51 protein-coding genes (2 of these 51 running past the window's edge) are annotated in these 56973 nt (G+C 66.7%); 33 read left to right on the plus strand and 18 right to left on the minus strand.

All coding sequences use genetic code 11. The annotated features are described in order from the left end of the window. Positions 1 to 55 carry the beginning of a helix-turn-helix domain-containing protein gene (locus tag ACO07J_RS21230; protein WP_422032691.1) on the minus strand. 758 nt of this gene lie to the left of the window's left edge, so only the first 55 of its 813 coding nucleotides appear in the window; its start codon is at positions 53 to 55; the stop codon falls past the left edge of the window. Positions 56 to 198: 143 nt separating this feature from the next. Here ACO07J_RS21230 and ACO07J_RS21235 point away from each other — a divergent pair, with 143 nt between their 5' ends. From ACO07J_RS21235 to ACO07J_RS21260, 6 genes are all read left to right on the plus strand, one after another. Then, positions 199 to 2214, plus strand: a complete 2016-nt coding sequence (locus ACO07J_RS21235; RefSeq protein WP_422032693.1) for a CocE/NonD family hydrolase — start codon at positions 199 to 201, stop codon at positions 2212 to 2214. A 115-nt stretch (positions 2215 to 2329) separates the two neighbouring features. After that, positions 2330 to 3880 carry an ABC transporter substrate-binding protein gene (locus ACO07J_RS21240; RefSeq protein ID WP_422032695.1) on the plus strand — a complete coding sequence of 517 codons (1551 nt, stop codon included), beginning with the start codon at positions 2330 to 2332 and terminating at the stop codon, positions 3878 to 3880. A gap of 62 nt (positions 3881 to 3942) precedes the next feature. Continuing rightward, complete coding sequence (locus ACO07J_RS21245) at positions 3943 to 4887, plus strand: ABC transporter permease (protein ID WP_422032697.1); 945 nt, start codon at positions 3943 to 3945, stop codon at positions 4885 to 4887. After that, positions 4874 to 5824, plus strand: coding sequence for an ABC transporter permease (locus tag ACO07J_RS21250; RefSeq protein WP_422032699.1), 951 nt, complete (start codon positions 4874 to 4876; stop codon positions 5822 to 5824). Before ACO07J_RS21245 ends, ACO07J_RS21250 begins: the two co-directional genes overlap by 14 nt. 2 nt (positions 5825 to 5826) lie before the next feature. Beyond that, positions 5827 to 7884: a dipeptide ABC transporter ATP-binding protein gene (locus ACO07J_RS21255; RefSeq protein WP_422032701.1), complete on the plus strand. Its 2058-nt coding sequence runs from the start codon at positions 5827 to 5829 to the stop codon at positions 7882 to 7884. 25 nt (positions 7885 to 7909) lie between these two features. Next, complete coding sequence (locus ACO07J_RS21260; protein WP_422032703.1) at positions 7910 to 9337, plus strand: C69 family dipeptidase; 1428 nt, start codon at positions 7910 to 7912, stop codon at positions 9335 to 9337. Between the two features lie 411 nt (positions 9338 to 9748). Here the strand turns inward: ACO07J_RS21260 and ACO07J_RS21265 are convergent, their stop codons facing one another. Next, positions 9749 to 10423 (minus strand): TetR family transcriptional regulator C-terminal domain-containing protein, encoded by a 675-nt coding sequence (locus ACO07J_RS21265; RefSeq protein WP_422032705.1) that lies wholly within the window; start codon positions 10421 to 10423, stop codon positions 9749 to 9751. A 164-nt stretch (positions 10424 to 10587) separates the two neighbouring features. On the opposite strand from ACO07J_RS21265, the gene ACO07J_RS21270 reads away from it, so the two are divergent. Both ACO07J_RS21270 and ACO07J_RS21275 read left to right on the plus strand, forming a co-directional pair. Next, entirely contained in the window at positions 10588 to 11994 is a 1407-nt protein-coding gene (locus tag ACO07J_RS21270) for an aminotransferase (RefSeq protein WP_422032707.1), read from the plus strand. A gap of 58 nt (positions 11995 to 12052) precedes the next feature. Further along, positions 12053 to 13270, plus strand: coding sequence for an aromatic ring-hydroxylating oxygenase subunit alpha (locus tag ACO07J_RS21275; RefSeq protein ID WP_422032709.1), 1218 nt, complete (start codon positions 12053 to 12055; stop codon positions 13268 to 13270). A 429-nt stretch (positions 13271 to 13699) separates the two neighbouring features. Here the strand turns inward: ACO07J_RS21275 and ACO07J_RS21280 are convergent, their stop codons facing one another. Together ACO07J_RS21280 and ACO07J_RS21285 are read right to left on the minus strand one after the other, a co-directional pair. Then, positions 13700 to 14905 (minus strand): aromatic ring-hydroxylating oxygenase subunit alpha, encoded by a 1206-nt coding sequence (locus ACO07J_RS21280; protein ID WP_422032711.1) that lies wholly within the window; start codon positions 14903 to 14905, stop codon positions 13700 to 13702. A 76-nt stretch (positions 14906 to 14981) separates the two neighbouring features. Continuing rightward, on the minus strand, positions 14982 to 15878 hold the full coding sequence (locus ACO07J_RS21285) for a LysR substrate-binding domain-containing protein (protein WP_422032713.1): 897 nt from the start codon (positions 15876 to 15878) through the stop codon (positions 14982 to 14984). A gap of 95 nt (positions 15879 to 15973) precedes the next feature. On the opposite strand from ACO07J_RS21285, the gene ACO07J_RS21290 reads away from it, so the two are divergent. The 4 genes from ACO07J_RS21290 to ACO07J_RS21305 are packed head-to-tail and all read left to right on the plus strand — an operon-like array spanning position 15974 to position 20152. After that, positions 15974 to 17122, plus strand: a complete 1149-nt coding sequence (locus tag ACO07J_RS21290) for an aromatic ring-hydroxylating oxygenase subunit alpha (RefSeq protein WP_422032715.1) — start codon at positions 15974 to 15976, stop codon at positions 17120 to 17122. Positions 17123 to 17125: 3 nt separating this feature from the next. Continuing rightward, entirely contained in the window at positions 17126 to 18313 is a 1188-nt protein-coding gene (locus ACO07J_RS21295) for an aminomethyltransferase family protein (protein ID WP_422032717.1), read from the plus strand. A gap of 13 nt (positions 18314 to 18326) precedes the next feature. Further along, positions 18327 to 19244 carry a DMT family transporter gene (locus tag ACO07J_RS21300; protein ID WP_422032719.1) on the plus strand — a complete coding sequence of 306 codons (918 nt, stop codon included), beginning with the start codon at positions 18327 to 18329 and terminating at the stop codon, positions 19242 to 19244. Continuing rightward, complete coding sequence (locus ACO07J_RS21305; protein WP_422032721.1) at positions 19241 to 20152, plus strand: alpha/beta hydrolase; 912 nt, start codon at positions 19241 to 19243, stop codon at positions 20150 to 20152. The genes ACO07J_RS21300 and ACO07J_RS21305 overlap by 4 nt, the downstream gene beginning before the upstream one ends. 17 nt (positions 20153 to 20169) lie before the next feature. On the opposite strand, the gene ACO07J_RS21310 is transcribed toward ACO07J_RS21305, so the two are convergent. Further along, entirely contained in the window at positions 20170 to 20946 is a 777-nt protein-coding gene (locus ACO07J_RS21310) for an SDR family NAD(P)-dependent oxidoreductase (protein WP_422032723.1), read from the minus strand. Then, positions 20939 to 21733 (minus strand): MBL fold metallo-hydrolase, encoded by a 795-nt coding sequence (locus tag ACO07J_RS21315; RefSeq protein ID WP_422032725.1) that lies wholly within the window; start codon positions 21731 to 21733, stop codon positions 20939 to 20941. Before ACO07J_RS21315 ends, ACO07J_RS21310 begins: the two co-directional genes overlap by 8 nt. Before the next feature lie 408 nt (positions 21734 to 22141). Here ACO07J_RS21315 and ACO07J_RS21320 point away from each other — a divergent pair, with 408 nt between their 5' ends. The 6 genes from ACO07J_RS21320 to ACO07J_RS21345 all read left to right on the plus strand — a co-directional run bounded on the left by ACO07J_RS21320 (position 22142) and on the right by ACO07J_RS21345 (position 29931). Next, positions 22142 to 22966, plus strand: a complete 825-nt coding sequence (locus ACO07J_RS21320; RefSeq protein WP_422032727.1) for an IS5 family transposase — start codon at positions 22142 to 22144, stop codon at positions 22964 to 22966. Between the two features lie 92 nt (positions 22967 to 23058). Next, the gene (locus ACO07J_RS21325) at positions 23059 to 24003 is read left to right on the plus strand and encodes an ABC transporter substrate-binding protein (RefSeq protein WP_422032729.1); all 945 of its coding nucleotides are present in this window, start codon (positions 23059 to 23061) and stop codon (positions 24001 to 24003) included. A gap of 135 nt (positions 24004 to 24138) precedes the next feature. After that, a complete protein-coding gene (locus ACO07J_RS21330; RefSeq protein WP_422032731.1) occupies positions 24139 to 25206 on the plus strand; it encodes a quaternary amine ABC transporter ATP-binding protein in 1068 nt (355 codons plus the stop codon). Continuing rightward, entirely contained in the window at positions 25203 to 27275 is a 2073-nt protein-coding gene (locus ACO07J_RS21335; RefSeq protein ID WP_422032733.1) for an ABC transporter permease, read from the plus strand. The genes ACO07J_RS21330 and ACO07J_RS21335 overlap by 4 nt, the downstream gene beginning before the upstream one ends. A gap of 12 nt (positions 27276 to 27287) precedes the next feature. Next, on the plus strand, positions 27288 to 28721 hold the full coding sequence (locus ACO07J_RS21340; RefSeq protein ID WP_422032735.1) for an amidase: 1434 nt from the start codon (positions 27288 to 27290) through the stop codon (positions 28719 to 28721). 22 nt (positions 28722 to 28743) lie between these two features. Next, positions 28744 to 29931 (plus strand): iron-containing alcohol dehydrogenase, encoded by a 1188-nt coding sequence (locus ACO07J_RS21345; protein ID WP_422032737.1) that lies wholly within the window; start codon positions 28744 to 28746, stop codon positions 29929 to 29931. On the opposite strand, the gene betA is transcribed toward ACO07J_RS21345, so the two are convergent. Both betA and ACO07J_RS21355 read right to left on the minus strand, forming a co-directional pair. Further along, positions 29928 to 31631 carry a choline dehydrogenase gene (gene betA, locus ACO07J_RS21350; protein WP_422032739.1) on the minus strand — a complete coding sequence of 568 codons (1704 nt, stop codon included), beginning with the start codon at positions 31629 to 31631 and terminating at the stop codon, positions 29928 to 29930. The two genes, ACO07J_RS21345 and betA, sit on opposite strands and share 4 nt — an antisense overlap. Beyond that, a complete protein-coding gene (locus ACO07J_RS21355; protein ID WP_422032741.1) occupies positions 31628 to 31999 on the minus strand; it encodes a cupin domain-containing protein in 372 nt (123 codons plus the stop codon). Before ACO07J_RS21355 ends, betA begins: the two co-directional genes overlap by 4 nt. A gap of 174 nt (positions 32000 to 32173) precedes the next feature. Between ACO07J_RS21355 and ACO07J_RS21360 the strand changes: the two genes are divergently transcribed. From ACO07J_RS21360 to ACO07J_RS21395, 8 genes are all read left to right on the plus strand, one after another. After that, the gene (locus ACO07J_RS21360) at positions 32174 to 32548 is read left to right on the plus strand and encodes a cupin domain-containing protein (RefSeq protein ID WP_300891374.1); all 375 of its coding nucleotides are present in this window, start codon (positions 32174 to 32176) and stop codon (positions 32546 to 32548) included. A gap of 313 nt (positions 32549 to 32861) precedes the next feature. Continuing rightward, positions 32862 to 34154 carry an ABC transporter substrate-binding protein gene (locus ACO07J_RS21365; protein ID WP_422032743.1) on the plus strand — a complete coding sequence of 431 codons (1293 nt, stop codon included), beginning with the start codon at positions 32862 to 32864 and terminating at the stop codon, positions 34152 to 34154. Positions 34155 to 34232: 78 nt separating this feature from the next. Next, positions 34233 to 35102: a branched-chain amino acid ABC transporter permease gene (locus ACO07J_RS21370; RefSeq protein ID WP_422032745.1), complete on the plus strand. Its 870-nt coding sequence runs from the start codon at positions 34233 to 34235 to the stop codon at positions 35100 to 35102. Further along, entirely contained in the window at positions 35095 to 36048 is a 954-nt protein-coding gene (locus ACO07J_RS21375; RefSeq protein WP_422032747.1) for a branched-chain amino acid ABC transporter permease, read from the plus strand. The genes ACO07J_RS21370 and ACO07J_RS21375 overlap by 8 nt, the downstream gene beginning before the upstream one ends. Next, entirely contained in the window at positions 36045 to 36812 is a 768-nt protein-coding gene (locus tag ACO07J_RS21380; RefSeq protein WP_422032749.1) for an ABC transporter ATP-binding protein, read from the plus strand. Before ACO07J_RS21375 ends, ACO07J_RS21380 begins: the two co-directional genes overlap by 4 nt. Next, positions 36802 to 37512: an ABC transporter ATP-binding protein gene (locus tag ACO07J_RS21385; RefSeq protein WP_422032751.1), complete on the plus strand. Its 711-nt coding sequence runs from the start codon at positions 36802 to 36804 to the stop codon at positions 37510 to 37512. Before ACO07J_RS21380 ends, ACO07J_RS21385 begins: the two co-directional genes overlap by 11 nt. After that, entirely contained in the window at positions 37484 to 38086 is a 603-nt protein-coding gene (locus tag ACO07J_RS21390) for a tetratricopeptide repeat-containing protein (RefSeq protein WP_422032753.1), read from the plus strand. Before ACO07J_RS21385 ends, ACO07J_RS21390 begins: the two co-directional genes overlap by 29 nt. Positions 38087 to 38205: 119 nt before the next feature. Then, complete coding sequence (locus tag ACO07J_RS21395; protein WP_422032755.1) at positions 38206 to 38928, plus strand: ZIP family metal transporter; 723 nt, start codon at positions 38206 to 38208, stop codon at positions 38926 to 38928. 10 nt (positions 38929 to 38938) lie between these two features. Here the strand turns inward: ACO07J_RS21395 and ACO07J_RS21400 are convergent, their stop codons facing one another. Genes ACO07J_RS21400 through ACO07J_RS21430 form a run of 7 tightly spaced genes read right to left on the minus strand, consistent with a single transcriptional unit; the run spans position 38939 to position 44729 of the window. Continuing rightward, on the minus strand, positions 38939 to 39232 hold the full coding sequence (locus tag ACO07J_RS21400; protein WP_422032757.1) for a hypothetical protein: 294 nt from the start codon (positions 39230 to 39232) through the stop codon (positions 38939 to 38941). 58 nt (positions 39233 to 39290) lie between these two features. Next, positions 39291 to 40067, minus strand: a complete 777-nt coding sequence (locus ACO07J_RS21405) for a LamB/YcsF family protein (RefSeq protein ID WP_422032759.1) — start codon at positions 40065 to 40067, stop codon at positions 39291 to 39293. Positions 40068 to 40069: 2 nt separating this feature from the next. Further along, positions 40070 to 41095, minus strand: a complete 1026-nt coding sequence (locus ACO07J_RS21410) for a biotin-dependent carboxyltransferase family protein (protein WP_422032761.1) — start codon at positions 41093 to 41095, stop codon at positions 40070 to 40072. After that, positions 41092 to 41847, minus strand: a complete 756-nt coding sequence (locus ACO07J_RS21415; protein ID WP_422032763.1) for a 5-oxoprolinase subunit B family protein — start codon at positions 41845 to 41847, stop codon at positions 41092 to 41094. The genes ACO07J_RS21410 and ACO07J_RS21415 overlap by 4 nt, the downstream gene beginning before the upstream one ends. Next, positions 41844 to 43139: a TRAP transporter large permease gene (locus ACO07J_RS21420; protein WP_422032765.1), complete on the minus strand. Its 1296-nt coding sequence runs from the start codon at positions 43137 to 43139 to the stop codon at positions 41844 to 41846. The genes ACO07J_RS21415 and ACO07J_RS21420 overlap by 4 nt, the downstream gene beginning before the upstream one ends. Positions 43140 to 43151: 12 nt before the next feature. Beyond that, positions 43152 to 43700 (minus strand): TRAP transporter small permease, encoded by a 549-nt coding sequence (locus ACO07J_RS21425; RefSeq protein WP_422032767.1) that lies wholly within the window; start codon positions 43698 to 43700, stop codon positions 43152 to 43154. 60 nt (positions 43701 to 43760) lie between these two features. Next, positions 43761 to 44729: a TRAP transporter substrate-binding protein gene (locus ACO07J_RS21430; protein ID WP_422032769.1), complete on the minus strand. Its 969-nt coding sequence runs from the start codon at positions 44727 to 44729 to the stop codon at positions 43761 to 43763. Between the two features lie 227 nt (positions 44730 to 44956). Between ACO07J_RS21430 and ACO07J_RS21435 the strand changes: the two genes are divergently transcribed. Then, positions 44957 to 45475 (plus strand): winged helix DNA-binding protein, encoded by a 519-nt coding sequence (locus ACO07J_RS21435; RefSeq protein ID WP_422032771.1) that lies wholly within the window; start codon positions 44957 to 44959, stop codon positions 45473 to 45475. 18 nt (positions 45476 to 45493) lie between these two features. Here ACO07J_RS21435 and bhcR read toward each other — a convergent pair whose 3' ends face one another. Beyond that, positions 45494 to 46321, minus strand: coding sequence for an HTH-type transcriptional regulator BhcR (bhcR, locus tag ACO07J_RS21440; RefSeq protein ID WP_422032773.1), 828 nt, complete (start codon positions 46319 to 46321; stop codon positions 45494 to 45496). A 151-nt stretch (positions 46322 to 46472) separates the two neighbouring features. Here bhcR and bhcA point away from each other — a divergent pair, with 151 nt between their 5' ends. From bhcA to ACO07J_RS21465, 5 genes are all read left to right on the plus strand, one after another. Then, the gene (gene bhcA, locus ACO07J_RS21445; protein ID WP_422032775.1) at positions 46473 to 47663 is read left to right on the plus strand and encodes an L-aspartate--glyoxylate aminotransferase BhcA; all 1191 of its coding nucleotides are present in this window, start codon (positions 46473 to 46475) and stop codon (positions 47661 to 47663) included. Further along, positions 47663 to 48652, plus strand: coding sequence for a beta-hydroxyaspartate dehydratase BhcB (gene bhcB / locus ACO07J_RS21450; RefSeq protein ID WP_422032777.1), 990 nt, complete (start codon positions 47663 to 47665; stop codon positions 48650 to 48652). Before bhcA ends, bhcB begins: the two co-directional genes overlap by 1 nt. A 15-nt stretch (positions 48653 to 48667) precedes the next feature. After that, positions 48668 to 49831 (plus strand): 3-hydroxy-D-aspartate aldolase BhcC, encoded by a 1164-nt coding sequence (gene bhcC / locus ACO07J_RS21455; RefSeq protein WP_422032779.1) that lies wholly within the window; start codon positions 48668 to 48670, stop codon positions 49829 to 49831. A 13-nt stretch (positions 49832 to 49844) separates the two neighbouring features. Continuing rightward, complete coding sequence (gene bhcD / locus ACO07J_RS21460) at positions 49845 to 50810, plus strand: iminosuccinate reductase BhcD (protein WP_422032781.1); 966 nt, start codon at positions 49845 to 49847, stop codon at positions 50808 to 50810. Positions 50811 to 50891: 81 nt separating this feature from the next. Continuing rightward, the gene (locus ACO07J_RS21465; RefSeq protein ID WP_422032783.1) at positions 50892 to 51077 is read left to right on the plus strand and encodes a hypothetical protein; all 186 of its coding nucleotides are present in this window, start codon (positions 50892 to 50894) and stop codon (positions 51075 to 51077) included. A gap of 228 nt (positions 51078 to 51305) precedes the next feature. Here the strand turns inward: ACO07J_RS21465 and ACO07J_RS21470 are convergent, their stop codons facing one another. Continuing rightward, on the minus strand, positions 51306 to 52487 hold the full coding sequence (locus tag ACO07J_RS21470) for an ABC transporter substrate-binding protein (RefSeq protein ID WP_422032785.1): 1182 nt from the start codon (positions 52485 to 52487) through the stop codon (positions 51306 to 51308). Between the two features lie 96 nt (positions 52488 to 52583). Then, positions 52584 to 56195 carry a hydantoinase B/oxoprolinase family protein gene (locus tag ACO07J_RS21475; protein WP_422032787.1) on the minus strand — a complete coding sequence of 1204 codons (3612 nt, stop codon included), beginning with the start codon at positions 56193 to 56195 and terminating at the stop codon, positions 52584 to 52586. 192 nt (positions 56196 to 56387) lie between these two features. On the opposite strand from ACO07J_RS21475, the gene ACO07J_RS21480 reads away from it, so the two are divergent. Further along, positions 56388 to 56973 carry the 5' portion of an NADPH:quinone oxidoreductase family protein gene (locus ACO07J_RS21480; protein ID WP_422032789.1) on the plus strand. 419 nt of this gene lie beyond the right edge of the window, so the window shows 586 of its 1005 coding nt (coding positions 1-586); the start codon lies at positions 56388 to 56390; its stop codon lies beyond the right edge, outside the window.

The following is a 56973-nucleotide window of genomic DNA, read 5'->3' on the forward strand; positions in this document are numbered from 1 at the left end:
TGGAGCGCTGGTAGCTGCAGAGCAGGTTCAGGTTGGCGCTGAAATCGGTAGCCATGCGGCTATCGCATACTGAAGTGGCAACAGTGTCAAGTCACGAAACCCCGCGAACTTGGAATATATCCCGATCTCGGCGAGGCTCGGGCCGGAACGCGGGCCGGCACGTGCCCCGGCATCGCGCGCGACAGGGAGTGCCCAGAGATGAAGAACGAGTATCCGCAGGAGATCGACGTGATCCCCCATACCACCGTGCCGATGCCGGACGGGACAAGGCTGGCGGCGCGGATCTGGCGGCCGGTGACGGCGGTGGATCAGCCGGTTCCGGTGATCCTCGAATACCTGCCCTATCGCAAGAACGACCTGACGGCGCAGCGCGATGCCACGATGCAGCCGCATCTTGCGGCGCATGGCTATGCGGTGGTGCGGCTCGATCTGCGGGGCGCGGGCGATTCCGAGGGGCTGATGGTGGACGAGTACACCCAGCAGGAGTTGCAGGACGGGTACGACGCCATCGCCTGGCTGGCCGAGCAGCCGTGGTGCGACGGGAATGTCGGCATGATCGGCATTTCCTGGGGCGGGTTCAACGGGTTGCAGATCGCCGCGATGCAGCCGCCGGCGCTTAAGACGATCATCACGCTGTGTTCGACCGATGACCGCTATGCCGACGATATCCACTACATGGGCGGCTGCATGTTGACGGAGCAGCTGGGCTGGGCCTCGGTCATGTTCGCGCGCAACACGTTGCCGCCGGACCCGGAGAACGTGGGCGAGGCGTGGCGCGATATGTGGCGCGAGCGGCTGCGGGGCAGCGGGCTGTGGCTGAAGAACTGGCTGGCGCATCAGCGGCGGGACGATTTCTGGAAACACGGCTCGATCTGCGAGGATTATTCCAGGGTGAATATCCCGGTCTATGCCGTGTCGGGCTGGGCCGATGGCTATTGCCGCACGGTGTTCCGGCTGGTTGAGAACCTGCCCGGCCCGGTCAAGGGGCTGGTGGGGCCGTGGGCGCACCGGTACCCGCATATCGGCGAGCCGGGGCCGAACATGGATTTCCTGAGCGAGGAGCTGCGCTGGTGGGATCACTGGCTGAAGGGCGAGGCGACGGGGATCATGGAGGAGCCGCAGCTGCGGCTTTACATGCAGGACAGCGTGCCGCCCGCCGGGTGGTACGAGAGCCGCCCCGGCCGCTGGGTGGCGGAGCCGTCATGGCCCTCGCCCAACGTGACGCGGACGCCGTTCCACCTTGGGGCGGACGGGGCGCTGTCGCCCGGGAAGCCGGGGGCAAAGGGGAGGCTGGAGCATCACTCGCCGCTCTGGGTCGGCATGGGGTCGGGGAAATGGTGCGCCTATGCCTCGCCCGGCGACGCGCCGATCGACCAGCGGCGCGAGGATGCCGGCAGCCTGTGTTTCGAGACCGCGCCGCTGACCGAACCGCTGGAGATGGCGGGCGATGCCAGCGTGGTGCTGCGGGTGTCGGTCGACCGGCCGGTGGCGATGCTGGCCGCACGGATCTGTGACGTGGCGCCCGATGGGGCCTCGACAAGGGCCAGCTTCGGGGTGTTCAACCTGACCCACCGCGACAGCCACGAGACGCCCGAGGCGCTGGAGCCCGGCAAGGTCTACGAGATCACCATCCCGATGAAGCACGTGGCGCAGAGCTTCCCCGTCGGCCACCGCCTGCGGCTGGGCCTGTCGACCAGCTATTTCCCGATGATCTGGACGGCGCCGGAGGCCGTGACGATGACGGTGCATACCGAGGGCAGCTATCTCGAAATGCCGTTGCGCACGCCCTCGGCGGAGGATGACCGGCTCGCGGAATTCGCCCCCGCCCGACTTCCCCCGCCGCTGGCGGTCGAGGTGCTGGAGCCGGTGGAGGAATTCCAGCGCATCCTCGAGGATGCCGGGACCGGCAAGGTCGAGATGCAGATCGGCGACGGCAGCGGACGGCTGCGGTACCTCGACAACGACCTGACGCTCTACGAGCAGGGCTACGAGCGGTATTCGGTCACCGGCGACGACCCCGACACCACCACGGGCGAGACCGAATGGTATTTCGAGGTGGCGCGCGACGACTGGTCGGTGCGGACCGAGACCAGGACCAAGCTGACCGTGGATGCCCATGTTTTTCACATCTCGGCCCGGATGCGGGCGTGGGAGGGGGAGCAGTTGATCGAAGACCTGACATGGGAAGAGTCGATGGCGCGGGATTTCCAGTAGCTTCGCCATATGGCGCATGAATAGCGTCATTTCGCGAAGTCACGCGAAATGGATCGCGAAACCGGGCTATGACTAGACTTGTGGAAACAAAAAAGAACTGACCAGGGAGTATGACATGACCAAACCGACACTTTCGCGCCGGGGCTTCCTTGCCTCGACGGCCGCCGTAGGCGCGGCGACGATGACGAGCGGCTGGCCCACCATGGGCCGGGCGGAAATGGGCAAGGTGCTGCGCCTGCGCATCGACGGCGACAACAACGTGCTCGACCCCGGCTACATGGTCGGCGGCAGCGAGGTGGAGGCGCAGAAACAGTGCCTGCCGTTCCTTGCCGACTATGTGCAGGAGGGCGACACGTTCACCTGGCAGCCGACGATGTATGTCACCAAGCTGGAACAGCGCGACCCCACGCATATCGACTTCGAGCTGGTCGAAGGGCTGAAATGGTCGAACGGCTATGGCACGCTGAAGGCGTCGGACGTCAAGTTTTCCTACGAGCGGATGAAGGACAGCGACTGGGCCGGGTATTTCGACGCCATGGACCATGTCGAGGTGACGGGCGAGCTGACCGGGACGATCGTGCTGAACAAGCCGTTCGCGCCGTTCTTCATGGTGACGCTCTGCCACGGGCCGGGGGCCATCGTGTGCGAGCAGGCGGTCAAGGATGCCGGCGGACAGTTCACCGTCGACTTCCCCGCGGTCTGCGGGCCCTACACCTACAGCGCAACGCCCGGCCAGCGGGTGGTGTTCGAGCTGAACCCGGAATGGACCGGCCCGGCGCCGGGCTTCGAGCGGGTCGAGGCGCATGTGATCACCGAGGTCAAGGCGTCGGAGCTGGCCTTCGAGGCGGGCGAGCTGGAATGCACCGAGCTGGGCGCCGACACGCTGGCGCGCTACCAGAAGGACATGCCCGCCGACACCGCCATCACCACGGTGGGCGAGCTGCAATACATGTGGATGGGGATGAACACCGAGCATCCCAAGCTGCAGGACAAGAAGGTGCGGCAGGCGATCCAGCATGCGGTCGACGTGGAGTCGATCCTGCAGGGGGCCTATTCCAACACCACCACCCGGATGCACGGCATCGTCTGCCCCGGCCTGCTGGGCCAGCGGATGGAGACCGGCTACAGCTACGACCCGGCCAAGGCCAAGGCGCTGCTGGAGGAGGCCGGCGTGTCGGGGCTGGAGCTGACCCTGCGGACGCTCAACAACCAGGAGCGGATGCTGACCTCGCAGATCATCCAGGCCAACCTTGCCGCCGTGGGCATCACCGTGAAGGTGCTTCCGGTCGACAGCGGCCCGTTCTGGGAAATGGGCATGGAGAGCAAGGGCGACATGTGGCAGGATCTCGAGCTGTGGATCATGCGCTACGGTACCACGCCCGACCCCTACGAGGCGACGCAGTGGTTCGTCTCGGACCAGGTGGGCGTGTGGAACTGGGAGCGCTGGACCGACGAGGAGTTCGACCGGCTTTACGACGAGGGGCTGGCCGAGACCGACGAGGCGAAGCGGGCCGAGATCTACATCCGGATGCAGGAGATCATGGAAGAGACCGGCGCCTATGTCTGGATCAACCACGAGCCTGAATCCTTTGCCCACCGATCGGACATCACGATCAACTCCGCCCCCTCGGGCGAGCTGAACTACCGCAAGTTCAAGCAGGGCTGACGGTGTGACGGCCCCGCGCCGCCGGGCGCGGTGCGGGGCCCATCCGGCTGGGGGAGAGACCGGTGCTTTTCTATCTCATCAAACGGCTCGGCCTGTCCGCGCTGGTGATCGTGCTGGTGGTGCTGGTGCTGTTCTCGCTCCTGTACCTGATCCCCGGCGATCCGGCGACCATCGCGCTGGGCCCGCGGGCCACGCCCGAGGCCATCGCGCGCTATGCCGCCAAGATGCACCTCGACGAGCCGGTGTGGAAACAGTGCCTGATATACATCGGCAACGCCGCGACCGGCGACCTTGGGGTCGACGTTTTTTCCAACCGGAACGTGACGGCGGTGGTGGCCGACCGGATCGGCTTCACGCTGGCGCTGATCTGTGCCTCGATGGGCTGGGCGGTGCTGCTGGGGCTGCCGCTGGGCTGCCTGGCGGCTGTGCGGCCCAACAGCTGGCTGGACCGGATCACCGGGGTGCTGTCGGTGGGCACGATTGCCGTGCCGTCCTTCCTGGTGTCGATCTGGGCGCTGCTGATCTTCGCGGTGGAGTTGCGCTGGCTGCCGGCCATCGGCGCGGGTGAGCCGGGGGATGTGTCGGACCAGTTGAGCCACCTGATCCTGCCGGCCTTTGCCGTGGGGCTGAGCTGGGTGGGGTACCTGGCCCGGATGGTGCGCGCCTCGATGCTGGAGGTGATGGCGGAGCCGTATATCCGCTCGGCCCGGGCGTTCGGCCTGCGGCCGCGCAAGATCGTCTATGGCTACGCGCTGCGGGTGGCGATCCTGCCGACGATCACGCTCATTGGCATGGGTTTCGGCGGGCTGATCTCGGCCGCGGTCTTTGCCGAGATCATCTTTGCCCGACCCGGTATCGGCAAGCTGATCTACGACGCCGTCATGGCGCGCAACTTTCCCGTCGTGCAGGGCGCGGTGCTGGTGGCCACGGCCATGTATATCGCCATCGTCCTGATGTCCGACCTCCTGATAGCCTGGTTTGATCCCCGTGTCCGTGAATCCCTCTGAGTCCCCCTCCGACAAGGATGTCGGCGAGCCGACGCTCGACAGCTCCGGCCTGCCCGAGCATGCCTCGGCCGCGGAAATGCGGGAATCCGCGGCGCGCGAGCGGCGCGAGAAGCTGAAGATGTTCCTGACCAACTGGCAGGGGGTGATCGGCCTCGTGCTGGTGATCCTGTTCTTCGTGACCGCCATCTTCGCGCCGTTCTTCGCCACGCATGACCCCAACGCGCTGGATATCCCGGCGCGGCTGTCCTACCCGACGCTGGACCATATCGCCGGGACCGACCAGCTGGGCCGCGACACCTATTCGCGCATCCTGTATGGCGGGCGCGTGGCGCTGAAAGTGGCGGCCATCGGCGTGTCGGTGTCGCTGGTGATCGGGCTGATCCTCGGCATGATCGCGGGGTACGGGCCGCGCTGGCTGGACAATTTCCTGCTGCTGGTCTTCGACACGGTGCGGGCGTTTCCGACGATCGTTCTGGCGCTGGCCACGGTGGCGCTGACGGGGCCGAGCCTGGCCATCGTGCTGACCATCGTGATCGTGACGTCGATCCCGCAATATGCCCGGGTGGCGCGGACGGCGACGATGACCCTGCGCAACACCGATTTCATCATGGCGGAGCGGTCGCTGGGCGCCTCGACGGGGCGGATCCTGATGCATCACATCATGCCGAACGTGGTCGGGCCGCTGCTGATCCTTGCCGCGATGGACGTGCCGGTGGTGGTGACGGTCGAGGCGGGCCTCAGCTTCATCGGTCTGGGCGTGCTGCCGCCCACGGCAAGCTGGGGCACCATCCTGAACGAGGGTTACCTGGTGATCCGCGACACGCCGTGGATGGTGGTGGCCGGGGGCATTCCGCTGATCCTGACGACGCTGGGCTTCACCTTCCTGGGCGAGGCGCTGCGCGACGTCTTCGACCCCCGCATGGGCAAAGGACGCTGAGCATGGCCAAGGACATGGGCACCGCCCCCGAAACGCTTCTGGACATCCGCAACCTGTCGGTCGACTTCCGCACCGCGCGCGGCCGGGTCAAGGCGCTGCGCGACATCACCTTCCCGGTCAGCAAGGGCCGGATCATGGGGATCGTCGGCGAAAGCGGCTCGGGCAAGAGCACGGTTTTGTGGTCCATTCTCGGCCTGCTGGCGGGCAATGCCGAGGTGATGGGCGGCGAGATCCTGTTCCAGGACGACGACATGCTGCGCAAGGGGCAATCGGCCATGCGGGCGACGCGGGGCGAGGATATCTCGGTCGTGTTCCAGGACCCGATGACCAGCCAGATCCCGGTGCTGAACTATGCCCGGCAGATGTTCGACATCCTCTATCGCCGGCGGAACATGTCGAAGGCCGAGAAGCGCAAGGCGGCGGTCGAGATGATGCGCAAGGTGGGCATCCCCGATCCGGACAGCCGGATCGACCAGTACCCGCACCATTTCTCGGGCGGGATGCGGCAGAGGGCGGGGATTGCCATGGCGCTCCTGACCGGGCCGAAGCTTCTGCTGGCGGACGAGCCGACCACGGCGCTCGACGTGACGATGGAGGCGCAGATCATCAACCTGCTGCGCGAGTTGCAGAGCGACCTGGAGGCGACCATCGTGCTGGTCTCGCACAATCTCGGCCTGATTGCCGAGCTGTGCGATGACGTGGTGGTGATGTATGCCGGCGAAGTGGTCGAGGTCGGCACGGTGCACGAGATCTTCCACGACGCGCAGCACCCCTATACCCGCGCCTTGCTGGAATGCGACCCGGCGCGGATTTCCGACGTGTCGCGCCGGCTGCCGGTCATTCCGGGCGACATTCCCGACCTGACCAAGCCGCAGGAGGGCTGCATCTTTGCCAGCCGCTGCCAGCGGCGGATGCCAGAATGCCGGACCATCGAGCCGCCCACGGCGATGCGCCCCTCGGGCGGCTATGCCAATTGCCACCTGCTGACCGGTCCGCTGGAAGACCCCGACTGGCCCCCGCCGCTGGACGTGCTGACGGTGCGGAGCGGGGAAAGCGCGGTGGCCGTGAAGAAGGCGCCGGAGGGCAAGCCGCTTCTGGAGGTGGAGAACCTCAACGTCCGCTTCCGCACGCTTGGCCCGGTCAAGGCGCGGCTGCGGGGGGTCGAGGACCCGTTCGTCGATGCCGTGCTCGACGTGAGCATAAGGGTGCGGCCGGGCGAGACGGTGGGGCTGGTGGGCGAAAGCGGCTCGGGCAAGACGACGCTGGGCCGGACGATCCTCAACCTGCAGCATGCCGACAGCGGCAGCGTGCAGTTCGAGGGGCAGGAGATCAGGAACATGCCCGAGGCGCGGTTCAAGCCGCTGCGCCGCGACATGGCGATGATGTTCCAGGACCCGATCGGCTCTCTCTCGCCGCGCAAGTCGGTGCGGGCGCTGATCACCGAGCCGTTGCAGGTGCATGGAGTGAGCGGCGTGAACCTCGACGAGGAGGCCGAGCGGCTGGCCGACATGGTGCGCCTGCCCAAGCCGTTCCTGACGCGCTATCCGCACGAGCTGTCGGGTGGACAGGCGCGGCGGGTGGGCGTGGCCCGCGCGCTGGCGCTGAACCCCAAGCTGATCATTGCGGACGAGCCGACCGCCGGGCTTGACGTGTCGGTGCAGGGCGAGGTGCTCAACCTGATGGCCGACCTTCAGGCCGAGCATGGGCTGGGCTACCTGATCATCACCCACAACCTGCCCGTGGTGCGGCATATCAGTGACCGGATCGCCATCATGTATCTCGGCCGGATTGTCGAGGAGGGGCGGGCGGCCGATATCTTCTCGAAGCCGCTACACCCCTACACCCAGGCGCTGGTCGAGGGCGTGCCACGGCCCGACCCCGACAAGCGGCTGACCCATGTCGCCGTCAGGGGCGAGGTGCCGAGCCTTCTCAACCGGCCCAAGGGTTGCGATTTCGCGACGCGCTGTCCTTACGCGCAGGACAAATGCCGGGCCGAGAAACCGGGGCACGAAATTCGGGCAGACGGGCGCAGCCACGCCTGTTTCTTCCCCCTTCACTAGACCAAAATACCGCAGGAATACTTTCATGAGCTACGGCATCTATATCGGGCGCAATCTGACCGCTGACGGGGTGGCCTACCTGGCCGGATATGGCGACGAGCCGTCGAGCCACTGGCTCGAGATCAACCCGCGGCAGACGCATGAGGCGGGCAGCACGATCACCGTGGGCGTGACGCCGCAGGCCGACATGCCGGGGGTGCTGACGGACATTCCGCAGGCCGCCGAGACGCTGCGCAACATGCGGGTGAGCTACAGCTATTACCTTGGCGTGCCGGCGCCGCTGACCAATGGCGGGCTGAACGAATGCGGGGTGGCGGTGCGCGATATCTGGTCGCCCACGCGCAAGGACCTGATCGCGATGACGCCGAAGGATCAGAAAGGGCCGAACTATTCCGACCTGGCCCGGATCGTGGTGGACCGGGCGCGCACGGCGCGGGAGGGGGTTGAGCTGATCGGGGAGCTGATCGGCAAGCATGGCTATTCGACCTATGGCGGCAATTCCCACATGATCGCCGACCCCGACGAGGCCTGGGTGGTGATCGAGTTTGCCGGGGGCAAGGGGCTGTGGTGTGCCGAGCGGCTGGGGCCGGATTGCATCCGGGCGTCAAGGCCGGGCTATATCGGCGAGATCCCGGACGCGCCGAACGAGGATTTCCTGTTCCCGGAGCATTTCATCGAGACGGCGGTCGAGCTGGGCTGGTACAGGCGCGGCGAGGGGCCGTTCAACGTGAACGACATCTACGGCGACGGGCGGATGCGCTGGAAGGGCGTGGCCTGGGTCGAGGACGAGATGAAGGCGCGGGCGGCACGGCCGGAGAAGGTGACGCTGGAGGATGTGTTCTGGTCGATCCAGACCGAGCGGCTGACGGGCGATACGGCCGGGTACGGTCAGGTTGTTCCGCTGGTGCACCCGTCCGATGCCGCGCTGCGGATGATGTGGCACGCGCCCATCGGGCCGGTGACGGCGCCGCTTTTGCCGGTGTTCCTCGGGCAGGGGTCGGTGCCCGAGGCGTACCGGCAGCACCGCTACCTGACGACCGGGGAAAGCGCCCGCTTCCTCGACCGCCGGAAGGAGGAGAAAAATGCCGACACCGTCTCGCCTATCCCGCAGGGGATCGAGACGGCGGGCTCGGCGGTCTACCAGTACAAGCGGCTGATGCATCTGGCGTTCCAGGCGGAGGACACCCTGCTGCCCGAGGTCTGGGCGCATTGGCGGGCGATGGAGGCCAGCGTGAACGCCGAAGTGCCCGAGGTGCTGCGGGCGGCGGAGCTGCTGATCGCGGCGGGCGAGGCCGGGCTGGCCGAGCGGGTGATGACAGAGTTCAGCCATCGCTGCCTGCGCGCGGGGCTCGAGGATTGCACGGCGCTGGCCGAGGCGGCGCAGGCCCGGCTGCGGGTGGCGGGGCGGCTGAACCTGACGCCCAAGCCGCTGGGGCCGAAGCAGCTCTGGTAGGGTAGAGGCCCCGGGTCAGGCCCGGGTCGGGTGCCACAAGCGCTCCGCTATCCGCCAATCCCGCCGGGCGAGCGCCGGCACGTGGGGAGGCGCAGCAACGGCGGTGGATGGCATTTTATGGTGCCGGGTACATCCTAGACAGAGACGTCACGCGACCTCTCGAAAGCGCCTGCCCGCCGGGACGGGCCGGCGCTCGCCCGGCGCCGCGCTTAGGCGCGGCTTTGTTCCGGGCGGGTAGCAAATCGTGGGGTGGGTGAACCGAACCTCTCCACGCGCCACGCATACCGCCCGTCCCTGGCCTCCGAGCCGGGACCTCAGCCAGTTAGTGGCCCCGGGGTCAGGCCCGGGGCGGGTGTCCATGAACCCTGTGCCATCCGCCCTTCCTGTCGATCATCGCGTGCGCCGCGCCCCTCACCCCTTCGGCGTTACACCAAACCCCTTGCGGAACTGCTCGGCATGCGCCGGGAAGGCGGCGGAGAGGTACATGGCCGCCAGCCGCATAGGCTGTTTCAAATCCACCGGGTCGCCCGACAGGTACATGCCCAGCCACAGCCCGTCGGTCATCGCGTCGATTCCGGCGGCGATGTCGCTGGCGCCGGTGACCGGGCGCCCCTCGGCCTGCAGGAGCGCGGCGCAGGCGTTGCACATGGCCTGGGCGCGTTCCTGTTCGAAGGTCTTGGAAATCTCGCCATAGAGCGGCCGGGCCTTCGATTCGCCCCAGAAGGCGTGCCAGATGATCAGCGTCTCCTCGGTGCACGATTCGGGCGTGAAATCGGATTTCACCAGCGCGGTGATCTGGTCGGCCGGGTCGGGGCCCGCGGCGGAGACCGCCTTTTGCCAGTTCTCCTGGTAGATCTCGTACTGGTGCCGCAGCGCCGCGCCGAGCAGGGATTGCTTGTTCTGGAAGTAGAACACCGCCACCCCCTGCGACAGCCCGGCCTCGTTCGAGACGCTGGCCAGGGTGGTGCCGGACAACCCGTTCCTGACGATCGAGCGGTAGGTGGCCTCGATGATCTGCCCGCGCCGCTTGTCGGCGTTTTCCTTGCGTTCCTTGCGCGGGCGCGTCGCACCCTCCTGAGCGGCCATGGCATCTCTCCGTTGCGGGTGGGGCCAGTATCGCGCGGACGGGGCGCGACAGCAACCCGGCGCAAGGCGGATCGGGTAAAAAATTTGATTGAGCGCTCAAAATAACTCGGGTAGGATGCGGGAAAGCAGAAGACGCGGCGCAACGCCGCCAGAAATGGACCCCTATGACCGACCAGAGCATCACCGCAGATCCCGGCCACAACGCCGCCATCCCCGCAGAAGCCGTACAGGAATGGGATAACGACCATTTCGTCCACCCGTGGGAAACCATCGGCACCAGCGATGCCAACCGCGCCATCGCCGCGCGGGCCGAAGGGATCTACATGTACGACCCCGACGGCAAGAAGTTCATCGACGGGCCGGGCGGCATGTGGTGCGTCCAGATCGGCTATGGCCGGCAGGAGATGGCCGATGCCATCGCCGAGCAGACCATGCGCCTGCCCTATACCTCGCCCTGGGCCTTCGCGGCGGAACCCTCGGCCCTGCTGGCCAAGCGAATCGCCGAGATGACGCCGGGCGACCTGAACAGCGTGTTCTTCACCACCGGCGGCTCCTCTGCCGTCGATAGCGCGATCCGCTTCGTGCAGTTCTACAACAACATCAAGGGCCGCCCGCAGAAGAAGCTGATCATCGGGCGGGAGAAGGGCTATCACGGCTCGACCTACCTCGCGGCCTCGGTCACGGGGAAAGAGCGCACCAAGTCCCGCCTCGATTTCGAGGAACGGCTGGTGCGCCTCATCGGCAACGTGAACCCCTATGTCCGCCCCGAGGGGATGAGTGTCGAGCAATGGTGCGATGCCAAGGTCGACGAGCTGGAACAGGCCATCCTCGATGCCGGCCCCGAGAACGTGGCCGCCTTCATCGCCGAGCCGGTGCTGGCCTCGGGCGGGGTGATCGTGCCGCCGCCGGGCTATCACAAGCGCACACTGGAGGTCTGCCGCAAGCATGACGTGCTCTACATCTCCGACGAGGTCGTCACCGGCTTCGGTCGGCTGGGCCACTGGTTCGCCAGCGAGGAGGTGTTCGGCATCACCCCCGACATCATCACCTGCGCCAAGGGCCTGACCTCGGGCTATCTGCCGCTGGGCGCGATGATGCTGTCGGACCGGTTGTGGAACGACATCGCCTCGGACGAGCGCGAGCATATCATGTTCTCGAACGGCTATACCTATTCGGGCCACCCGGTCTGTTGTGCCGCCGCGCTGAAGAATATCGAGATCTTCGAGCGCGAGGGCATCCTCGAACACGTGCGCGAGATCACCCCGCATTTCCAGGAGCGGCTGAACGCGCTGGGCCGGCACGAGATCATCGGCGACACGCGCGGCGTGGGGCTGATCGGCTGTGTCGAGGGTGTCGCGGCGCCGGACATGTCCGAGGCGAAGCGGCTGGCCATTGACCTCGAATTCGGTGAACGGGTCGACGCCAAATGCGAGGAGATGGGCCTGATCGTGCGCCCGCTGATCAACCAGTGCGTCTTCTCGCCGCCGCTGATCATCACCACGGACGAGGTCGACCGGATGTTCGACATCCTCGAGACCGCGGTGCAGCAGGTGCAGTCGGAAATGCTATAGACCGTGCCGCGGACGCGGCGCAATCTCACCCCACATACCCTGTAAAGGAGGTCGCCCGATGGAGGACAATGCCGTTCTGGAAGAGGGCTTCAACGGTCTCACCCGGATGCAGGAGGCGCTTCCGGCGTCGTGGTATTTCGACCCGGCGCATTACGCCCGCGAGCTGCGCGAGATCTGGGGGCGCAACTGGGTCTACCTGTGCCGGGCCGACACGCTGGACGGCCCGCGCAGCTTCCGCAGCTTCCAGGTGGCGGGGCAGCCGGTGCTGCTGGTCCGCGATCAGGAGGGGGTGCTGCAGGGCTTTTTCAACACCTGCCGGCATCGCGGCTCGCTGCTCTGCCCTCAGGCCGAGGGCACGCTCAAGAAGGCGATGATCACCTGCCCCTATCACCAGTGGGTCTATGACCTGACCGGGCGGCTGCGGGCGACCGGGCCGATGCGGCGGGTCGAGGGGTTCGACCGTGACGACTATCCCCTGCACCGGGTTCGGGTGGCCGAATGGGGCGGGTTCGTCTTCGTCAACCTCGACCCCGATGCGTCGTCGTTCGAGGAGCTTTACGGGGCCGAGACCGCCTATGTCGCCAACTGGCCGCTCGAGGAGCTGAAGGTGGGGCATGTCTTTTCCAAGACGCTGAACTGCAACTGGAAGGCGTTCTGGGAGAATTACAACGAGTGCCTGCACTGCCCCAACATCCACCCCGAGCTGTGCGAGCTGGTGCCGATCTACGGCCGGGCGATCATGGCGCGGCGGGACGATCCGGACTGGGCCGAACATGCCGAGGACCAGGCGCCGCACCGCTCGGGCGGGCTGCGCACGGGGGCCGAGACATGGTCGATGGACGGTGCGGCGCAGGGGCGCCTGCCGGGGCTGAGTGACGAGGATGTGGCGGCCGGGCAGCGTTATGTCACGGTGACGCCGTCGGTCTTCATCGCCCATCACGCCGATTACGTGCGGATCGTGAAGATCACGCCGACGGGGCCGGAAACGATGGAGCTGACGGCGGAATGGCTGTTCCTCCCCGACACGCTGGCGCGGCCGGATTTCGACGCCGACAAGATCACCCGGTTCGGCATCCTGGTGATGGAGCAGGATGGCGGCGCGTGCGAGCTGAACCATGCGGGGATGCGGGCGAGCGCGTTCCGGAACGGCGTGCTGATGCAGGAGGAATACGAGGTATTCCTGTTCCAGCAATGGGTGCGCGAACAGCTTGGCGAGGCGCCGAAGAGCGAGGGTGCGGCGAGCCGGGCCAGCCGGCGGATGCCGGTGTCGGAGTGACGTTCGAGCCGTCCAGGTAGAAACCCGTCCCGGCCTTGAGCCGGGACCTCGTGCTGCGGGAGGCCCCGGGTCAGGCCCGGGGTGGGGAGATCCTATATGCTGGTATCGGTTAGCCCCGCCGGGCGAGCGCCGGCCCGTGGGGAGGCGCTGCTACGGGGGTGACTGGCAATTTATGGCGCCGAGTACGTCTTCCCTAAAAACGTCACGCTACACCCGCCAAAGCGCCTGCCCGTGGGGACGGGCCGGCGCTCGCCCGGCGCCGCGCCAAGGCGCGGCTTGACTCCGGGCGTGTGGCAGCCAGTAGGGTTGGTGCGAACCCACCATGCCGTCGTAACCTGAAGCAATCCCGTCCCGGCCTCCGAGCCGGGACCTCGCGCCACAAGAGGCCCCGGGTCAAGCCCGGGGCGGGGTTGCTCCGCCAGCGCGGTATCACTCCCGCTCGGCCAGCATCTCGGCATTGACCTCGGCCAGCGTGCCCGGCGCGGGCGGTTCTTCCAATGTCAGCACCGGAAACAGGTCGCGGAGCTGGTCGTGGTAGCTCTTCACGCCATACTCCAGGTCCGACAGGATGATCCCGTCAAACGCCGATGACAGCGCCGCCTCGCAGGACCAGATGGTCAGCATCTGGTCTTCCTCGGCGGTGATCCGGTCGATCCGCCCCGACAGGTAGCGCGCCAGCCGCAGCTCGCGGCTTTCGTTGCGGTACTTGTAGGACGCCCCGCGCAGGCGGCTCTTGCCGGTGCCGTCGGGGAATTCCTGGTAGAAGATCATCGAGTCCGGGTAGACGCCGATCACCGTGTTGGGGAACATCCCGTAGTAAAGCCACGCGTTGCGGTGGCTTTCCGGCAGCCACTCGGCCTCGGGCAGGGTGGACTTGTAGGCCCTCACCGACCAGAGCGAGCCCGGCCCGTTGTTGAACGGTGCGAAGGAGCGCGCGGCGCCGCCCTCGAACGGCTCGTCGACGTAGCCCTTGCCGTAAAGGTCCTGCAGGGCAGGGTGGGCCATGGCCACGTGGTAGCCCTCGTTGTCGACATCGCGGATGGCCTTCCAGTTGACCGCGGTTTCATCCGCCCAGACCAGCGTGTCTGCGGGCACCATGTCGGCCAGCTCGTAAGGCGCGAGCTCGGCATCGAACCGGCCCATGATCTCGGCCACGGAGGGCTGATCGCTGTCCTTGAAGCGGACGAAGATGAAGCCCTGCCAGATTTCCATGTCGAGCGGTTTCAGGCCGTATTCCACCGGGTCGAGCGGCGGGAAGCTTTTCGGCTGTGCCGCGCCGCGCAGCGTACCGTCGAGGTTGTAGGCCCAGCCGTGATACGGACAGATCAGGGCGGATTTGCACATGCCCTGCTCGTCGGCCACCACCCGGCTGCCGCGGTGGCGGCAGAGGTTGTGGAAGGCGCGCACCACGTTGTCGCGGCCGCGCACGATGAGGGCGCGTTCCTCGCCCACATCGAATGTCATGTAGTTGCCGGGCTCGGGCACGTCCGAGACGTGACAGGCCAGCTGCCAGTGCTTGCGGAAAAGCTCTTCCTTTTCCAGTTCAAGCAGCTCGTCCGAGAAATAGGCCCAGCCGGGAAGGCCCGAACGGTCCCAGTTCTTCGGGGGGGATTGATCTTGTACGGTGTTCTGCATGGATAAATTATAATGAGCGCTCAAACTAATTTGCAAGCCGATTCTCGCCGGTGATCCCCTCAAACGGGCGAGTGTGTCATTCCGGCCGCGCCCTGCGCGTGCTGCGGTAGAGGTGCTGGGCCAGCCGGTGCGCATCCTCTCCCGCCCCCTGCCGCAGCAGCACGTAATACCCGTTCGTGGTATCCACCGTCTCGGCCACCGGCCGCACCAGCTCGCCCCGCTCGAGCGCCCCGTCGCACAGGTTGCCCCAGCCCAGCGCCACGCCCATCCCCGCCTTGGCCGCATCCAGCAGCGCGGTATAGGAATTCGTCCGCATCAGGATCCGCGCCGGCGCCGGATCAACCCCGGTCTCGGTCAGCCAGATGCCCCAGTTCATCCAGTTCCAGTGGATATAATCCAGGTCGATCAGCTCGGCCGACAGCAAATCCTGCGGCGCGGTGATCGGGTGCTGTTGCAGGTAGCCGGGCGCGCAGACCGGGAACACCACGTCGCCGAACAGCCGCCGCGCCACGAAACCCGGCCATTGCCCGTCGCCATGCAGCACCGCCACGTCGGCGCCCAGCACCTCCGCCTCGTTGTCGCTGACCGTCAGGTCGATGGCGACCGGCGAATCGGGCGCCAGGAACGCCCCGATCCGCGGCAGCAGCCAGTGCTGCCCGATCGACGTGTCGCAAGCCAGCTTCAGGAACCGCCGCGCCTCGCGTTGGCGCAGGCTGTGGGTGGCCGAGGCCAGATGCTGCAGCGCCACCTTGACCCCGTTAAGAAGTTCGCGCCCCTCCGGTGTCAGCTCGATCGCCCGGTGCCGCCGCTCGAACAGGCTGATTTCCAACAGCTCTTCCAGCTTCCGCACCCGCTGGCTGACCGCCGACTGGGTGACCGACAATTCCTCGGCCGCGCGGGTGAAACTGCCCAGCCGCGCCGACGCCTCGAACGGCAGCAGCAGGTCGAGCGGGGGAAGGTTTCGGCGCAGCATTAGCAGGACTTGCCCAAAAGCGGTAGAAATCAGCGTTTGTCAGCATCCATGCTTATTCTGTCTAATGCAAGCAGACAAGGAAGCAGGAGCCACCGATGAACCTACCCCTTCTGAACCTGATGCCGGGCGATGCCCCCTTCCGCGCCGACCCGGCGGAATCCTACACGCTGCCCGCGCGCTTCTACCACGACCCCGAAATCTGGGCGCATGAGAAACAGGCGATCTTCTACCGCACGTGGAACTATGCCGGCCATGTCAGCCAGGTCGCCGAGCCGGGCCAGTTCCTGACCGTGCGCATCCACGAGCAGAACATCTTCGTCGCCCGCACCCGTACGGGCGAGCTGCGCGCCTTCTACAATGTCTGCCCGCACCGGGGGCATGAACTGCTGTCGGGGACGGGCAAGAAGAACATCATCACCTGTCCGTATCACGCCTGGGCGTTCGACTTCGACGGCACGCTCAAGTCGGCGCGCAATACCGAGGAGGTGAAGGGCTTCAAGCGCGAGGAGTTCTCGCTCCGCCCGGTGCAGGTCGAGGTGTTCTGCGGCCTCGTACTGGTCAACCTCGACCCCGAGGCCACGCCGTTTGCCGAGCAGATGGGCGACCTCGAAGAGGAGATCCGCCATTTCGTGCCCTCGGTCGACGAGCTGCAATTCGCCCAGCGCGACAGCTACGATGTGCAGGCCAACTGGAAGGTGATGATCGACAATTTCCTCGAATGCTATCACTGTCACCCGGCGCACAAGGATTTCGTCGACCTCGTCGACATGGACAGCTACCGCACCGTCACCTGCGGCCTTTATTCCAGCCAGTGCGCGGGCAAGCCCCGCTCGGTCAATTCCCGCGCCTTCAGCTTCACGCCGGGGGATGTCGATTTCGGCTATGCCGGCTGGTATGTCTGGCCCAACTTCACCATCTGGGCCTATCCGGGCGAGGCGAACCTGTCGGTCCTCCAGATGAACCCCACCGGCCCCGACCAATGCGTCGAGTACCAGGACTGGTTCGTGAAGGATGGCGAGGTGACCCAGCAGTTGCGCGATGCGATCAACTACCAGATCGACGTGCTGCAGCCCGAAGATATCGGCCTGTGCGAGAGCGTGCAGAAGGGGCTGAAATCTTCCGGCTACAACCAGGGCCGCTTCGTCGTGGATGCGGGCAAGACGGAACTCAGCGAACATGCTGTCCACCATTTCCAGAAACTGGTGGCCGACGCGCTGGGCGCCCGGCTCGACCCGGACGCCTGAGCCATGGGGTCGAGCGACGGGGCGACCCGCGATCTCGTGACGACGCAACCCGGGGCAGGGTGGGATTTCGGTCTCACCCGGCACCCCTATCACGAGATCGAGCGCCCGCTGGGGCCGCACTACTGTGTCTACAACCGCCGCCTAATGGCGGTGCGGCTGGATGCGCTCGACACCGACGAGGGTTATTGGAAGTTGCGGCGCGAGGCGGCGCTGCTCAATACCGGGGAGTGGCCCATCGCCTTCGAGGGGCCGGAGGCCGAGGCGCTGCTGAACCGGCTTTTCACCAAGGATATCAGCAAGGTGAAGCCGGGGCGCTGTGGCTACGGGCTGGCCTGTTTCGACGATGGCGGGATGATCACCGATGGCGTGCTGCTGCGGCTGAGCGAGACGCTTTTCTGGTACGCGCAGGCGGATGGCGATTTCGTCAACTGGGCGCGGGCGCATGCCAGGGGGATGGATGTCCGGATTTACGATCCCAAGGTCTTCGTCAGCCAGGTGCAGGGGCCGGCGGCGATGGATATCCTGGCCGCCGCCGCCGATGATGGCATGCCCGAGCCGTTCGGCTATTTCGGCATCGCAAGGGTGCGGTTCGGCGGGCAGGAGGTGGTGATCACCCGCACGGGCTATACCAACGAGCTGGGCTGGGAATTCTACACCGAGCCGCATCACGACGCCGAGGCGCTGTGGCGGCACCTGGAAAAGGCCGGACAGGGGCATGGCCTGTGCATCTTCGGGCTCGACTCGATGAATATCCGCCGGATCGAGGCGGGCATTCTCAACGCCGGGTCGGATTTCGACGGCACGACCACGCCCTTTGACGTGGGGCTGGGGCGGTTCGTCGACCTCGACGGGCCGGATTTCATCGGCAGGGCGGCACTGCAGGACGCCCCGCGCGAGGCGCGGCTGCACGGGCTGCGCTGCGACGGGGGCGAGCCGAAGGTCGGCGGCACGGTGAAGATCGGCGACGCCCCGGCGGGCCGTGTCACCTGCGGCGCCCTTTCGCCCTTCCTCGGCCATGGGATCGGGATGGTCCTGCTGGACAAGGCCGGGCCGGGGCCGGGCAGCCGCGTGCTGGTGGAAACCCGCGACGGCAGCTATCATCCCGGCGAACTGGTCGAGATGCCGTTCTACGACAAGCAGGCCGAGATCCCGCGCGGCAAGCGGGTGGATATTCCCGAGCGCCCCGGATGACGGAAGGAACTACATGCGGATGATGCACCCCGACCGTCTGGCCGTTTTCGCGGGGCTCTTTGCGGGGCTCTGCTTCGGCATCTTCTGGCTGCCGCTGCGGATGCTGGAACAGTCGGGGCTCGAGGCGCCGTGGGCGCTGGCGCTGTTCATGACGATCCCGGCGGTGATGTGCCTGCCCGTCGCGTGGCATTTGCGGCGCGATTACCTGCGGGGCGGCCGCGCGCTGATCGGCGGGGTGCTGGCGGGGGCGGCCTATGCGATGTACGCGGCCTCGCTGCTGTATACCGACGTGGTGCGCGCGGTGCTGCTGTTCTACCTGATGCCGATCTGGGGCTTTGCGCTGGGCTGGGCGATCCTGGGCGACCGGATCACCCGCTCGCGCTGGCTGGCGATCGGGCTGGGGGTGGTCGGGATGGTGGTGATCTTCGCCGACGATACCGGCCTGCCCCTGCCGCGCAACATGGGCGACTGGCTGGGGCTGGCCTCGGGGATGTTCTGGGCGGTGGGCTGCATGCTGATCCTGAACGAATCCCGCGTGCGCACCGCCACCCACGCGGTGAGCTTCTTCCTCGTCGGCGCGCTCCTGACCGTGGCGGTGGCGCTGTGGTCGACCTCGGCCGGCCACGTGCTGGTGCCCGATGCCGGCGCGCTGAAAGCCGCCGCGATCTGGTTCCTGCCGGTGGCGCTGGTGCTGATCCTGCCTGCGGGGTTCGCCACGGTCTACGCGCCGACGCGGCTGAACCCCGGGGTGGTGGGGCTGCTCTTCATGACCGAGATCGCCGTGGCGGCGGTGACGGCGGCGATCTGGTCGGGCGAGCGCTTCGGCCTGCGCGAGGTGATCGGCCTGCCGCTGATCCTGTCGGCGGGGCTGATCGAACCGGCAGTGATGACATGGCGCGACCGCCGCGCAAGGGTGGAGAGAACGGCATGAGCGGCGATTACATGAGCCGGGCGGCGCAGGCCTTCCTGGACCAGCCGGCGGCGGAAGACCTCGGGCCGCTCTCGCCCGAGACGATCGACGCCTACCGCAAGATGGCGAAGGACGAATTCCTGCCCCGGGCCGAGCGGGCGGTGAAGGCGCATGGCGTGACCGTCGCGGAGGTCGAGATCGCCGGCGTGCCCTGCCTCGAGATCCTGCCCAAGGGAGAGCCCATCGGCACCGTCCTCTACTGCTACGGCGGCGGCTACGTCACCGGCAGCGCGCGGGAAGACCTGATCGTCAGTGCCGGGCTCTGCCATCGTTCCGGCGCCCGGATCGTCGCCGTCGATTACCGCCTCGCCCCCGAACACCCCTATCCGGCGGCTGTCGACGACGGCGCGGCCGTCTACGATGTGCTCTCCCGCGACGCCGCCCCCTTCGCCATCGCCGGCGAATCCGCCGGGGGCAACATGGCGCTCCACCTCATGCAGCGGGCGCAGGCGAACGGCCTGCCCATGCCCGTGGCCGCCGTCCTTCTCTCGCCCTGGTGCGACCTGACCCATGGCGGCGACAGCCTGCAGGCCAATGACGGCCGCGACCCCACGCTCGACCTTGCCTTCGTCGAGGCGGCGGCGCAGATGTACGCCGCCGACACCCCCCGCGACACGCCCGGCATCTCGCCCCTCTTCGGCCCCTTCACGCCCGACTTCCCGCCGACCCTCGTGACCACCGGCACGCGCGACCTGCTGATGAGCCCCTCGATCGAGCTCACCCGCCGGATGCGCGACGCCGGGATCGCCGTCGAGCTGGATGTGCATGACGGCCTCTGGCACGTCTTCGAATTCTACGACGAACTGCCCGAGGCGGCGGCGTCGCTCAGCCGCTGCGGCGCCCACCTGTCACGGCACATGGGGGGCTGAGGCCGATGCCCGCCATCTCACCAATGCGCCCCGGCATTGACCGAGATATCCTCCATCGTCAGCGCGGGCGCGGCATCGGAACACAGGAACGCCACCAGCGCCGCGATCTCCTCGGGCTGCACCAGCCGGTTCTGCGGGTTGGCCTTCGCCAGCGCGGCAATCTCGTCCTCGACGCTGTGCCCGGCCTGCTTCGCCATGATCTCGGCACTGCTGCGCAGCATCTCCGTCTCCACCCATGTCGGACTGACCGAGACGCAGCTTACCCCGTGCGGCGCACCTTCGAGGGCCACGGCACGCGTCAAACCCAACAGCCCGGCCTTCGAGGCGCAATAGGCCGGGTGATCGGCCACCGCCGATTTCGCGGCGGTCGAGGCGATGTTGACGATTCGGCCCCAGCCGCGTTCGATCATGCCGGGCAGCGTGGCGCGGGTGGTCAGGAACGGGCCGGTCAGGTTGGTGTCGATCACCTGCTCCCAGTCCTTCAGGCCATGGCCGCTGACGGTGTGGTGAATGGTGATGCCGGCGGCGTTGACGAGGATGTCGATGGGGCCGAGCGCGTCTTCCACCGAGCGGCAGAACCCCTCGACCGAGCCTTCGTCGCAAACGTCGAGCCCGGCCACGAAGGTGCCCTCACCGACCTCCCTGACCGCCATCTCCCGCATCGCCAGATCGTCGCCGCGCCGCGCACCGATGGCCACTCTCAAGCCGTCCTCGGCCAGCTTCCTCGCGATCGACAGCCCGATCCCGGCCAGCCCGCCGGTGACCACGGCCACCCTCTGTTTCGTCTCAGCCATCGCTTGCCTCCTTGTCCATCTCGCCCGCGATCCATGCCTCCGGGTCGCCCACGCGCCGCCCGCCGGCGAGGTAGTCGTCGATGATCCCGATCATCTTCTCCCGCCCGAAGGACTCGAAATGCCCGGCATGGACCGCCGTCACCGGCAGTTCCCGCAGCCGCGCATGGGACGCCTTCAGAACCTCGGCCTGCGAATGATACAGGTCATCTATCAAGGCCCCGTCATAGACCACGTCGCCGCTGAACAGGAGGCCGGTCGCCTCCTCGTAAAGCGCGATCGAGCCCGGCGAATGGCCGGGCAGGTGGAACACCTTGAAGGCGCGGTCGCCAAGGTCGACCACGTCGCCCTCGTCCAGCAGGCGGGTCAGGGGGGCGGGCTTCACCTCGAAATGTTCGTGGCTGAACCCCTCGTAGGGCAGGGCGGTAAAGGTCTCGGCGCGCACGTAGCCGGTATCGGCCACGGTGTTGGCGGCGTCGGGGCGGGCGATGATATCGGCCTCGGCCGGGTGACCGCAGCGGTCGTGAAACTGGTGCAGCCCGGCGGAATGGTCGAAATGGCTGTGGGTCATGATCGCGGTGATCGGGCGCTCGCCCAGCCGGGCGACCTCTTCCACCAGCGGGCGCAGGCCCATGCCGGTGTCGATGATCAGGTCGCGGTCGCGGCCCCGGACGTGCCAGATGTTGCAGCGCAGCCAGCTTGCCACGTGGATCTCGTGAATGCGCGAGACGCCGTCGCCCAGCGTTTCGACCGCGTACCAGTCTTTCGCAACCTCGGGCGCCATGGCCATGATCCTTTCCGGCGGAGGTGTCATCGGGCAAAGCCTAGCGCGGGGCGGGCGGCGCTGCCACCACTTAGGCGGCGGGCGGCGAATCATCCGGCCCCGAACGCTGTCCGTGACCGGGCGACTTCGCGGCAGGCGGGAAAATCGCCGCTGGGCAATACTTTAAGCTGCAAGACGGCCGGTGTGGCCACCGGGGCGCGCCGTCGGCCGGGGCATGTATTGCAAGGCGTTCCCGGCTGTCGGCCCGATCCGCGGGCGCTTTCCCGTAAGGCCCGCCCGCCCCCCTGAAAAGCCACGATTTTTAGGGTGAATACTTGCCGGATGTGTGGTTCCATAAGTGTCTGATCGAAAATGAGTTGAGTGAATTCAGCAGGTTATGATTCTGTTCGATTGCAACATTGAACGGAGATCATGATGGCCTGGACCGAATTCACCCGCCCGCGATATGAGCGCAATACAGCGCGATATTCAAGTGATGTAACGGACGAAGAATGGGCGGTTGTGTCCCGGCTGTTGCCCGGCCCCAACCCGCTTGGTCGCCCGCGCGAGGTTGATCTTCGGGGTGTCTGGGATGCGATCCAGTACATTGCCGCGGCGGGATGCGCGTGGTCGCTTTTGCCGAAGGATTTCCCGCCCGTCTCGACGGTGCGGTACTATTTCTATCTCTGGCGCGACAGCGGTCTGCTGGCCGAGATCAACCGGTCGCTGGTTTCCCTGGCCCGCGAAAGGGACGGCCGGCAGGATATGCCCACGGCGGGGGTGATTGACAGCCAGAGTGTGAAAACCACTGAAAACACGGCTCTTTCCGGCTATGACGCGGGCAAGCGGATCAAGGGTAGAAAACGCCACATCATGACCGACACCTGTGGCAACCTGATTGCTCTGTGCGTCCACCCGGCCAACATTCAGGACCGCGACGGCGCGCCAGCGGTGTTCGCCCGGCTCCGGCGGGAGGCTCCGAAACTGCGCCATGTCTTCGCCGATGGCGGCTATGCCGGGCCGAAGCTGCGCCGGGCTCTGGCCGACATCGGGCGCTGGACAATCGAGATCGTCAAACGGTCCGATACCGCGCAAGGCTTCGAGGTTTTGCCCCGCAGATGGGTCGTCGAGCGCTCCTTCGCCTGGCTGGGAAAATGCCGCAGGCTGGCGAAGGATTGGGAAAAGACCATCGAAAGCGCCGAAGCATGGATCCTCATCTCGCATATCAGGCGAATGACCCGCCATCTCGCAAGAGCCTGAAAAACATCAGGTCATTTTGAATCGGACACTAAGGCCATGAGGGCAACCCAGAAGAACAAAAAACTGCTACAGACTGATAGGGAGACCAAGACATGAAGATGACCTCACTGTTTCTAGCCGCCGGCCTTGCGCTGGCCGGGGCCGGCAGCGCGCTGGCCGATTCCAGCGATCCGATCAAGATTCCGATCAACGAGTGGACGGGCCAGCATATCTCGGCCCATATCCTCGGGACGCTGTTCGAGAAGGCGGGCTATTCGGTGGAATACGTCACCGCCGGCGCCGTGCCGCAATTCGCGGCCATCGCCCAGGGCGACCTGCACCTGCAGCCGGAAACCTGGACGAACAACGTGGGCGATATCTATCCCAAGGCCGTCGAGTCGGGCGATATCGTCGTGGTGGGCGACCTCGGGCTGACCCCGCAAGAGGGGTGGATCTACCCGCCCTACATGGAAGAGCAATGCCCGGGCCTGCCCAGCTACGAGGCGCTTTACGACTGTGCGCAGGCCTTCGCCTCGCCCGATACCTTCCCCAAGGGCCGGCTGATCACCTACCCGGCTGACTGGGGCACGCGGTCGAAGGACGTGGTCGCGCAGATCGAGATCCCGTTCGAGCCTGTGGCCGGCGGCAGCGAGGGCGCGATGATCGCCGAGGTCAAATCGGCCGTGGCGTCCGAGAAGCCGATCCTGATGATGTTCTGGCAGCCGCACTGGCTGTTCGCTGAGAACGAGTTCAACTGGGTCGAGTGGGATGCCGCCGAGGGCGACTGCCAGGAGGAATCCGGCCAGAGCCGCGGCAATGCCTGCGGGTTCGAACAGGCCAGCATCAGCAAGATCGCGAACAAGGATTTCGCCAGCAACTACCCCGGCGCCGCGGCGCTGTACGAGGCGTTCTCGATCGACAACGACACCCAGAACAGCCTGATGAACGAGATCGACCAGAAGGGCCGCGACCTTGAAGAGGTGATCTCGGAATGGGTCGATGCCAACGAAGAGACGTGGTCGGCATGGGTCGAGGCGGCGGAAGCGGCCAAGAGCTGAGCGCGAAAGCGACAACCGGCCCTGCCCAGTGGCGGGGCCCGACAGCATGGCCCGGCCCTTGGGCCGGGCCATGTGCATGATAAGCCGGCTGCAAAAGGCCGCGCGGGAAAGAACCGCACGGGGAGAGAACGGGCGATGGGCGACGAAAAAGGCGACGTGAAACTGTCCTGCAGGCACCTGTGGAAGGTCTACCGGTCTTCCTCGGCGCCCTATTTCAAGTCCGAGGTGGGCAAGACGGACGTGAAAGCGCTCTCGGGCCGGATGCGTGATGACGGCGCGATCCCGGCCGCCGCCGACGTGAATTTCGACGTCCACGTGGGCGAGATATTCGTCATCATGGGCCTCTCGGGCTCGGGCAAGTCGACCGTGGTGCGCTGCCTCTCCCGCCTGATCGAGGCCACCCATGGCGAGGTGGTGCTGGATGGCGAGGACCTGCTGAAGAAATCCGACAAGGACCTGATCGACATCCGCCGCCACAAGATGGGGATGGTGTTCCAGAATTTCGGCCTGATGCCGCATCTGAGCGTCTTCGACAACATCGCCTTTCCCCTGTCGCTCCAGGGCCTGCCCCGGACGGAACAGATCGAGAAGGTCCGCCGGGTGATCGAGCTGGTGGGGCTGGAGGGCCGCGAAACCGCCTATCCCCGCCAGCTTTCCGGCGGCCAGCAACAGCGCGTCGGCATCGCCCGGTCGCTCGCCATCGAGCCGGAAATCTGGTTCCTCGACGAACCCTTCTCGGCCCTCGACCCGCTGATCCGCCGCCAGATGCAGGACGAGTTCCTGCGCATCCAGCGCTCGCTCCGGAAATCCATCGTCTTCATCACCCACGACTTCCTCGAGGCGCTGCGCATCGCCGACCGGATGATGATCATGCGCGACGGCATGGTGGTGCAGATGGGCACCCCGGCCGAGCTGATCGTGAACCCCGCCGACGATTACGTGGCCGAGTTCACCGAGGAGGTGCCGATGGTCCGCGTGCTCAAGGCCCGCAACGTTATCGACCGCGACGCGCAGCCGGCCGAAAGCATGCCGCAACAGGACAGCGAATGCAGCGTCGAACAGCTCCTGCCGCTGCTCGCCTCGCACAAGGACGGCATCCGCATCATGCGCGACGGCGCGGTCATGGGCGTGGTCACCGCCGGCAGCGTCATCTCGGCGCTGGCGCACCAGGACACCCACCGCGGCGCGGAGGTTCCGGCGTGAACAGGCTCCGCCCCGTCACCCTCGCCTGGTGCCTGCTCATCGCGCTGACGCTGGCCTTCCTCGCGCTGCAGCGCTGGGCCGGCTGGCTGGTCACCTACCCGGAAAGCTGGATCGTCCCGGTCACGCCCCTGCTCAACAGCTACATGGACTGGTGCGTCGACGTGTTCGGCCCGGTCTTCCGCGCCATCTCCGCCGCGCTCGACGTGCCGATGACGGCGGTGCGCGAGTTCCTCAACTGGCTGCCCTGGTCGGTCACGCTCACCCTCGTCACCTTCGCCGCCTTCGCCGTCTCAGGCTGGCAACTGGCGGTCTTCTCGTTCTTCTCGGTGCTTTACATGGTCGTCATAGGCTACTGGCACGAGTCGATGAATTCGCTCGCGCTGGTCGCCATCTCGGTGCCGCTGGCGGTGCTGGTGGGCTTTGCCCTCGGCACGCTCGCCTTCTATTCCGACCGCGCCGAACGCGCCATCAAGCCCACGATGGACCTCCTGCAAACCGTCCCCGCCTTCGCCTATCTCCTGCCGATCCTCCTGCTCTTCGGCTTCGGCCCGGTTGTCGGCCTGATCGCCAGCGTGCTCTATGCCTTCCCGCCCACCGTGCGCAACACCATGCTCGGCCTGCGCCGCGTGCCGCAGGAGGTGATCGAGGCCGGCCTCATGTCCGGCGCCACCGCGCCCCAGCTGTTCTGGCGCGTCCGCGTCCCAAGCGCCATGCGCCAGATCCTGCTGGGCGTGAACCAGACCACCATGGCCGCCTTCTCCATGGTGATCATCGCCTCGATCATCGGCGGCACCGCCGATATCGGCTGGGAGGTGCTGTCGACCATGCGCAAGGCGCAGTTCGGCGAAAGCCTTCTGGCGGGCATCGTCATCGCCCTGATGGCCATGGTGATGGACCGGATCACCGCCGCCGCCGCCACGGCCGAGCCGAAGGAGCCGGTGCTCGACGAGAGCTTCGCCTCGCGCCACCGGATGTGGCTGATCGCGGCCGGGCTGGGCATCGGCGTGGCCCTGCTGGCGCAGCTGCTGCCGTTCCTCAATGAATACCCCCGCTCGTGGGAGATCTTCCCGGCCCGCTACCTCAACGACGCGGTGACCTATATCGTGGTCGAGTTCGCCGACCTCATCTCGATGATCAAGACGGCGGCCTTCTTCTTCGTCATGCTGCCCGTGAAGATCGGGCTGCAGAACACCATTTCCCCCTTCACCTGGGGCTTCGAGTTCACCACCACGCTCAAGCTGGTCTATGCCGCCGCCGCCATCGCGCTGACGCTGTTCACCGCCTGGCGCCGGGGCATGATGGCGGCGCTCTTCGTGGCCTTCTGCGCGACGCTGCTGTACTTCGGCCTGACCCGCCTGCCATGGCCCACGTTGCTGGCGATGGCCACCCTCCTGAGCTGGCAGCTTTCGGGGCCGAAACTGGCGCTCGGCACCTTCCTGGGTCTCGGGTTCATCATCATCTCGGGCGTCTGGCCCGAGGCGCTGATTTCGATCTACCTCTGCGGGCTGGCGGTGCTCCTGTCCTTCGCCATCGGCGCCAGCCTTGGCATCCTCGCGTCGGAGTTCGACGGGCTCTCCGCCATCCTCCGACCGATCAACGACACTCTGCAGACCATGCCGCTTTTCGTGCTGCTCATCCCCTTCCTGATGATCTTCAAGATCGGCGAGTTCACGGCGCTGCTGGCGATCATGGCCTATGCCATCGTGCCCGCCATCCGCTATGCCGAGCACGGGCTGCGCAACATCCCCGCCCACGTGATCGAGGCGGCGACGGCGATCGGCTGCACCCGGCGGCAACTCTTGTGGCGGGTCAAGCTGCCGCTGGCGCTGCCGGTGATGATGCTGGGGCTGAACCAGACCATCATGTTCGGCATCGCCATGCTGGTCATCGCCGCGCTGGTGGGCACCAACGGGCTGGGCCAGCGGGTCTATATCGGGCTGGGCGACGGGGATTTCGGCGTCGGTATCGTGGCCGGGCTGGGGATGGCGATCATCGCGATGATCGCCGACCGGATGACCCAGGCCTGGAGCCGGAAGCGCCAGCAGGAGCTGGGGCTGTCCTCGGAATGAGAAGGGGATCCGATGCTGACCTCTGAGGAGTATCGCAGGCAGGATGCGACCGGCCTCGCCGCGCTGGTGCGCAAGGGCGAGGTCAGCGCGGGCGAACTGCTCGACGCGGCACTGGCCGAGATCGACCGGCTGAACCCGGCCCTGAACGCCGTGGTCGCCCGAAACGACACCGCCGCGCGGCAGGCGGCCGAGAGCGTGGACAGCGACGCGCCCTTCGCCGGGGTGCCCTTCCTTGCCAAGGACATCAATGTCGACGTGGCCGGGTTCCGGACCACCCATGCCTGCCGCTACTTCTCCGACGCGCCCGAGGCCACCGAGGACAGCGCGCTCGTCCGCCGCTGGCGGGCCGCCGGGCTGGTCATTCCGGGCCGCACCAACACGCCGGAATTCGCCACCGATTACGGCTGCGAGCCCGAGCTTTTCGGCCCCACCGCCAACCCGTGGGACCGCACCCGCACCCCCGGTGGGTCGAGCGGCGGGGCCGCCTCCGCCGTCGCCTCCGGCATGGTGCCGATGGCCCATGCCAGCGATTCCGGCGGCTCGATCCGGGTGCCTGCGGCCTGTTGCGGCCTGTTCGGCTTCAAGCCCTCGGGCGGCGTGATCGCCAGCGGCTCTCCCATGGGGCCGCTTGTGGGCGGGATCAACGTCGATCACGTGGTCTCCCGCACGGTGCGCGATTCCGCCGGGATGCTCGCCGCCACCGCCGCCCCGGAAGCGGGGCAGCCGATGCCGTGGCGGGGTTTGCCCGACGATCTGGTGACTGCGCTTTCGCAGGCACCCGAGGGGCTGCGCGTGGGCGTGGTCCTGACCTCCCCTGCCGGGCACGAACCGGATCGGGCGACACGCGATGCCGTGGAGAACGCCCGCAAACTGCTCGAAAGCCTCGCCCACCGGACGGAAGACTTCGCCTGGCCCGAGGATGTCGACCCCTACGATTGCGCGCTGCCCTTCTGGGCCAGTGAGATTGCCGCCGTCATCGAGGCCCGCGCCGCCGCGCTGGGCCGCCCGCCCGGCAAGGGCGACCTCGGGCCGCTGGTGCAATGGTCGGTCGAACAGGCGCGGCGGCTCTCGTCGGTCGACATGGTGCAGGCGCGGATGCGCATGACCGCGATCCGCCGCAAGATTGCCGGGGCCATGGCCGGGCTCGACCTGCTGCTCCTTCCGGCGTTGACCGAGCCGCCGCTGGAAACCGGGCTGCTGACCGATCTGGTGAATGACGATATCGACGCCTGGGCCGAACGCTCCTTCCGCTTCGCGCCCTATACCGAGATTTTCAACGTCACCGGCCAGCCTGCCATGTCGGTGCCGCTTTACCAGCGCGACGGCCTGCCGCTGGCGGTGCAGATGGTAGGGCATGTGGGCGCCGACGCCCTGATGCTCCGCCTGGCCCGGCAACTGGAAGAGGCCGCGCCGTGGCACGACCGCCGCCCGCCCGAGCCTGCCTGACCTTCAACCAAGGACGCCCCGAATGCCCCTGTCGCCCATCGAACACGACCTGCTCGCCCCGCAGGACTGGACCTTTCCGGTGCCCATCGCCTATGGCCCGGGCCGCCTGTCGGAAATGGGCACGCGCTGCGCGGCGATGGGGCTCAGGAACCCGCTGATCGTCACCGACCGGGGCAGCCGCGACCTGCCCTTCATCGGCGGTCTGCAAGAGGTGCTGGCGGGTGCGGGCCTCGCCTCCGACGTCTTCTCCGGCATCTCCCCCAACCCCCGCGACGACGAGATCGGCGCGGGCCGGGCGATGTACCGCGAGGGTAGCCACGACGCGGTGATCGCCATCGGCGGGGGCAGCGCCATGGATGGCGGCAAGGCCGTCTGCCTGACCGCCGCCAACGCCATCGACCTGTGGGATTTCGACTTCGACAAGACCCCGCCCGACATGACCGGCCAGCCCGCCTTTCCGCCGCTCATCACCATCCCCACCACCGCCGGCACCGGGGCCGAGACGGAAAGCACCGGCATGGTCACCCATGTCGCCCGCGGCATGAAGCTCTGCGTCTGGCACCCCGACCTCAAACCCGCGCTTGCCCTGCTCGACCCCGAGCTCACCGTCGGCCTGCCGCAGACCCTCACCGCCTGGACCGGCGCCGACGCCCTGACCCACGCGATCGAGGCCTACTCCGTCCCCGGCTTCAACCCGCTCTGCGACGGTCTCGCCCTCCAGGCCCTCACCCTCATCGGCAAACACCTCCCCACCGCCGTGGCCGAGCCCGACAACCTCGTCGCCCGCGGCGGCATGCTGGCGGGCTCCTGCCTTGCCGGGATCGCCTTCCTCAAGGGGCTGGGGCTGGTCCACGCCATCTCGCACATGGTGGGCGCCGAGTACGACACCCAGCACGGCCTGACCAACGCCGTCATCCTGCCCCTCGTCCTGCGCTTCAACCTGCCGGTGCTGGGCGACAAGCCCACCCGCATGGCCGAGGCGATGGGGCAGGGCGCGCTCTCGCCCGACGCCTTCGCCGCCCATGTCGAATCGATCCTCGACGGCCTGAACATCCCCCGAACGCTCACGGAAATCGGCGTGGCCGAGGATTGCGCCACCCGCATCGCCGCCAAGTCCATCCAGGACGTCGCCGCCACCACCAACCCCCGCCAGGCCACCGAGGCGGAGATCGCCGGCCTGATCGACGCGGCCCTCAGGAAAGCCCGCTAACCCAGGTCGAAATACGCCTCATCCGCGCCCGCCAGAACCTGCGAAACCTCCGCCGAGCGCTGGCGCTCGCGCCAGCCGGCATCCACCACGATCGGCGCGTCCTCGACCACCAAAGGCGCCCGCCCCCGGATCAGATCCGCCGCCCGCTCGGCCAGCATCAGCGTCGGCGCATTGAGATCCCCCGCCGTCGCCTGCGGCATGATCGAGCTGTCGACCACCCGCAGCGCCTCGACCCCGCGCACCCGGCATTCCGGGTCGACCACCGCCAGCGCATCCGTGCCCATCCGGCAGGTGCCGCAGGGGTGATAGGCGCTCTCCACCTTCGCCTTGATGAACGCGTCCAGCGCCTCGTCCGACTGCGCCTCCGGCCCCGGCGCCAGCTCCTCGCCGCGGTAGGGATCGAACGCCGACTGCGCGAACACCTCCCGCGTCAGCCTGATCCCGGCGCGCATCTCCTCCCAGTCTTCCGGATGGCTCATGTAATTGAACCGCACCTTCGGCGGCCCGTCCGGCCGCTCGGCATCAAGCCGCACCCAGCCCCGGCTCTTCGACCGTTTCGGGCCCACATGCACCTGGAACCCGTGCCCCTCGGCCAGGGTCGTGCCGTCATAGGAAATCGCGATCGGCAGGAAATGCATCTGCAGATCCGGATAGCTCACTCCCGCCCGGCTCCGGATATGCGCGCCCGCCTCGAAATGGTTCGACGCGCCCAGCCCCTTCCGCGTCAGCAGCCATTCCAGCCCGATCCGCGCCTTCGCCAGCATGCCTTGCTCGGAATAAAGCGTGATCGGCCGGGTACAGGCCTGCTGCACGTAAACCTCGAGGTGATCCATCAGGTTCTCGCCCACGCCGGGCAAATCGTGCCGAACCTCCATCCCGGCCGCCTTCAACTCCTCCCCCGGCCCGATGCCGGAGCGTTTCAGCAGAATCGGCGACATGATCGAGCCCGACGAGACGATCACCTCGCGCCCCGCCGTGGCGGTGCGGACCTCGCCGTTATGACGGTATTCCACCCCGGTCGCCCGCCCGCCCTCGAATATCACGCGCGTCGCCTGCGCATAGGTTTTCACCCGCACGTTCCCCCGCGCCATCGCCGGGCGAAGGTAGGCCCGCGCCGCCGAACAGCGCACGCCGCCGCCCACGTTCATCTCCATCGGGCCAAAGCCCTCGTGCTGGCGGTCGTTCATGTTGGCGCTGCGGGCATATCCCGCCTGCACGCCAGCCTCGATGAAGGCCGCGTAAAGCGGGTTCGCCTCGGCCCCCCGTGTCACGTCGATCGGCCCGCCGCGCCCGCGCAACTCGCCCGCGTCGGTGGCATTTTCCAGCCGCTGGAAATAGGGCAGCACGCTGGTCCAGCCCCAGCCTGTCGCCCCCCGCGCCGCCCAGAGCTCGTAATCCATCGGGTTGCCCCGGACCCAGCACATCCCGTTGATCGAGGACGAGCCGCCAAGCCCCTTGCCGCGCGGCAGGTTCATCCGCCGCCCGTCGAGATGCGGCTCGGGCTCTGTCCTGAACCCCCAGTTGAACCGCTTCGTGTTCATCGGCATCGACAGCGCGGCGGGCATCCGCACGATCAGCGAGCGGTCGTCGCCCCCGGCCTCCAGCACGAGGACGCGCAGCGACGGATCCTCGCCCAGCCGGTTGGCCAGAACGCAGCCGGCCGACCCGGCCCCGACGATGATGTAGTCGTAATCGCTCATCTGTCCTGCCGGCCGATCATGACGAAATACTTGATCACCGTCCCGGGCTGGTGCCACGTGCCGGTGAACCCCTTGGGCAGCAGGAAGGCCTGCCCCGGCCCGAACCTGTCGCGCGTGCCATCCGGGTAGATCAGCTCGATATGCCCCTCGATCAGGTACATGAACTCGTCGAACTCGTAATCGGTGATCTCGTCCGTGTAGGGCTCGCATTTCCAAGTGCCCGCCCGGACATGGGGCGAGGGGCGGTCGACAACGAGGTTCTCCCACTCGGTCGGCGCGGCCACGTCGGGGCCGCTCATCGTCATCTGCCGTGGTGCGGCGTCCAGCGCGTGGGTTTCGGCGTCGGTCAGGTCGATTGCGCGTATCATCGGCGGGCCGCTTCCTCTCGATTGGTCCGGTCGCGGAAAGCTTAGGGGAACCGGAGCGGCCTGTCATGGTCTGCCGATGGTTCACACACGAAAAATTATATTGAGCGCTCACTCAAATTATGGCTACACTCGGGCGCAGATACCCCCCTTCTCATCCCCGGAAAGGAACGCCCGATGAAACCGATCCAGCCCAGCGAACGGAAGACCGCGAATATCCGCGACGACGCGGCCTATACCCCCTACACCACCACCGGCGGGCCGGAGGAGGGGACCTCCTACATCAAGCTCAACCCGCATACCGAACGCGACACCGGATTCTATATCTACCGCATGGAACCGGGCGCGCGGTCGACCCCGCACCGCCATGGCGGGGCCGAGGAGTTTCTGATCGTCGAGGGCGAGCTGATCGACAATGACGGCACGGTCTACCGAACCGGCGACGTGGTCTGGCTCGAGGCGGGAACCGAGCATACCTCGCACACCGAAACCGGCTGCCTGATCGCCGTTTACGCCGAAGCGTCCGAGGAATCTCCGGGCATGTCGGGCTAGGCTCCGGCCCGGTTTCCCCGCCTCGGCGCTCTCCGCCAGCGCCTTGCGATTGCACAAAAAATCAGCGTTACCGCCCGCCAAAGCCCGCTTGGCGGGCGGCTTCATGACGGTCTGCGCCGGGCCGGTCGGGGAGAAATTCGAAAGAATCCTTTGCCGGAATCGATATTGGCCTGCTATGGTTGATCCGAAATCGAACCATTTTGGGTAATTGGTTCAGTTGTGGTCCAGAAATCGTCTGATTTCCTCTGCCCGGTTGGTTTCGGCTTCGCAATAAGCCGCGAAAAAGCAGCGGTGCCAACATGGGAGTGTCAAGATGTTTTCCAGAATCTTCTCGTCCGGCCTCACCCGCCGTACGTTCCTGAAATCCACGGCGGCCACGGCGGTCAGCGCGGGTTTGCCCGGCGCCGCACTGGCGCAGGGCGAGCCCATCAAGATCGGCTTCCTCGCCCCCCTGACGGGCGCCGTGGCGGCATGGGGCAAACCCGGTCTCGACGGCTGCGAAATCTGGGCCGAGCGGATCAACGAGGCAGGCGGCATCCAGCTTTCCGACGGCGCCCACCCGGTCGAGTTCGTGAGCTACGACAACGAATATGACCCCGCCAAGGCCCGCACCGGCGCGACCAAGCTGATCCGCGAGGATGGCGTCAGCTTCATCATGATGCTGGGCGGCGACACGTGGCCGGGCGTGCAGCCCGTGGCCGACAAGACCGGCATGCTGTTCTCGACCCTGCTGCCGTCGGACCTTTCGCCCGATACGACCACGCTGATCGCACCCGCCGAGGTCCACCCGATCTACAACGTCACCGGCGTCGAATGGCTGGCCGAGAACAAGCCGGACCTGAAGACCGCCGTGATGTGCGCGCAGGACGACGCGCTTGGCCTGCCCTCCGTCGCCACCTACCTCGCCGCGTTCGAGGCCGCCGGCATCGAGATGCAGAGCGAACCGCTCCTCTTCGACCCGGCGACCACCGATTTCGCGCCCGTGGTGACCCGGCTGATCGCCGACAGCCCCGATATCGTCTGCCTCGACACCTGCTATGCCGATTACGTCCACCCGATCTGCGAACAGCTTTTCCAGCAGGGGTACGAGGGTCAGATCATCAGCTGCACGGCGGATTTCTATGACCAGATGATCTCGAAGACGTCCAAGGAATTCATGGAAGGCTTTATCTTCCAGTTCCCCGATTTCGACGACCCGGCGCTGAATTCCGACCAGGTCAATTTCGAAGACCCCAACGGCTTCTACGCCGAATACGCCGAACGCTTCCCCGGCCAGTGGGGCGCGGTGAGCTGGGAATACGCCTCGATCATGGACCTCTGGAAAGCCGCCGCCGAAAAGGCCGGCTCGGCCGACCCCGAGGCGGTGATCACCGCCATGAAGGACGGCGGCACCGGCAAGCACGCCTTCGGCGACGCCGACTGGTGGGGCACCGAGCTCTTCGGCATCGACAACGCACTTGTCGGCGACTGGCCCGTCGTGGTGATCGAGGACGGCAAGGCCACCATCAAGGGCTTCAAGAACATCCCCGAATGGTACGACAAGCACGGCGACCTGCTGGTCAAGCACATGAAGGCCTATGACCAGATGTGGGACCAGCGCGGCTGATCCCCTCAACGTGGCACACGGTAGCGGTCCGGCACATAGGCCGGGCCGCTCTCTACCTGCACGGAAAGACATACCCTGATGATTGAATTACTGGCGCAGACCTGCCTGAACGCCGTCTATGCCGCGAGCTACATCTCGCTGGTGGCGGTGGGGCTGGTCCTGATCTTCGGTGTCATGGGCGTGATCAACTTCGCCCATGGCGAGCTGTTCATGGCCGGCGCCTACGCGGTGGTCACCTTCTACGCCGACCTGCACCTCCCCTTCCTTGTGGCCGTGGCCCTCGGCCTCGTCTTCGTGGGCGTGCTCGGGCTATTGATGGAGCGCGCCCTTTTCCGACCATTGCGAGACAACCCCCTGGGCGGCCTCGTCGCCTCGATCGGCTTCCTGATGATCCTGCAGGCGCTCGCCGTCATGGGCTACGGCGTCCGGATGGAGCACATCCCCCCGGTGACGCAGGAGGTGATCGTCTTCTCAGACAAGGTCCGCCTCCCCCTCTCGCGCCTCTTCGTCATCATCGCCGCCGTGGTCCTTCTCGGCGCCCTCTGGTACTTCCTCAAGCGCACGAAATTCGGCTGGGCCCTGCGCGCCTCGGCACAAGACCCCGAAGCCGCCGAACTGCAGGGCATCTCGATCAACCAGACCGCCCGCATCGCCATGTTCATCGGCGCCGGGCTAGCCGGCATCGCCGGGGCGCTTACGGCCCCGCTCGTCTCGGTCAACCCGCATATGGGCCACTCGGTCATCGTCACCGCCTTCATCGTCATCATCGTCGGCGGCGTCGGCAGCCTCGAAGGGGCGGTGCTGGCCTCGGTCGTCTATGCCGTGGTGCACACCTTCGTCACCACCTTCTACGACGGGGTGATCGCCGACATCGTCGGGCTGTCGCTCATGCTGCTGGTGCTGATCGTCAAGCCGACCGGCCTGTTCGGGAGTGCCGACCGTGCTTAATTACCTCCTCTGGCCCATCGCCCTCGCGGCCCTCATCCTGCTCCCCCACGGGCTCAGCTTCTCGCAACAGGAAATCCTCGTCTTCCTGACCATCAACGTGCTCCTGGTCAGCACCTATCGCCTGCTCACGCTGACCGGCGAATGGTCGCTCGGGCACGTGGTGATCATGGGCGTCGGCGCCTATGCCAGCGCGCTCTACACCAAGGAATTCGGGGTCTTCGTGCCCGTCTCGATGCTGCTGGGCGGCATCACGGCGGCCCTCATCGCCATCCTGCTCAGCTTCCCGCTCTTCCGGATGAAGGGGTTCTACTTCCTCATCGGCAGCTTCGCGGCGGGCGAGATCATCCGCCTTCTCTGGAAACGCTTCCGCGAGCCCTTCGGCGGGCCCAAGGGCATCAAGGGGATCGACCCGATGCCCGACTTCTCGATCGGCATCTACGATTTCGATTTCTTCGAACCGATCAGTTATTACTACTTCGCCGGCACTATCGTGATCCTCTGCCTCTGGATCCTCTGGCGGATCGAGAAAAGCCCCGTGGGCCTGACCTTCCACGCCGTCCACTGGCAGGACAAGCTGGCCGAGGCGTCGGGCGTGAACCTGCGCGCCTACCGCACGCTGGCCTTCGCCATCGCCTCCGGCTTTGCCGGGATCGGCGGCGCGCTGATGGCGCATTACGTGGGCACCATCAACCCCAACAGCTTCGATGTCGAGGTGATGGTCTTCGTGCTCACTTGGGCCATCGTCGGCGGCACCGCCACCTTCTACGGGCCGATCCTCGGCTGCGTGCTGCTGACCGTGCTGAACGAGATGGTGCTGCGCGAGATGGGCTTCGAACAGCTCCGCCCGCTGATCTACGGCGCGATCCTCATCGCCTCGATCCTGTTCCTGCCCAACGGGCTGGAAAGCATCGTGCAAAGGTTCACCCGGAAGGAGGCGAAGTCATGACCGACCTGCTGGAGGTCAGGGACCTGACCATGCGTTTCGGCGGGCTGACCGCCGTCGACCATCTCAGCTTCAAGGTGAAGCACGGGGAAATTCACGGGCTGATCGGGCCGAACGGGGCGGGCAAGACCACCACGTTCAACATGATCTCGGGCTTCTACAAGCCCAGCGGCGGGCAGGTCCTGCTGCGGGGCGAGAACATCTCCGGGCTGAAGATGCACGAGGTCGCCCGCCGCGGCGTGGTGCGCACCTTCCAGCACTCGACGCTGTTTGCCGAGCTGACGGTGATGGAAAATGCCCTTGTCGGCACGCATATGCCCTTCCGCCCCAACATCTTCGCCGCCATCGTCGGCTGGGACAAGGAAGACCGGCGCGGGGCCGAGGCGCGGGCGACCGAGGCGCTGGAATTCTTCGGCATCGCCCACCTGAAGGGCGAGCGCGCCGGCGACCTGTCGCATGGCCATCAGCGGGCGCTGGGGCTGGCCGTCGCCTATGCCAGCCATCCCGACGTGATGCTGCTGGACGAGCCCTTCACCGGCATGAACCCGGAAGAGACCCGGCGCATGATGGACCTGATGGAAAAGCTCAGCCACGAGGGGATCACCATCCTGATCGTCGAGCATGACATGCAGGCGATCATGGGGCTGTGCGACACCATCACCTGCATGAGCTTCGGCAAGTTCCTGGCCGAGGGCGGGCCGGACGAGATCCGCAACCACCCCGACGTGATCGAGGCCTATCTCGGAGGGTCGCGCAATGTTGCTTGAGCTGAAGGGCGTGTCGGCCGCCTATGGCAAGATCACCGCCATCCGCGACATCTCGATGACGGTAGATACCGGCCAGATCGTCACCATCATCGGCGGCAACGGCGCGGGCAAGACCACCACCCTGCGCGCCATGTCGGGGATGCTGCCGGTGACGACGGGCGAGATCAGTTTCGAGGGCAAGCGCATCGACGGGCTGCCGGCCAGCAAGGTCGTGGCCCACGGCATCGCCCATGTCCCCGAGGGGCGACGCATCTTTCCTGACATGACGGTCGAGGAGAACCTGCGCACCGGGGCCTTCCTGCGCAAGGACATGGACGGGATCGAGGCCGATCTCAAGACGGTCTACAAGAAGTTCCCCCGCCTGCAAGAGCGGCGCGGGCAGCGGGCGCAGACCCTGTCGGGCGGCGAGCAGCAGATGCTGGCCATCGGCCGGGCGCTGATGTCGAAGCCGCGCCTCTTGTTGATGGACGAGCCGTCGATGGGGCTGGCGCCCGTCATCGTCGACGAGATCGCCGAGATCATCCGCGAGATCAACCAGCAGCAGGGGCTGGCCGTTGTGCTGGTCGAGCAGAACGCCGAGCTGGCGCTCGAACTGGCCGATCACGCCTATGTTCTGGAAACCGGAAACTGCAACCTGAATGGACCGGCAAGTGAGCTACATGAGAACGAACATGTCCGCGCGGCATATCTGGGGATTTGAGCGCGGCGATACCGAGATGCGCCTTGCGCGCGAGGCCGGCTGGCGCCGGTCCGAACTGGTCTGGGAGCGGGCGATGGAAGCTGGCAACCGGGCGTGGGACGAGGGGCGCGTGGGCCGCGCGCGCTGGCTGTTCGTGCTGGCCGACCGGATCGCGGTTATGGGCTTTGGCAAGGGCGACCCGCGCCGTGCGACGGCGCCGGCCGCGCTCGCCCGTGTCTTCGCCCGGCAGGGCCGGTCGCGCAAGGCGCAGGCAGTGGCCCGCCGCGCGCTGGCCGAATGGGCGGGGGTCGGCGCCTTCATCGACGACGTCGAAATCCGCCCCCGGGCGCGCAGCTCGCTCTTCCATCTCCGGATGGAGGTGCGCCACCGCGACACGTTCCACGACAACCTGCGCACCCGCTACCGCAAATTCGCCGAGGAGACGCGCGAGACCATGGCGGGCCTCGCCGGTGACGGGCCGCTACCCGCGCACCGCCATTTCGGCCGCTGGCGGGGCGAGCGGCCCTCGATCTTCGACGACACCCGCCGGGTTCTGTCGGCCTGCCTGCTGATCCCCGATCCGCCCGGGGGCTGACGCGGGCGTCGGTCCGTCGCACCGACGTAATACCGACAAAATACCGACGTTATACCGACGTTGGAAATCGGGCTTTCCGGCGGCCTTGATCCCCGCCCCGAAACCCCTAGTCTCGTGCCATGCCAGACGTACTTCTTGCCATCTTCTACGGCCTTTTCGCCGGCCTGATGATCCCCGCCGGCGGCTATCTCGCCAGCATCGAACGCATCCAGCCCAACTGGCTCGAAGAAGAGGTCCGCCACAGCGTCATCGCCTTCGGCGGCGGCATCCTCGTCTCGGCCGTGGCCTTTGTTCTGGTCCCGCAAGCCCTTGAAATGCTTCCACTTTGGGCGGCGGTCCTGACATTCTTCGCCGGTGGCGCGGTGTTCGCCCTGCTGGAACACCTGCAGAAACAGAACGCCTCGAAAAACGCCCAGTTCATCGCCATGCTGACCGATTTCGTCCCCGAAGCGGCCGCCCTCGGCGCCATGATGGCCGCCCGCACCGCCGAGGCGGCGCTGCTGGCCTTCCTCATCGGCGCCCAGAACCTCCCCGAGGCCTTCAACTCCTGGCGCGAACTGCAAGCCGGCGACCACTCCGGCCGCCGCATCATGCGCATCTTCCTGGCCCTGTCACTGCTGGGTCCGGCGGCGGTTCTGTTGGGGTATTTTTTCCTTGCGGATCAACCGCTTCTGACCGGAGTGATCATGATGGCGGCGGCGGGCGGCATCCTGTTCCTGACCTTCCAGGACATCGCCGTGAAGGCCCATCTGGAGCACCGCCAGGCGCCCTCCCTCGCCGCGCTGCTGGGGTTCTCGCTGGGCATGGTCGGCCACGCCCTCGTCACCCAGATGGGCGGCTGACAAGGGCCCATTACCGGACCCAGATCAGCTGCAACGGCGCCGGGCGTCTGGCCGCCAGCCTGACCCGTGCGCGTTCCAATTTCTCTTTCGCCGCAGCAAGTTGCAGGATCGCCCGCTCGCGCCGGTCATAGACGCGCCGGATGCGCGAGCCGGGCTGGCCGATGGCCGTCTCCCCCGGCCGGGCGGCGGCGGGGAACCACGCCTTCATCTCCTGCCGGGCCAGCGTCAGGGCGCGCTCGGCCTCGAGATACCGGCGATAGGTGACGAGCAGCACGCGGCGGCGGGTTTGCAGGTCTGAATGCATCTCATGCCTCCGTAAAGACCTTGTATGCATCCCCATGATACCACAGCGCCGCAACCGCTCAAGATGCGGCCTCGTCGTGGAACCGGCGCAGGCCGATCCCCGCGTCCTTGAGGGCCTGCCGGACCGTCTTGGCGATGTCCACCGCCTCGGCGGTGTCGCCATGCAGGCAGATCGTGTCGATGCGGGTCTCGATCCGCTTGCCGCTCTCGGTGATGATGGCGCCCTCGCGGACCATCTCGACCATGCGCTGACCGGCGAGGGCGGCGTCGTGGATCACCGCGCCGGGCTGGCTGCGGTCGACGAGGGTGGCGTCGTCGTTATAGGCGCGGTCGGCGAAAATCTCGTGCGCGATGGGGCAACCGATTGAACGCGCGGCCTTTTCCTGCGCGGTGCCGGCCAGGACCATGACGATCAGGTCCGGCGCGACAGACAGGGCGGCCTCGTAGCAGGTGCGGGCCATGGCCTCGTCCTCCGAGGCCATGTTGGCCATCGCCCCGTGCAGCTTGAGGTGCCGGAGGGTGCCGCCCGCGGCCCGCGCCATCCCCTCTGCCGCGCCGACCTGGTAGCGGACGAGGTTGGCGAGCGAGGCGGCGGGCATATGCATCCGGCGGCGGCCGAAGCCTTGCAGGTCGGGGAAGCCGGGATGCGCGCCGAGGCCCACACCGTTGGCGACCGCCCGTTTCATGGTTTCCGCCATGGTGTCCCAGTCGCCCGCGTGCAGGCCGCAGGCGATGTTGGCGGAGGTGATGACATCCAGCAGGTCGGCATCGCGGCCCATCACCCAGGGGCCAAAGCTTTCGCCCATATCGGCGTTGAGATCGACGGTTCGTGACATTGTCAGGCTCCTTCAGGGTCAAGCTCGCGGCCCGCCGTCATGCCCGAGATGAGCTGGTAGGACAGCAGGTTCGGGATGGTGGCCGGGTCGCGGATCAGGGGTTGGCGGCGTTTCGGCAGGTCGGCGATGGCCTGGGCGGATTTGCGTTCGGCCTCGACGGCCTCTTCGAGGGTGACGAAACGGAACCGGAGCGGTGCGCCCGCCGGGGCTTGCGCGATGCGCGGCAGGTCGCAGGGCAGGACGGTGGCGATCCGGGGGTAGCCGCCGGTCGTCTGGCATTCGCTGAGCAGCACGTAGGGGGTGCCGTCGCCGATGATCTGGATGTCGCCGGGCATGATGACTTCGGAGACGATCTTGCGGCCGATCTCGGGGAGGAAGCCGTCGCCATCCCATTTCAGTTGCACGCCCATGCGGTTGCCGCGGGTGTCGCGGGTGAAGGTGGTATTCTCGAACCGGGTGCAGAGCTCTTCGGGGAAGGCGTCGGTGTGGATCGAGGGCAGGATGCGGATGGTGCCGCCGGCGAAGCGGCTGTCCTTGGGGAGCGTCAGGCCGGTGGCGGTGCGGTCGTCCGGGCCGAGGTCTATTCGGTCGCCGGCTTCGAGCAGCCCGCCGATCCCGGCTGCCAGATGGGCCGAGTGGGCGCCGAGCCGTTCGGGCGGGCGGACACCGCCGCCGACATGGAGGTAGCCGTAGACGCCTTCGCTGGCCGAGCCGATGGTCAGGCGGGCCTGGGCGGGCAGGGTGTGGCTGGCGTTCCAGGCGATGCGGGTGCCGTCGATGCTGGCGGCCATGGGGGCGCCGGTCAGGGCGATGCGGGTGTCGCGGCTGGCCTCGAATTCGCCGCCCGTGCCGGTCATCTCGATGGCGGTCAGGTCGGTCGAATGGCCGAGGAGTGCCGCGCCTTCGGCCAGCGCAAGCCGGTCCGCCGCGCCGCCGCGTGAGAGGCCGAGGGCGAGGTAGCCGGGGCGGCCCATGTCCTGCAGGGTCAGGCCCGGCCCGGTGCGGTGGATGGTCAGGGTGTCGGTCATGGCAGGTCCGACCGCTCCGCGCCGCCATGGGGGTCAGATCGCATGTTCGACAGGGTTTCGGCGGCGGTTTGGGTGAACTCCACCTCGTCGCCGGGGCGCAGTAGGAAGGGCTCGTCGGCCTCCGGCTGGAAGAGGCGCATGGCGGTCTGGCCGATATGTTGCCAGCCGGTGGGCGTGGCGACGGAGAAGAGCACCAGTTGCCGGATGGCGACGGCCAACGCGCCCTCGGGGATGCGGCTCGTGAGGGTGGATTGGCGGGGGATGTCCCATGCCTTTGGCAGCTCGCCAAGATAGGGCTGGCCGGGGGCGAAGCCGATGGTCTGGACGCGTATGCGGGTTTGGGTGAAGTCCTTGATGGCCTGTTTGGTGGTGACGCCCGCCGCCTCTGCCGCCTGGTCCAGTTGCGGGCCGAGGTCGGTGCCGAACACCGCCGGGATGCGCCAGAGGCGGCGGCCGGAGGGGAGGGGCGCCTCGTACCAGTCGCGGTTGGAGAGCAGGGTGTCGAGCTTGGCCTTCAACTCGCCATGGCCAAGGTGCAGCGGGTCGAAGCGCAGGTAGGCCGAGACCAGCGAGGTGGTGCTTTCCTCGACCCCGTCCCAGCCCTGCCGCTCGATCTCCGCCCGGAAGGCCAGCGCGGCGCGGTTGGCCGGTTCGCTCAGGCTGTCGCCGAAGCTGACCAGCATCCCGTCGACCCCCGCGGTGCGGATGCGGGGGGCGGTTTGCGGCGTGGTATCTGCGTTGCCCCCGGTCACATCCGCCCCGGCAGGTAGGTGACGATTTCCGGGAAGACGATGATCAGCACGATGGCCACGATCATCAGGCAGAAGAAGGGCAGGGCCGCCACCGCGACGCTGAGGATGTCGCGGCCGGTGAGGGATTGCAGCACGAAGAGGTTGAAGCCCACGGGCGGCGTGATCTGCGACATTTCCACGACGATGACGAGGAAGATGCCGAACCAGAGCGGGTCGATCCCGGCGTCGAGCACCATCGGCATGATGACCGAGGCGGTGAGGACGACGACGGAAATGCCATCGAGGAAGCAGCCGAGGATGACGAAGAAGATGGTGAGCGCGGCGAGGAGGGTGAAGGTCGACAGCTCCATCGCGCCGATCCATTCCGCGAGCGTCCGGGGGATGCCGGTGAAGCCCATCGCCACGGTCAGGAAGGAGGCCCCGGCGAGGATGAAGGCGATCATGCAGGAGGTGACCATCGCGCCCATCAGCCCGTCCTTGAAGGTCTGGACCGTGAGGGAGCCGGAGCTCCACGACAGGATCAGGGCGAGCACCACGCCGACCGCGGCGGCATCAGTGGGCGAGGCGAGGCCGGCATAGATCGAGCCGATCACGCCGAGGATCAAGAGCAGCACCGGGATCAGCCGGCGCGAGCGGCGGAGACGTTCGCGGAATGGCACGTTCTCGGCTTCATCCGGCAGGCGGTGGCGGTTGAGCATCGACCAGACGGCGAGGAAGCCCACGAAAAGCGCCACCAGCATCAGACCCGGCAGGACGCCGGCCACGAAGAGCCGGGCGATGGATTGCTCGGTCGCGACGCCGTAGACGATGAGGATGATCGAGGGCGGGATCAGGAGGCCCAGCGTGGCCGAGCCCGCCAGCGTGCCGATCACCATCGTCTCGGGGTAGCCGCGTTGCTTGAGTTCGGGGATGGAGAGCTTGCCGATGGTGGCTGCCGTGGCGGCGGAGGAGCCGGAGACCGCCGCGAAGATCCCGCAGGCGAAGACGTTGACGTGCAGAAGCTGGCCGGGGAGGCGGTTCATCCACGGGGCGAGGCCGGCGAACATGTCCTCGGACAGGCGCGAGCGGAAGAGGATCTCGCCCATCCAGATGAAGAGCGGCAGGGCGGCGAGCGCCCAGTTGTTGCTGTGTCCCCACATGGTGGTGGCCATGACAAGGCCGAGGGGCGCGTTGGAGAAGAGCGCCATGCCGGCGATGCCGACGCCGAGGAGCGAAAGCGCGACCCAGAGGCCCGCGCCGAGAAAGGCGAAGAGCAGGATCAGCAGGATGACGGAGAGCAGGGTGACGGTCATGGCCGGGCGATCCTATTCGTTGAGAAGGTTTTCGCCCTTGCCCTCCCACGAGGGCGGGCGGCCGCGCAGCAGATCGACCAGGTCGTCGATGAGCGCGATGGACAGGATGGCGAGGCCGAGGGCCACGGGGATCTGCGGGATCCAGAGGGGGACGGAGACCATGCCGGAACTCTTGTCGCCGAACTCGTGCGATTCCAGCGCCAGTTTGACCATGTACCACGTGGCGAAGGCGGTCATCGCGAGGGCGATGGCTGTCACGGCGATCTCGGTGCCGCGGCGGGCGCGGTCGGACAGGTGGCCGGTGATCAGCGTCACCCGGATATGCCCGCCTTCGCGCAAAGTGTAGGCGAGGCCGAGGAAGGTGGAGGCGGCGAGGAAGAAGCCGGTGAAATCGGCATAGGAGGGGATCGTCAGGCCGACGCCGCGGCCGGTGATGGCGGCGGAAATCTTGTCGGCGAGGTTGAGGCCGACCTGGGCGAAGACCAGCAGGGTGATGGCGAGGATGAACAGCGCCGCCAGCCCGCCCGCCACGCGGTACAGGGTATTCAGGATGCTCCGCATGGGCATTCTCCTGTCAGGGGGTGGCCGGGCGCGGGGAGGCGCCCGGCAGGCCGGTGGCCGTTACCGCTGGTAGGCGTCGAGCAGCGCTGCGCCGTTTTCGCCCGCCTCTTCCTTCCAGTTTGCCAGCATCTGCTCGCCGATCTCGCGCAGGCCGGTCATCAGTTCTTCCGAAGGTTCGACGATGGTGATGCCGTTTTCCTCGAGCACGGCGGTCTGTTCGTCGGTTTCCTTCTGGCTCATCTCCCAGCCCCGGGTTTCGGCGGCGGCGGCGGCGTCGAGCACGGCCTGCTGGGTTTCCTCGTCAAGCCGCTGGAAGGCGCGCTTGTTGACGACGACGATGTTCTTCGGGATCCACGCCTGGATATCGGTGTAATGCGACAGGAAATCCCAGGCCTGCGAGTTGGCGCCGGTGGAGGGCGAGGTGATCATCGCCTCGACCCGGCCGGTGCTGAAGGCCTGCGGGATGTCGGGCACTTCGACCTGCGTGGGGGCCGCGCCGGCGAGGTTGGCGAACTCTTCCAGCGTGGCGTTGTAGGTGCGGAACTTCAGGCCGGCGAGGTCTTCGACGGAGTTGATTTCCTTGGTGGTGTACAGCCCCTGCGGCGGCCACGGCACGGCGTAGAGCGGCATCAGCCCCTGTTCGTCGAGCAGCTTGGTGACCACGTCTTTCTGGGCGTCCCAGAGCTTTTGCGCATCCTCGTAGCTGGTTGCGAGGAAGGGCAGCGAGTCGGCGCCGAAGACGGCGTTGTCGTTGGCCAGCAGCGACAGGAAGAATTCGCCGATCGGCACCTGGCCGCTGCGGACGGCCTTGCTGATCTCGGGGTGTTTGAAGAGCGAGCCGGCGGAGTGGACGGTGATTTCCAGTGCGCCATCAGTGGCCTCGGACACGTCAGAGGCGAATTCGCTGATGTTGACGGTGTGGAAGGTCGCATCCGGGTAGGGGGTCGGCATGTCCCATTTCTCGGCCGAGGCGGGAAGGGCGAGGGCCGTCGCGAGGGCGGCGGCGCTGAGCAGGTTGGTCAGTTTCATGGTGTTTTCTCCCTGATTGATTATGGCGCAAAGCTGACGGAACGTTTGTAATTTGTCAACGTTTTGTTATTTAGGGGCGCGCCGAGGCATCCGCCGGGGGTGGTGTCGAGGATCGGTCTCGATGGCCGGGCGGGTATGTCAGGAAAGATGGTGGCCGGAGTTGAAAACGGCGACACGATGTGAAAACATTAACAAAACGTAAGCGTTTTCAGGTGAAAGGGAGGGTCATGTCCGGAGATGGCGACGTTGGGCGGCGGATCGTTTCGTCACGGCATCTGGCCGAGGGCGAGGGCTGGGAGATGTCGGAATTCGAGTTCGGGCTGATCATCGCCTTCAACGCGTTTTCCCGCTGGATGACGCGCTGCATGGCGGCCGCGGGGCAGGGGGATCTGAACCCGCTCGACATCCTGATTCTGCATAACGTGAACCATCGCGGGCGCGACAAGCGGCTTAGCGATATAGCCTTCCTTCTGAATATCGAGGACAACCACACCGTCAACTATTCGCTGCGGAAGTTGACGAAGCATGAACTGATCGATTCCGAGAAGCGGGGGAAGGAAGTGTTCTACCGCACCTCGGCCAAGGGCGAAAAGCTGTGCGAGGGCTATCGCGACGTGCGGCGGCAGTGCCTGCTGGACGCGGGCAGCTCGGAATTGACCGGGGCGCAGATGCGTGACCTGGCGCGGACGCTCAGGTCTTTGTCGGGGCAGTATGACCAGGCGAGCCGGGCGGCGGCGTCTCTTTGAAAGGCGATAACAGATAGGTCAGGGGAGCCCGCCGAGGGCGGAGGACAAGTCTTGCGCGGCCTGCATCACGGCGCGGCTCAGCTCCTCGGTCTTGTCCTCGGAGACGCGGCTCGTGGGACCCGAGACGGAGAGGCCGGCCACGGCGGTGCGGCTGTGGTCGAAGACCGGGGCGGCGATGCAGCGCATCCCTTCGTTGCGTTCCTCGGCGTCGATGGCGAAGCCCTGTTCGCGGATGGTGGCGAGGTCGCGGGCCAGGCTTGCCGGGTCGGTGAGGGTGTTGGCGGTGAAGGTCTGCAAGGGGTGGCTGGCCAGCACCTGCGCCACCCTTTCGGGCGGCATCTGGGCCAGCAGCACCTTGCCGATGCCCGAGGAATGCATCTCGGCCAGGGTGCCGGGCGGGAAGAAGGCGCGGATGGTGGCGTTGGTCTCGACCTGGCTGAGGAACAGCACCTGCCCGTCCTGCTCGCGGCCGAGATTGGCGGTCTCGCCGGTCTGTTCCATCAGGTGGCGCAGGATCGGGCGGGCGCGTTCGACGAGGCTGGTGCGGCGGAGGAAGCCGGCGCCGATGACGAATGCCTGCGCACCGATATGCCAGAGCTGTTCGCCGGGGTCGAATTCGACGAGGCCGCGGGTCTCGAGCGTGACGAGCACGCGGTAGACCGTGGCGGGCGACTGGTTCAGGTCGTCGGCCAGTTCGGTCAGCATCCGGCCCTTGAAGCGGCTGAGATGCTCGAAGACCAGCATCGCCCGGTCGAGCGACTTGATGGTGTTCTGCTCGGTCTTGTCGTCCCAGCCGCGGGGGCGGCCGCGGGCGCGGCGGTTGGGGCTGTCGGTTTCCTGCGCCATATGAAAAACGCCTTCGCATCGTGAAAAAATTCAACCCATTGATAATCCCGGAATTTCGTCGTTTCCACCGATTCTGAAACCGGTTTTCAAAAAAATTTCCATTCGGCTCGCCCGTTGCTAGCGTTCCGGTCAGGCGATGGAGGAGCCCATGATGAGCTTGCAGAACCCGGTTTTCATTCCCGGCCCGACGAACATTCCCGAGGCGCTGCGCAAGGCGTGCGACATGCCGACGATCGACCATCGCTCGGCCGTGTTCGGCGAGATGCTGCACCCGGTCAGGGGCAAGGTGCGGGAGATTTTGAAGAGCGAGAGCGCGGAGGTGTTCCTGTTCCCCTCGACCGGCACGGGCGGGTGGGAGACGGCGCTGACCAACACGCTGTCGCCCGGTGACCGGGTGCTGGCGGCAAGGAACGGGATGTTCTCGCATCGCTGGATCGACATGTGCCAGCGTCACGGGCTGGATGTGCAGGTCGTCGAGGTGCCGTGGGGCGAGGGCATTCCGGCAGAGCGGCTGGGCGCGGTTCTGGCGGAGGACCGGGGCCACCGGATCAAGGCGGTGCTGGCCACGCATAACGAGACGGCGACCGGGGTGCGCTCGGATATCGGGGCGCTGCGGGCGGCGATGGACAAGGCCGGGCATCCGGCGATGCTGTTCGTCGATGGCGTGTCGTCGATCGCGTCGATGGAGTTCCGGTTCGACGACTGGGGTGTCGACGTGGCGCTGGCCGGGTCGCAGAAGGGGTTCATGCTGCCCGCCGGGCTGGCGATCACCGCGTTCAGCCGCAAGGCGCTGGCGGCGGTGGAGGAGGCGCGGCTGCCGCGGACGTTCTTCGACATTCGCGACATGGAGAAGGGATATGCGCAGGGCGGGTATCCGTATACGCCGCCGGTCGGGCTGATCAACGGGCTGAACCTGGCCTGCGACATGCTGCTGGCGGAGGGGATGGCGCAGGTCTTTGCCCGCCATGCGAGGATTGCCGACGGCGTCAGGGCGGCGGTGCAGGCCTGGGGGCTGGAGCTGTGTGCCGCGGGGCCGGAGCTGTGGTCGGACACGGTGAGCGCGATCCGGACGCCGAAGGGGGTGAATGCCAGCGATATCGTGGCGCGGGCGGCCGAGGTCTATGGCACGGCCTTCGGCACCGGGCTGGGGGAGGTCGCCGGCAAGGTGTTCCGGATCGGGCATTTGGGGAGCCTGACGGATGTCATGGCGCTGAGCGGGATTGCCACGGCGGAGATGTGCATGGCCGATATCGGGATGGATATCCGGCTGGGCTCGGGCGTGGCGGCGGCGCAGGAGGTGTATCGGGCCTCCGCAGGCGCCAGGCAAAGGGAGGCCGCGTGATGAAGGATGTTAACAAGACGTTAATCCCGAACAAGTCGTTAATACCGGTGTTCGACGACATGCTGGCCGCGCATGAGCGGATCGGGCCGTATATCCATCGGACGCCTGTGTTGACATCTTCTTACCTCAACGACCTGACCGGGGCGGAGCTGTTCTTCAAGTGCGAGAACTTCCAGAAAGCCGGGGCGTTCAAGGTGCGGGGCGCGACGAATGCCGTGTTCGGTCTGCCGGAGGATATGCTGGAGAAGGGGGTCTGCACCCATTCCTCGGGCAATCACGCGCTGTCGCTAAGCTATGCGGCGGGGCGGCGGGGCATTCCCTGCAACGTGGTGATGCCGCGCACCGCGCCGCAGGCCAAGAAGGATGCCGTGCGCGGCTATGGCGGGACGATCACCGAGTGCGAGCCCTCGACCAGCAGCCGCGAGGCGGTGTTCGCCGAGGTGCAGGCGCGGACGGGGGGCGATTTCGTGCATCCTTATAACGACCCGCGCGTCATTGCCGGGCAGGGCACCTGTGCGCGGGAGCTGATGGCGCAGACCGGCGGGCTGGACATGGTGGTGGCGCCGATCGGCGGGGGCGGAATGATCTCGGGCACCTGCCTGACGCTGTCGGAGCTGGCGCCGGATGTGCAGGTGATCGCCGCCGAGCCGGAGCAGGCGGATGACGCGTATCGCAGTTTCCGGGCCGGGCACATCATCGCCGACGACGCGCCGGAGACGGTGGCGGACGGGCTGAAGGTGCCGCTGAAGGACCTGACATGGCACTTCGTGTCGACCTATGTGCGCGACATCCTGACCGCGTCGGAGGAGGAGATCGTCGAGGCGATGAAGCTGACATGGAAGCGGATGAAGATCGTGATGGAGCCCAGCAGCGCGGTGCCGCTGGCGACGATCCTGAAGAACAGGGAGCGGTTCGCGGGCAAGCGGGTGGGCGTGATCGTCACCGGAGGGAACGTGGACCTCGACAAGCTGCCGTGGATGGCGGGCTGAGAAGGAGATAGTGAGATGAAAGACGTGAGCAACCTGGACGAATTCGACGTGGGCTTCGACATTCCGGCCAAGCCGGGGATGGGCGAGGCAGAGATCCAGACGCCCTGCCTTGTGCTCGACCTCGACGCGCTGGAGCGGAACATCCGCAAGATGGGCGACTATGCCAAGGCGCACGGGATGCGGCACCGGGTGCATGGCAAGATGCACAAGTCGGTGGACGTGGCGAAGCTTCAGGTCGAGCTGGGCGGGGCCTGTGGCGTCTGTTGCCAGAAGGTGAGCGAGGCAGAGGTGTTCGTGCGTGGGGGCATCGGCGATGTGCTGGTGTCGAACCAGGTGCGCGATGGGGCCAAGATCGACCGGCTGGCGCGGTTGCCGAATCTGGGGGCGCGGGTGCTGTGCTGTGTGGACGACCCGGCCAACGTGGGCGAGTTGTCGGCCGCGGCGGAGCGGCACGGGACGGAGATCGAGTGCCTTGTCGAGATCGACTGTGGCGCCGGGCGCTGCGGGGTGACGACGACGCCGGAGGTGGTGGAGATCGCGAAGGCGATTGATGCCGCGCCGGGGCTGAAATTCGGAGGTATTCAAGCCTACCAGGGGGCGATGCAGCATCTGGACGCCTACGAGGACCGGAAGGCCAAGATCGATATTGCCGTGGCGATGGTGAAGGACGCGGTGGATACGCTGAAGGCCGAGGGGCTGGAGTGCGATATCGTCGGCGGGGGCGGCACGGGGTCCTATTACTTCGAGAGCGCGTCGGGGGTGTATAACGAGCTGCAATGCGGGTCGTATGCCTTCATGGATGCGGATTACGGGCGGATCCTCGATCAGACCGGCCAGCGGATCGACCGGGGCGAGTGGGAGAACGCGCTGTTCCTGCTGACCAGCGTGATGAGCCATGCCAAGCCCGACAAGGCGATTGTCGATGCCGGGCTGAAGGCGCAATCGGTGGACAGCGGCTTGCCGGTGGTCTTCGGGCGGGATGACGTGGAATACGTCAAATGCTCGGACGAGCATGGCGTTGTGGCCGACCCGGATGGGGTGCTGGCCGTCAATGACAAGCTGAAGCTGGTGCCGGGGCACTGTGACCCGACCTGTAACGTGCATGACTGGTACGTGGGCGTGCGGGGCGGCAAGGTCGAGGTGGTCTGGCCGGTCTCGGCCCGTGGCTTTGCGTATTGAGCGGGGGCCGGGGATGATCATCGTACCGGAGCGGGAGATTGCCGACCTGATGACGCGGGAGGTCGCGTTCGAGGCGGTCGAGCGGGTGTTCGCGGCGATGGCGGCGGGGGAGGCGTATAACTTCCCCGTGGTACGCGAGGCGATCGGGCATGAGGACGCACTTTACGGCTTCAAGGGCGGGTTCGACCGGTCGGGGCTGACGCTGGGGGTGAAGGCCGGGGGGTACTGGCCGCATAACCTGGCGAAGCACGAGGTGATCAATCACCAGTCGACGGTGGTGCTGTTCGATGCGGATACCGGCCGGGTCCATGCGATGGTGGGCGGCAACCTGTTGACGGCGCTGCGGACGGCGGCGGCGTCGGCGGTGTCGATCCGGTACCTGGCGCGGGAGGATGCGCGGGTGCTGGGAATGATCGGCGCGGGGCACCAGGCGGCGTTCCAGTTGCACGCGGCGTTGGAGCAGCGGCGGTTCGAGAAGGTGATCGGGTGGAACCTGCATCCGGAGATGTTGCCGAACCTGGAGAAGGTGGCGGAGGAGGCCGGGGTGCCGTTCGAGGCGGTCGAGCTGGGGGGTATGCGGGAGGCGGATGTGATCATCTCGATCACCTCGTCTTTCGAGGCCATTCTCGGGGCGGATCAGGTGGCGCCCGGCACGCATGTGGCCTGCATGGGGACGGATACGAAGGGCAAGCAGGAGGTGGCGCCGGAGTTGCTGGCCCGGGCGGTGGTGTTCACCGACGAGGTGGCGCAATCGGTGTCGATCGGCGAGGCGCAGCATGCGGTGGCGATGGGGCTGATTGGTGAGGGGGATGTTCAGCAGCTGGGGGCCGTCATCAATGGCGCGCATCCGGGGCGGCGGAGTGCGGAGGAGATCACTCTGTTCGATGGCACGGGCGTGGGGTTGCAGGACCTGGCGGTGGCGTCGCGGGTGGTGGAACTGGCGCAGGCGCAGGGGCGGGCTGTGATGGTGGATTTTTGAGGGGGCGGCCTGGCCGAAGGTGTGGCGCTATCCGGGTGAAGCGGACGTTGACACTTATCTGGAAACTGCCATCCATGAGGCATGGATATCCATGCTATCTTCGATGAAAACTTTTCCGGTCCTCCGGTCGAGGCGGCATGGATCGTCGAAAGCGCGGCCAACCGAGAGTGGTTTGCGGCGGCGAAGGATCAACTTCATCCCGACAGCGCGATTTTTTCGCTGGACCGGTATCGTTCGGTCGAAACTGCGCTGTGCCACGTGGTTTGAGGGATCGAGGAGCATTTCCCACAGTGGCGGAGGATAATCGTTCTCGGCCTGGCGCCACCTTTTCGGTGCCCATGGAAATAGAGCGGGAAGGGCGCTGGGAGAGGCGGGCGGACGGGTTCGTTCTGTGTCGAACTTGAGCGTCGGCTAAGGTTGCAGCGTGCTCAACGAAATTACCCCCGCAGTTTCCTGCGAGGGTAACGTCGGTGACATGCCAGGTCGTGAGATGGATCACTCCATCGTGCAGTCCTTGGCGTAGCTGTCTTCCATCGCCTCCTCGATCACGCTTTCGGAGACGGCGATGTAGTTGCCGTCCTCGTCGGCCTCGACCGTGGCGAGGTACATTGCCTGTATCGGGTGCTGGTTGGTGTTGAACCGGAACTCGCCGCGGACGGAGGCGAAATCGGCCTCGCGGAGGGCGGCGCGGAAAGCGTCGGTGTCGTCGAGGTCGTCGACCTTGGCCGCGGCGCTGTCGATCAGGCGGACGGCGTCATAGGCCATGGCGGCGAAGTCGGACGGGGGCGAGTCGTACTTGGCGCGGAAGGCCTCGACGAATTCGATGTTGGCGTCGTTGGGCAGGTCGATCGTCCATTGGGCGGCGCTTTTCAGGCCCAGCCCAGCCTCGCCGATGGCGTTGAGGGCGGCGCCGTTGAAATAGGTGAAGGCGCTGTAGAGCGGCGTGTCGTCCTTGAGGCCGGCCTGGGCGTATTGCTTGACCCACTGGATGCCGAGCCCGCCGGGGTAGAAGACGAAGACGGCGTCGGGGTCGGCCGATTTCACCTGTGTCAGCTCGGCGGAGAAGTCGGTCTGTTCCAGCGGCGTGTAGATCTCGCCCACGATCTCGCCGGTATATGTGCGCTTGAAGCCTTCGAGAAGGTCACGGCCCGCCTGGTAGTTGGGGGCGAGGATGAAGGCGGAGCCGACGCCCTCGGCCGAAAGGTGGGTGCCGACGGCCTCGGCCAGCTGGTCGTTCTGGAAGGGCACGGCGAAGTAGTTGGGGTCGCACTTGTCGCCCGCCAGCGGCGCGGGGGCCGGGTTGGGGCTGAGGACGATCTTGCCGGCGCGGGTGATGGGGCGGTGGATGGCCATCATCACGTTCGAGAAGGACGAGCCGATGACCACGTCCACATCTTCCGAGCGGGTCAGGCGTTCGGCGGCTTCCTTGCCGACATCGGGCTTGCGCTGGTCGTCCTCGTAGATGAACTCGGCCGCCTTGCCGCCAAGCTTGCCATCCAGCATTTCGAGGGCGAGGTCGGCGCCCTTCTGCATCTCCTGTCCCAGCACCGAGCCGGGGCCGGAGAGCGACAGGATGAGGCCCACCTTGATCTTGCCTTCTTCGGCAAGGGCGGGGGCGCCAAGGCTGGCGGCGGCGAGTGCCGAGACAGCCAGCAGTTTCGTGAAATTGGTCTTCATGGTGGTCGTACTCCCGTTGTTGAGGTCGTCTTTGGTCTTTCGGTCTTCTTTTGCCGCGTGGGTTGGTCCCGGGTGCGGCATGGTCGGGCGGCCCGGTCAGGCCGCCGTGCCGAAGCCGCCGCCGCCCGGTGTCTCCATCACGAAGACGTCGCCCGGGCCGACTTCGGCCATGTCGTTGCCTTTGAGCTCCTCGACCGTGCCGTCGGCGCGGCGGATGGCATTGCGGCCGCAGGCGCCGGGCCCGCCGCCCTCGGCGCCGCGGGGCGGCACCTTGCGGTGCGAGGTCAGCACGGTCGTCGTCATCGGTTCGAGGAAGCGCACCTCGCGCCGGATGCCGTCGCCGCCGCGATGCTGACCTTTGCCGCCGGAGCCGCGGCGGATCGAGAATTCCTCGATCCGGACCGGGAAGCGCCATTCGAGCACTTCGGGGTCGGTCATGCGGGTGTTGGTCATGTGTGAATGCACCGCGTCCGCCCCGTCGAAGCCGGGCCCCGCGCCGGTGCCGCCGCAGATGGTTTCGTAGTTCTGGTAGGCCTCGTTACCCCAGACGAAGTTGTTCATCGTGCCCTGCGAGCCCGCGATGACCCCGAGCGCGCCGTAGAGCGCGTCGGCGATGGACTGGCTGACCTCGGTGTTCCCGGCGATGACGGCGGCGGGGTAGACCGGGTTGATGAAGGTGCCCTCGGGGATGATGAGGTTGAGGGGTTTGAGGCAGCCCTCGTTGAGGGGGATGTCGCTGCCCACCAGCGTGCGGAAGACGTAGAGCGCCACCGCCCGGCAGATCGAGAGGGGGGCGTTGTAGTTGCCGCTGTCCTGTTCGCTGGTGCCGGTGAAGTCGATCGTGGCGGTGCGGTTGTCGTGGTCGACGGTGATCTGAACCTCGATCTTGGCGCCGCTGTCCATCTCGTAGGTGTTGCGGCCGTCGCGGAGGCGGTCGATCACGCGGCGCACGCTTTCCTCGGCGTTGTCCTGCACGTGGCGCATGTAGGCCTGCACCACGCCGGTGCCGAATTGCGAGAGCATCCGGCGCACCTCGCGGGCGCCGGTTTCGTTGGCGGCCATCTGGGCGAGGAGGTCGGCGATGTTGTTGTCGATATTACGGCAGGGGTAGGGGCCGGAGGCGAGCAGCGCGCGGGTTTCGGCCTCGAGGAAGCGGCCCTGGTCGACCATCTTGAAGTCGTCGATCAGCACGCCTTCCTCGTCGATATGGGTGCTGTCGGGGGGCGCGCTGCCGGGGGTGCGGCCGCCGATATCGGCGTGGTGCCCGCGGGAGCCGACGTAGAAGAGGATTTCGGTGCCCGCCTCGTCAAAGACCGGGGTAATGACGGTGACGTCGGGCAGGTGGGTGCCGCCGTTGAACGGGGCGTTGAGGACGAAGACGTCGCCCGCCTTCATCTTGCCGGCGTTCTCGCGGATCACGGTGCGGACGGATTCGCCCATGGAGCCCAGGTGCACCGGCACGTGGGGCGCGTTGGCGACGAGCCCGCCATCGGGGTCGAAGAGGGCACAGGAGAAGTCGAGCCGTTCCTTGATGTTGACTGAATAGGCCGTCTTGGCGAGCGTGGCGCCCATCTGTTCGGCGATGGACATGAAGAGGTTGTTGAAGACCTCGAGCATGACCGGATCGGCCTCTTTCCCGATGTCCTCCATGCCCTTGCGGGGGATCGCGCGGTCGAGGACGAGGTTTTCGAAGGCGTCGACACGGGCGCGCCAGCCGGGTTCGACGATGACGGTGCCGGTGGGTTCGCGGATGATGGCGGGGCCGTCGACGGACTGGCCGCGGTCGAGGGTTTCCCGGTCATAGAGCGGGGTTTTCGCGGCCTGCCCGTTGGCCACCATGTCGACCGTGTCGATGGGGGTTGGCGTGCCCTGGTCGGGGCGGGTGGCGCTGTCGGGCAGGGCGGGCTGGGCGCCGATGGTTTCGACGGTGAGGGCCTCGAAATACACCTCGCGCTCGGGGTCAGCGAAACCGTAGAGCTGGCGGTGGGCGGTCTCGAAGGTCTCGCGCATCCCGGCCTCGGGGCCGAAGGCGACCTCGAGCGTCTGGTGGGAGCCGGCGTAGCGGAGGAGGGCGCGGGTGACGCGGGTGATGTCGTCTTTCGCGCTGCCCTGTTCGGTGAGCTCGGCCTCGGCCTCGGTTGCCATGCGGTCGGCGAGGGCTTGCGCCTCGGTGCAGGAGGTGGCGGAGAGGGGTTTGTCGAACTGGCTTTGCCGCATGGCGCGGATCTCGGCGAGGCCCATGCCGTAGGCCGAGAGGACGCCCGAGAAGGGGTGCAGGAAGACCTTGGACATGCCGAGCGCGTCGGCCACGAGGCAGGCGTGCTGCCCGCCCGCACCGCCGAAGCAGTTAAGGGTGTAGGTGGTCACATCGTAGCCGCGCTCGACGCTGATTTTCTTGATCGCGCGGGCCATGTTTTCCACGGCGATGCGGAGGAAGCCCTCAGCGATGTCTTCGAGCGGCATCCTTGGGTTGCCGGTCTCCCGGGCGATCTGGTCGGCCAGTGCGTCGAACTTTTCGCGGACGATTTCGGTGTCGAGCGGTTCGTTGGCGTCGGGGCCGAAGACGCGGGGGAAGTGACCGGGCTGGAGCTTGCCGAGGAGGACGTTGCAGTCGGTCACGGTAAGCGGGCCGCCTCGGCGATAGCAGGCCGGGCCGGGATTGGCGCCGGCGCTTTCGGGGCCGACCTGGAATCGGCCGTCGCGGAAGGAGAGGATCGAGCCGCCCCCCGCCGCGACGGTGTGGATATTCATCATCGGCGCGCGCATGCGGACGCCGGCGACCTCGGTTTCGAGGCTGCGTTCGAAGCTGCCGGCGTAGTGGCAGACATCCGTCGACGTGCCGCCCATGTCGAAGCCGATCAGCCTGTCGTGGCCCGCGTGTTCAGCGGTTTTCACCATGCCGACGACGCCGCCGGCGGGGCCGGAGAGGATGGCATCCTTGCCCTGGAAAAGCGCCGCGTCGGTGAGGCCGCCGCTCGATTGCATGAAGAGCAGGCGCTTGCGGTCGTTGCCCTCGGCGCCGGCGTCGAGCGCCTCGCGGACCTGTTCGACGTAGCGACGGAGGATCGGGCTGAGATAGGCATCGACGACGGTGGTGTCGCCGCGGCTGACCAGCTTCATCAGGGGCGAGGTGCCGTTGCTGGTGGAGATCTGGGTGAAGCCGACATCGGCCGCGATCTCGGCGGTGCGGTTCTCGTGTGCGGGGGTCTTGTAGCCGTGCATGAAGGCGATGGCGACGGCGCGGATGCCGTCATCATGGGCCTGCTGGAGGGCGGTGCGGACGGCGGTCTCGTCGAGGGGTTCGAGGACCTCGCCCGAGGCGTCGAGCCGTTCGGGGATCTCGACGCTGCGCTCGAACAGCATTTCGGGGAGTCGGATATCGAGGTCGAAGATGCGGGGGCGGTTCTGGTAGCCGATGCGGAGGAGGTCGCCGAAGCCCTTGGTGATCAGCAGGAGGGTGCGGTCGCCCTTGCGTTCGAGAAGGGCGTTGGTGGCGACGGTGGTGCCCATCTTGACCGAATCGACGACGCCCTGGGGGATCGGTTCGCCCGGGGCGAGGCCGAGGAAATCGCGGATGCCCTGAACGGCGGCGTCCTTGTAGTTCTCGGGGTTCTCCGACAGCAGCTTGCGCGTCTCAAGCGTGCCGTCGGGGCGTTTGGCAACGATATCGGTGAAGGTGCCGCCACGGTCGACCCAGAACTGCCACATCTTCGAACTCTCCGGTCTTTATTCCTGAATGCCCAGGGCGCGGGCGCCGTTGGGTGGATATAAATATACATACAGTATAAAATTAGTAAACCGTGAAAATGCGGGGTGGAGGGCCGTAGGATTTTTCCTTGACGGATGCCGGGGGGCGTGGCACGTTTAATAAAATACTAAACGTATAAAAAGGAGCGAGCGATGCGCGGCTTTCTGATCGAAGAGTACGGTGCGCCGACGTCTCACCGGATACACGACCTGCCCGATCCGAGCCCGGGTGTGAACGAAGTGTTAATCGAGAACCACGCCATCGGACTTAATTTCCCCGATGCTCTGATGGTGCAGGGAAAGTATCAGAAACGTCCTAACCCACCGTTCGGTCCGGGGCGCGACTGCGCCGGCGTCATCAAGGCGGTGGGCAAGGGTGTCACCGCGTTCAAGCCGGGCGACCCGGTGGTGGCGCAGGTGTTTGCCGGCGCATTCTCGGAACAGGTGATCGCGCCGCTGTCGCGCGTCTTCCACCGGCCCGGGGCGGTGTCGGCCATCGACGCGGCCGGCGCCATCACGGTGTTCAATACCGCTTACGTGGCCGTGTCGATCCGGGCGGGTGTCAAGAAGGGCGACCGGGTGGTCGTGACCGGCGCGGCGGGGGGTGTCGGCCTTGCCGCCGTGCAGCTGGCGAATGCGCTGGGCGCCGAGGTGCTGGGCGTCGTGTCTTCCGAGGAGAAGGCGAAGCTGGTCCGCGATGGCGGGGGTGATGCGCTGGTCGTGACCGAGCGCGAGGAGG

It is taken from the genome of Roseovarius sp., from assembly GCF_965228755.1.
GTDB lineage: Bacteria > Pseudomonadota > Alphaproteobacteria > Rhodobacterales > Rhodobacteraceae > Roseovarius.

Coding starts and splice junctions, on each gene's coding strand:
- ACO07J_RS21235 (WP_422032693.1), top strand. CDS start 199: ATGAAGAACGAGTATCCGCAGGAGATCGACGTGATCCCCCATACCACC.
- ACO07J_RS21240 (WP_422032695.1), top strand. CDS start 2,330: ATGACCAAACCGACACTTTCGCGCCGGGGCTTCCTTGCCTCGACGGCC.
- ACO07J_RS21255 (WP_422032701.1), top strand. CDS start 5,827: ATGGCCAAGGACATGGGCACCGCCCCCGAAACGCTTCTGGACATCCGC.
- ACO07J_RS21260 (WP_422032703.1), top strand. CDS start 7,910: ATGAGCTACGGCATCTATATCGGGCGCAATCTGACCGCTGACGGGGTG.
- ACO07J_RS21265 (WP_422032705.1), bottom strand. CDS start 10,423: ATGGCCGCTCAGGAGGGTGCGACGCGCCCGCGCAAGGAACGCAAGGAA.
- ACO07J_RS21270 (WP_422032707.1), top strand. CDS start 10,588: ATGACCGACCAGAGCATCACCGCAGATCCCGGCCACAACGCCGCCATC.
- ACO07J_RS21275 (WP_422032709.1), top strand. CDS start 12,053: ATGGAGGACAATGCCGTTCTGGAAGAGGGCTTCAACGGTCTCACCCGG.
- ACO07J_RS21280 (WP_422032711.1), bottom strand. CDS start 14,905: ATGCAGAACACCGTACAAGATCAATCCCCCCCGAAGAACTGGGACCGT.
- ACO07J_RS21285 (WP_422032713.1), bottom strand. CDS start 15,878: ATGCTGCGCCGAAACCTTCCCCCGCTCGACCTGCTGCTGCCGTTCGAG.
- ACO07J_RS21290 (WP_422032715.1), top strand. CDS start 15,974: ATGAACCTACCCCTTCTGAACCTGATGCCGGGCGATGCCCCCTTCCGC.
- ACO07J_RS21295 (WP_422032717.1), top strand. CDS start 17,126: ATGGGGTCGAGCGACGGGGCGACCCGCGATCTCGTGACGACGCAACCC.
- ACO07J_RS21300 (WP_422032719.1), top strand. CDS start 18,327: ATGCGGATGATGCACCCCGACCGTCTGGCCGTTTTCGCGGGGCTCTTT.
- ACO07J_RS21305 (WP_422032721.1), top strand. CDS start 19,241: ATGAGCGGCGATTACATGAGCCGGGCGGCGCAGGCCTTCCTGGACCAG.
- ACO07J_RS21310 (WP_422032723.1), bottom strand. CDS start 20,946: ATGGCTGAGACGAAACAGAGGGTGGCCGTGGTCACCGGCGGGCTGGCC.
- ACO07J_RS21315 (WP_422032725.1), bottom strand. CDS start 21,733: ATGGCCATGGCGCCCGAGGTTGCGAAAGACTGGTACGCGGTCGAAACG.
- ACO07J_RS21320 (WP_422032727.1), top strand. CDS start 22,142: ATGGCCTGGACCGAATTCACCCGCCCGCGATATGAGCGCAATACAGCG.
- ACO07J_RS21325 (WP_422032729.1), top strand. CDS start 23,059: ATGAAGATGACCTCACTGTTTCTAGCCGCCGGCCTTGCGCTGGCCGGG.
- ACO07J_RS21330 (WP_422032731.1), top strand. CDS start 24,139: ATGGGCGACGAAAAAGGCGACGTGAAACTGTCCTGCAGGCACCTGTGG.
- ACO07J_RS21340 (WP_422032735.1), top strand. CDS start 27,288: ATGCTGACCTCTGAGGAGTATCGCAGGCAGGATGCGACCGGCCTCGCC.
- ACO07J_RS21345 (WP_422032737.1), top strand. CDS start 28,744: ATGCCCCTGTCGCCCATCGAACACGACCTGCTCGCCCCGCAGGACTGG.
- betA (WP_422032739.1), bottom strand. CDS start 31,631: ATGAGCGATTACGACTACATCATCGTCGGGGCCGGGTCGGCCGGCTGC.
- ACO07J_RS21355 (WP_422032741.1), bottom strand. CDS start 31,999: ATGATACGCGCAATCGACCTGACCGACGCCGAAACCCACGCGCTGGAC.
- ACO07J_RS21360 (WP_300891374.1), top strand. CDS start 32,174: ATGAAACCGATCCAGCCCAGCGAACGGAAGACCGCGAATATCCGCGAC.
- ACO07J_RS21365 (WP_422032743.1), top strand. CDS start 32,862: ATGTTTTCCAGAATCTTCTCGTCCGGCCTCACCCGCCGTACGTTCCTG.
- ACO07J_RS21370 (WP_422032745.1), top strand. CDS start 34,233: ATGATTGAATTACTGGCGCAGACCTGCCTGAACGCCGTCTATGCCGCG.
- ACO07J_RS21380 (WP_422032749.1), top strand. CDS start 36,045: ATGACCGACCTGCTGGAGGTCAGGGACCTGACCATGCGTTTCGGCGGG.
- ACO07J_RS21385 (WP_422032751.1), top strand. CDS start 36,802: ATGTTGCTTGAGCTGAAGGGCGTGTCGGCCGCCTATGGCAAGATCACC.
- ACO07J_RS21390 (WP_422032753.1), top strand. CDS start 37,484: ATGTCCGCGCGGCATATCTGGGGATTTGAGCGCGGCGATACCGAGATG.
- ACO07J_RS21395 (WP_422032755.1), top strand. CDS start 38,206: ATGCCAGACGTACTTCTTGCCATCTTCTACGGCCTTTTCGCCGGCCTG.
- ACO07J_RS21400 (WP_422032757.1), bottom strand. CDS start 39,232: ATGCATTCAGACCTGCAAACCCGCCGCCGCGTGCTGCTCGTCACCTAT.
- ACO07J_RS21405 (WP_422032759.1), bottom strand. CDS start 40,067: ATGTCACGAACCGTCGATCTCAACGCCGATATGGGCGAAAGCTTTGGC.
- ACO07J_RS21410 (WP_422032761.1), bottom strand. CDS start 41,095: ATGACCGACACCCTGACCATCCACCGCACCGGGCCGGGCCTGACCCTG.
- ACO07J_RS21420 (WP_422032765.1), bottom strand. CDS start 43,139: ATGACCGTCACCCTGCTCTCCGTCATCCTGCTGATCCTGCTCTTCGCC.
- ACO07J_RS21425 (WP_422032767.1), bottom strand. CDS start 43,700: ATGCGGAGCATCCTGAATACCCTGTACCGCGTGGCGGGCGGGCTGGCG.
- ACO07J_RS21430 (WP_422032769.1), bottom strand. CDS start 44,729: ATGAAACTGACCAACCTGCTCAGCGCCGCCGCCCTCGCGACGGCCCTC.
- ACO07J_RS21435 (WP_422032771.1), top strand. CDS start 44,957: ATGTCCGGAGATGGCGACGTTGGGCGGCGGATCGTTTCGTCACGGCAT.
- bhcR (WP_422032773.1), bottom strand. CDS start 46,321: ATGGCGCAGGAAACCGACAGCCCCAACCGCCGCGCCCGCGGCCGCCCC.
- bhcA (WP_422032775.1), top strand. CDS start 46,473: ATGAGCTTGCAGAACCCGGTTTTCATTCCCGGCCCGACGAACATTCCC.
- bhcB (WP_422032777.1), top strand. CDS start 47,663: ATGAAGGATGTTAACAAGACGTTAATCCCGAACAAGTCGTTAATACCG.
- bhcC (WP_422032779.1), top strand. CDS start 48,668: ATGAAAGACGTGAGCAACCTGGACGAATTCGACGTGGGCTTCGACATT.
- bhcD (WP_422032781.1), top strand. CDS start 49,845: ATGATCATCGTACCGGAGCGGGAGATTGCCGACCTGATGACGCGGGAG.
- ACO07J_RS21465 (WP_422032783.1), top strand. CDS start 50,892: ATGGATATCCATGCTATCTTCGATGAAAACTTTTCCGGTCCTCCGGTC.
- ACO07J_RS21470 (WP_422032785.1), bottom strand. CDS start 52,487: ATGAAGACCAATTTCACGAAACTGCTGGCTGTCTCGGCACTCGCCGCC.
- ACO07J_RS21475 (WP_422032787.1), bottom strand. CDS start 56,195: ATGTGGCAGTTCTGGGTCGACCGTGGCGGCACCTTCACCGATATCGTT.